Raw genomic sequence first — 57,671 nt, forward strand, 5'->3', positions numbered from 1 at the left:
TAATACAAAAATTAGGAGGTAGTATGAGCATAACCATAGCTTTTTTAGCAACAAATATATTTATAAAATTAGTAATCATAGCAATAGCATTTGATACGCTATTAGGATGTTTGCAGGCAATAAAAACACATAAATTTAATAGTTCTTTTGGGATAAATGGAGGAATCAGAAAAGTAGCAATGATAGCATGTGTATTCTTTTTAGCAGTAGTTGACGTACTTACAAAGTTTAACTTTTTATTTATGTTACCACAAGAATGGATTGATTTTTTAAGACTACAGCATCTAGGTATATCTGAATTTTTCTCTATTTTATTCATTTTGTATGAAAGTGTAAGTATATTAAAAAATATGTATCTGTGTGGGTTACCAGTACCTAAAAAATTAAAAGATAGAATAGGTAACTTATTAGATACTATGACAGATGAATTAAATGTTAAAGGAGGTAGTAAATAATGAAAATATGTATAACAGTAGGACACAGTATTTTAAAAAGCGGAGCATGTACTTCTGCTGATGGAGTAGTTAACGAGTATCAATACAATAAATCTCTTGCCCCAGTGTTAGCAGATAGATTTAAAAAAGAAGGTCATAAGGCAGATGTAATAATATGCCCAGAAAAGCAGTTCAAAACTAAGGACGAGGAAAAGACTTATAAAATACCTAGAGTTAATAGTGGAGGATATGACTTACTTATAGAGTTGCATTTAAATTCAAGTGGTGTAGGAGCTTTTGGAACAGAATTATTTTACTATAGTGAAAAAGGGAAGGAATATGCGCAGAGGGTGGTAGATAAACTGTCTAAACCTTTCATAAGAAAAAAAGGAGATAAAGAAGTAGGTAATAGAGGTGCTAAATTAGATAAAAGTTTATATATTTTAAATAGTTCTAAACCTACTGCAATACTAATTGAAAGTTTTTTCTGTGATAATAAAGATGATTATGAGAAGGCTAAGAAACTTGGATATGAAGGTATGGCTAAATTGATTGCTGAAGGTGTATTAAATAAAAAAATAGATAACGAGGGAGTTAAACAGATGTACAAACATACAATAGTTTTTGAGGGAGAAGTTGACAAAATCCCTGCAACTGTTGTTGGCTGGGGTTATAATGATGGAAAAATATTGATATGTGATATAAAAGATTATGTTCCAGGTCAGACAGAAAATTTATATGCTGTTGGTGGTGGAGCGTGTGAGAAGATAGGTTCTATAACTAAAGAAAAATATACAATGATAAAGGGAAATGATAGATTTGACACACTTTACAAAGCATTAGATTTTATTAATAGATAGAATTTAGGAGTTGAGTAAATTTGAGTAAACTTAGTAAATGTATAGTATTTTAAATAATTTTACTCACTTTTGAGCTTTAAGCGAATTATTATTAGAAAATGTTGATTTTTGTGAAAAATGATGATACTATTCAAGTAGAATCAACTTTATATATACTTTATATATTACTCATATATTATTTATATATATATTTTGATTAACTATTATATTTTTAGGGGGAGAGAAGAAAAATGAAACGAGGGAAAAAATTTTTTTCATTCATGTTAGTTTTGGCTATGTTATTCACACTAAATATTAATGTAACATATGCTGATGAAGACGATAATGAACCTGTTAAGTTTGTTTTGAAGGGGCGTCAGAATTTTACAGAGATGCGAAATTATCTTGACAAAATGCTTTTGCAACAGAATAAACTTATTAATGGGGGAATTAGCACTAAATCTGATTGTCCGCCAGATCATTACTCACTAATTAATGGTGATGATAGAACAAGACTTAAAAACTTTATACAGCAAATAGGACTTATTATGATTAAATACAAAGATGTTCCAGAACCTGTTTATGCAACTGGATTTTATGCAGCGCCAGGAAAATTATTAACTGTTGCACATGCGGTAATTGGTGAAAAAGGTGATAAAGAAATAGAATGGGCAACTGCCTATTTTTTCCTAACTATTCCTAATACAAATAGTTATAGAGTAACAAGTTCACCTATATATAATGCATATATTCCTAAATATTATCAGAGACACTTGAGTAAAAAATATGATTATGCAGTTCTAAGATTGGAAGGAGAGATTTATGTAAGTGGTACTAGATTAGCTCCTTTGAAATTAGCTAAACCGAGTGAACTTTCTACTTACGCCAAACTTTCTCCATATGTATGTGGATTTCCAAATCCTAATACACATGTCAATGTACAACACTTGGGAGGAGGAACTTTATATGATGAACCAGGAAATAGATATTATTATACCAATGATATTGAACCCGGACAATCAGGTTCACCTATATTTGTTAGAGATGCAAATAACCAGATTGTAGTTACTGGTATTCATACAGATGGTAAAGGTATTAACTATTCACCACATCCAGATTTAAATTCTGGCTTGAAGCTTAGAACTGAAATACATGAATTTTTAGCAGGTTGTCCGTGGTAGAATGTTTACGAATAAAAAACTGTATTTGTAGAAGAAAGTTGCTACTTATACAGTTTTTTATATTTAAAAGAAATATATAAAACTATAGCATAAGTTGTAATAATAAAACGAACGAAAATTATCATACTAAAACATAAGACATGTTATAATCATGTTTAGATAGGTTTTTGGATATATACCAAAAGTACTCTTTTTATAAGAGTGCTTATTTTTTTGAAATTCATTAGCATATAAACTATCAAGAATGTTACTCAATATACCTTAAAATTGATTTAAATAGCTCTTTTTCGTAGCATAAATCATATGATATAATAAAAAATAGAAGTGTACTACCAATACACTTCTATATCTGTAACTAAGCATTCTCATGAGCGGGAGTGCTTTTTTCATTTCTTCAAATAACCTTGTTTTTTCATCTGTAATTATCAAATCAATGTCATTAAGTATTTGATTTATCACCATTTAAGAAAGTTATTTTAATAGTTACTCTGCCTTGATTGCTGTATATTTTTATTGAATTTCCATAATCGTCTTCTAATTTATCTGTACCACTTTTGCTTATTTCTCCATCTGGAACTATAAGTAATTCTAAGTGTCTTTCATGACCACCAGAAGATGATAAAACGTACGAACCATTGTAAGGCATTCCTAGACCCTCTATCTTATCTGTTAATGGGTCATCTTTAAGACCTCCATTTATAATTATTTTTCCATCTTTTTTGGACCATGATATGCTGTTTCCATCAGTGAATTTTGATTCATCAGCATAGTAGCTAAGGGACGCACTTTTTATTGCACTTATATCAGATTCAAGTTTAGCTATCTTTGCTTTTTCTATATTTTTAAATAATGCTGGAAGTGCTACTATCGCCAATATTCCTATTATAGCAATTACTACTAATAATTCCACTAAAGTAAACCCTTTTTTATTTTTCATTTATTTCACCTCCGTATAAAATAAATAATATGTAAATTTTTTTGTTTTATTGATTTCTATTTTCTACATTTTACCATATATAGACAAAAAAATCACTTTCAATGATAAGAATACTATTATTTTATAATTCTTGTAAATGATTTAAAATGATATTTCTTGTTAGAAAAGATATAAGTGCTGTGTCAAAATAAAGAAAACTACAGTCATATCAATATAATTATCAATACTATTTAAATGTAGATAAAACTAAAAAGGGTTCTTCTAGAAAATAAATTTTATTTAATTATACTTACTTACCAATACCATAACTTGGTGCAAACAAGGCTCTACTACATTTTTTCCGTACTCTAATATAAAATCATCTAGCTGTGTATCTATAAAATCACAATAATCATATGAACTACCAATATAAGCAGTCAACATATGTGTACATCTATCTATTTTATCTCTAAACATATATATTATTATCCCCCTAAAAAACTTTCATAAAAACAAAAAGAACAATATCTTTTTGGCAACTGGCTGACATAACTCATAGTTTATTTTATAAGCGTTAGTCCCTATAGCTTTGCGTCACTAAATTTCTCTAGTTTTGCCAATTTAGTTTTATTCTACAACTAAAATAATACAATAGAATTAGTTATTATTCAACAAGATTGTTTGAAAATTAAATAAATTTATAGGAATGAATAATGTTTTTTATATATAAAAATAGACTAAATGTGTAGAATGTTTGGTAAAACTTACCTGTATTAATTGCAATTAGAAGGTTCTATTATTAATTTAAATTAAAATTAATTCAAGGAAGTGACATAAATGGAGCAACAAGAGGTAACAGACAAACTGCGCAGAGGGGAATTGATGTTGATGGAATATATGTGGAGGAAAAAGTCTATTCTATCTAAAAAAGAAATAATAGAAGCGATGAAGCAAAGATATAAGTGGAGGAAAAGTACTACAGAAATTCTTCTGAAAAGATTAGTAAAGATGAAAACATTAAAAAAGAAAGTAGTAAGTTTTCAATCGAACTATGAAGTGTTAGTAACTAAAAAAGAGTATTTAAATGCTAGAAAAGAAGAAAGAGATACAAGTAAATACGATAACTTTTTTATAAAAATATTTACAACAATACACAAAAGAAATAATGTGATAGAAGAAAAATTAAAAAGATTTATAAAAAATATGCAAAATATAGTAAAAAGATAACTCTGTTTATATAGAAAGAAGGAATATATTATGTTGAATAAAAAATTACCAGATGCGGAATTAAAATTGATGAAAAATATTTGGAATTCGGGATACAAAACTGTAATATCGAAAGATGTTGCAGATGAAATGGAGGAAAAATATGGTTGGAAACATACAACTACAATTACACTTTTAGCAAGATTAACTAAAAAAGGTTTTTTAATATCTCAGAGAATTGGAAAACATGTACACTACACAGTATTAGTAAAAGAAAAAGAATATCTAAAACTAGAAGGAAAAAGAATCTTTGGAGGTTTACATAACAATCCCCTGTCAGAGTTAATTTCAAAACTACATGACAAAGAGGAAATAACCGAAGAAAAAATAATGGAAATAGGGGATTGGATAAAAACTTGGCAAGACGAAGATTAACAGAGTAAAAGGTAGCTACTAATATAAGCGCTACCTTTTTTCTTGTGGATAAAATTGGGGATAAGTTGTGGAAAACTTATTCAAAATTTGTGGATAAAATATTTTACTGACATTTAACTGACAAAACAAAAAAAGATAAGTTTAAAACGTTGAAAAATAAACATTTATAGAAATATATTTGATACATGTATTATATCAAATCTGAGTTATAAATACTATTAAATAATAGTAAATAGTAGTGAAATACAGTTATTTAGTAGTATTTAAGACCAGACATATAATTGACATTAAAGAAAAAAATGTCATCAATTAACATAAAACGGAGCTGTTATCTAAAGAGAGTATTGATTATATATTCAACCCAAAATAGTAACAATGTATTATGGTCTGCTTGGATAGGGTTCTATAATAATAATAGAAGCAGTAGTAAATTTTACAGAGAACCATTCTACTGTCTGCTGAAATATTTGTTTTTCATTTATTGTAGCATTAAGGCATTAAGGTTATAAGGAATTTATTGATTAAGTAAATAATTGTGAGTGTTCTATGTAATGCATTAAAACATACAATATTGTAAATATTATCTATCTTATAGGTTTATATTCCATTTTAGATTCTTCATCAGTTCTCTCAATTTTAAAAATGACAGGACGAATTCCATCATTGCAGGAGCATATAGCCACTCCTTCTTTATCTATCCAATCTTCATAGTAAAATTTTTCACTACCATGAGATAAAGCAAATACATATTGATACATTGCTTTCCATGCTTCATCACATAATTTTTCAGGTTTAGCAAAATCTCCAAAAAATACTTCCCCTACTTCATGCATAGGACATTTCCCAATACCTTTACATCCATACTCATCTGCTAAGTCTTTGTGGAATGTTGTTTTTATCACTTCTATTTTACATTTTTTCATGAAAGTCATCTCCTCATATTTTTTAACTTTTATTTATATAAGTATATGTACTATTTTATATTTAAACAAGTACTTACTTTTAAGTAAGGTACTAACGTTTAGGATAGTAGACTAATATAACTTCTACACCATTTGGATATACTCTTTCAATTATTGGAGGGAAGTGGAAAATGATTATAATATTTTGGCTAGTAGAGTATGATGTATTACGCTATGGAGAGCTTAAAAGGTGTATTGGTTCAATAACCGATAAGATTCTAAATAATCAATTAAAAGAATTGGAACGAGATGGTATTATCATACATAAAGAATACCCTCAAATTCCTCCTAAAGTTGAATATTCACTTTCAAAAAGAGGATTGTCATTAATGCCTATTTTAGAGGAAATGTGTAAATGGCGTGAAAATAATAAACTCAATTTATAAAACAAAGGCCTAGTAAAGATTTTACTGGGCTTTTATTTTATAAATTAGAAATACTAAAGTTAATTTACAAGTATATAGTCTCCTGTGATTAATACTTTGAAAATCATTAAGTAAAATCTTCATTAGTGCTATTTTTTAATATAAATTAGATAAAAAAATATATATAATCGTATCAAGTATCAGCTATTATTCTAGGGTTTGTCAACAATCTCTATGAAAGTGATGTATTTGTTTTTATAATAATTATTAAAATTGCACATGAAATATATAATTATATAAATTGACATTAATATTAATTTAAAGAAAAAAGTCTGTTATTGCATTTTTATGTGGAATTTAGTCACATTTTTTCTAAAAAATAAATATTATATACTAAATAGAGATTATATTATTAAAAATCATTCTATTTTAAAATTCAAAAAATTAAGGAGGACAATTAATGGAATATTTAAAAGATGATAAACAAGATTATTATTGTGAATTTGCTAGACCATACATTAATCGTCAAATTTATAATGACACATACAATCCCCAAAAAGCATTAAGAAGAGGTACTTTGTTTCCTGAGTTGGATTTGATAGAGTCAAATAACTATAATGATTGGCTATATGCAAATCCTAAAAATAGAGTTAGAGCTAAAAAAGGGGGTAGCATGTGTTAATGACATTAAATAGAAAAGAGCTTTTAGAGAGAATTTCAGAATATCAATTTGCTTGTATAGAATTAAATTTATATTTAGATAACAATCCGAGAGATAAGAAAGCTCTTGATTTATACAATAGATACTGCAATAAATTTACACAAGCTGTGTGTGATTATGAGTCTAAGTATGGGGCACTAACTAATTTTGGGTATGAATCAAGTGAATATTCTTGGTCATGGATATCAGAACCTTGGCCATGGGATAAGTCATTTTATAAATAAAATTATACAGTATTAAAATTAGATTTACTATTAAATATATATTAAGGAGGAGTAAAATAATATGTGGATTTATCAAAAAACACTGGAACATCCAGTTAACATAAGACAAGCAGACCCTAGAATGGCAAAGTATATAATGACTCAGTTGGGAGGTCCTAATGGTGAGCTGGCAGCTGCAACTAGATATATTCAGCAAAGATACACTATGCCAACTGTAAAATCTCGTGCGCTTTTAACTGATATAGGTACAGAAGAAATGGCTCATGTTGAAATAATATCTTCAATACTATATCAGTTAATGAGTGACTGCACTCCAGAAGAACTTAAAGCTGCTGGACTTGGAGCTAATTATGCTACTTTTGGACATGGTCTTCAACCAGTAGATTCCAATGGAGTAAACTTTACTACAAGTTATATTAATGTATTTGGTGATGCTGTAACTGACTTACATGAGGATATGGCCGCTGAACAAAAAGCATTAGCAACTTATTATCAGTTGATAAATTTAACTGATGACGTTGATTTGAAAGATATATTAAGATTTTTAGGAGAAAGAGAAGTAGTACATTACCAAAGATTTGGTGAAGCACTAATGGATGTTTACGAGTTTACAGAATATAAACATCAATTCTAATAAAATAATAAATATTAGAGATAAAGGATTAAATTGATTTCTTTATCTCTAATATTTTAGAAGTCTTAACAATTCCAAATATTAGTAAGATGGAGATATAAAAATAAAATTATTATAACATATATTAGAATATGATATATAACAAAGTTAATTATGAATAGTATTCTCTTTTATAGAAAGTGATTTTTTCATTTCTACAAACAGTACTATTTATTTCATCAATAATTGTATTCTATAAATTATCAATAAAAAAAGACCCTAAAAAGAGTCTTTCCCGAAAAATCTATATATTATAATATAGTTATATTTTCTGCTTGAGGACCTCTAGCACCTTTAACTATATCAAAGCTTACTTTTTGACCTTCTTCTAATGATTTAAATCCTGAAGTTTGTATAGCTGAGAAATGAGCAAATACATCATCTCCACTTTCCATTGATATAAAACCAAATCCTTTTTCATTATTAAACCATTTCACTATTCCATTATTCATTATAAATACTCCTATTAACCTGTATCAAGATATACTTGATTTAATTATGTATTACCATAGATACTATTATATCATAGATTAATAGGAATGTCTACTCAATTATATTTTTTAATTAACATTTCTGCTTATTATTAATCCTACAAATAGATTTAAGAGTTTTATTATTCTATGAAAAATTAGATGGCAAATTATTTTTGTCACCATTACTAGTTTAATAAAATAAAATACAAATAAAGAAATTGTTTCAGATAGATTGTAAATAGACGTATTCGAAAAAACAATAAATAAACATAAAGAAAATATAAGAATTTTGTCTAGTTATACGTTTTTATTGACCAGTTACGCAATTGATATTGAATATTCTAAATATTGATGTTACTTTATATATGATTTAAGTACAATAGGGGGATATTTTATAAATATGATTTGCGTTATAGATAGATAAAATTTGGAGTAGTAAATAGATTCATATTTGATGAGATTGTAGAATCTGTGTATAGAATGATTCATGTGTTTCAAGAGAATATAAAAGGTGTAATTTGTATTAGTTGTTTTGTTTTATAGTATACACTTTTAAATTATATAATGAAAAAGTAAAGATGTACTCCCAATACATCTTTACTTTAAAAGAAGTTATAGTTACTTACAAAGTATAAAAAAACTATATAGTTATTTAAGGTAGAAAATCTAAAAAGGTTTTTCTAGAAAATGAAACTTAATTTTAATTATATCTACTTACCAACAATAAAACTTGATATAAACAAGATTCAACTACAGTTTCTCCATATTCTGATATAAAATCATCTAATTGTGTATCTATAAAATTACAATAATCATATGAACTACTGATATAAGCAGTTAATATATGTGTACATCTGTCTATTTCTCCAATAAACATATTATCCATCCCCCTAAAAACTTTAGTAAAAATAAAAAAACTATATATGTGCTAACTTGCTAACATAACTTACAAAGAATTTTTTAGTACTTATCACTATAACTTTTATTACTAAATTTTTCTAGTTTTACCAATTTAGTTTTTATTCTACAAGTTAATAATACTAGAATATGATTTATTATTCAACATGCTTGTTTTAGATTAAAAAATATTATAAAATTATATTTATTTTTTGAAGAATAAACTACAACAATAAACTGATAAGGTTTACATGGGTGCATTGACTTAAAGGCTTATATATTCGAATTAATTAAATTTAAAGTAGAGAATAAACATAAAAAAGTATTCAGTGATATATTATTAAAATGAATGTAAGAATAAATAAAGTGAGATGTTGGAATATTAAAATCAACAATAAGATAAAAAATAAAATTTACTGTTACTGTTAGTAAGAACTTTAAAAGAGATATTTTAAAGAGGATGTAAAAATTAATTGCTTTACTTATAGATATTTAAAAGATATAAAGAACTTGTAGATAGTTCTTTATATCTTTTTTATTATGCTAAAAAATTTTAAGATACAACAAAAAAGATAAGAGTATACCTATAGCATATATATATTCTTTTATAAAAATAAATAAAACAAATGAAATTAAATTCGGTTAAACCTTAATTATTTATATGTAATATCCTGATTATAAATAATAAAATTTCTTTATTAAATATAAAATGCAATTTAAATCACTATTTGATAATTTTTCCGCAATATGGGCAATAAGTGATATCCTTTACAAGTTCCATTCTTGAATTTAAATAATGATTACAATTTGGGCAACGATAAAATTTCCAATCAATAAAAATACCAACAAGTACAAAAATAATTGATATTATATAATTTTCTATAAAAAAGATAAATGCTGCTCCAATAACAAACATAGCCATAGATATTAAGAAGATTATTTTTAATTTGGTATAAATATTTATACTTTTCATACAATCACCAACTTATTTTAGATTTAATCTTATTAATAAAAGTATAGCAAGTTTATTATAAAAAATGTAAACTAAAAAATTACAATAAAAATAAGTAGCAAATAAAACTAAACACATAATTTAAATAATTTAAGTTTTATTTAAGGTTAGAATTATATTGATATAAGATTTAAGTTTTATTATGTATATAGATAAAAAGCAATTAAAAAAACTTAGGAGGAAATGTATATTGATAAGTTGGGAAATAAAGAAATTGATTAAATCTAAGAGCCTGTTGATATCTTTAGGGATATTAATATTCATATTATTAATCAGTATATTTGTTAAACCTGTTTTAGAAACAGAAGATTATTATATTGATGAGAGAAAAGGTCGTATAGAAGATACAAGGAATGGAATAGATATAGCTAATGATAAATTTCAAAAAAAACTTAATATTTTAAAACAACTTTCAAATCAAACGAATAGTGATGAATTTTCTAAAAAGATTAAATCGATGTCAAAAGAAAAACTCGATAATCTAAATGTCAATGAATATAAAAATGTTGGTTTTTGGAAGGTATTTAATTATAGAGCTACAAATTCACTTATAAATATAGGTATGTTGATTATCATAATCATAATTGTATCAAATCTTTATACGGATGAAGTAATTTCTTCGGTAAAAGATATTATACTATCATCAAAAGAGAAGAAAAAGGCATTAAAATCTAAAATAGTTATTGCTATATTTATACCATTAGTAGTTTATGCTGTTTATTTAGCATGTGTATTTATTATAACCTGTATACAACAAGGATTACCAATTAACGGCGACTTAGAATCGTTTAGGATAGTAGATAATATAGCTACATTGAAATCAAATTCAAATATAAGCAATTATGCAATATCAAATATAGCTATAGATATTTTAATGTTTGAAGGATGGGCAATGATAGCTATGTTAGGTTCTTTTATTAGTAAATCTTCAATATCATCAGTAGGTTTTCTTATTTTAAGTATAGCTGTAGCTAAAGTGATATCAGTAGTTCACATATTGCCTAAAGGATTGCTTTCAATTATTTCAACAGTAAATTACTATGATTTAATATTTGGTTTTAATAAAATAATAGGAAATTATTTAGGTAATATTAGAATATTTAAAATGAATGTAGATATTGTCAATCTATCAATAGGATTTTTAGGAGTAATATTTGTAGGTGTAATGACCTTGTGTTTTTCAGTAATAAAGTCAAAGTATATAAATAGATAAAAGGGGAATTAAAATGAATAAATTAGAAGTTAAAAATATTTCAAAGATATATGGAAAAAAAGTAACAAATGATAAAATTACAATTACATTAGAAAATGGAGTTTATGGTCTTTTAGGACCAAATGGAGCAGGAAAATCCACTCTAATGAAACAAATAACCACACTAATAAGACCTGAGAGTGGCCAAATATTTTACAATGGTAAGGATATATTTAATATGGATGATGATTATAGAAATATTTTGGGATATTTACCACAAGAATTTGGAGTATATAAAAACTTTACAGCTAGACAATTTTTACAATATATAGGGGCATTGAAAGGTCTAAAAGGTAGAAATTTAAATTGTAGGATAGATGAATTGTTAGAGTTAGTAGGTCTTTATGAGGTCAGAAATAAGGCTATAGGAAAATTCTCTGGAGGTATGAAAAGAAGAGTTGGAATAGCACAAGTTTTATTAAATAATCCTAAAATAATAGTACTTGATGAACCAACAGCAGGCCTTGACCCACAAGAAAGAGCAAGGTTTAGAAATCTAATAGCAAAAATATCAAGAGATAAGATAATAATTCTGTCTACTCATATAATTTCAGATATAGAATCAGTTGCCAAAGAAACAATAATGATTAAAAATGGTAAACTTCTTATGAAAGGAACACATAAAGAAATATTAAATCATATGCAAAATAAAGTTTATAATATTCAAGTTGAAAATGAGTGTGATATTGAGGAGATTCAATCCAAATATAAAGTTATAAGTATTCAAAGTGATGTTAACTCAATAGTACTTAGAGTTGTGTCAGAAAATACTCCAAATGAACCTAATGCACAACTAGTTCAAGCAAAATTTGAGGATGTATATATGCTTTATTTTGATTTAGAAGATGCAAAGGAGATATAACAAATATGATAAATTTAGTTAAAGCAGAAATAATAAAAGTCTTAAAATCAAAGAGTGTTTGGATACTTTGGATATTTTTACTGTTATTTGGGTTTGTATTGATTAGAAAATTTAATGTTTTTGACACATATGCAGATATATTCTATAAGATAGAGGGTTCTATACCTTTAATAGGGTTGATAATATTTATAATAACCTCTGGAAACTATACAAAAGAATATGATTCTAATATGACAGGTCTAATAAATACAACTAAAAATGGGAAAAAATCAGTAGTAGTATCAAAAATAATAGCTAATGGATTGGCTTTGTCCATGATTAATATTTCTTTTGTGTTATTGGTTGGTATCAGAGGATTTAGTTTTTTTGGATTTAAAAATTTGAATGAACCAATTAAAAGCTTATGGTATTTTAGTAATAGCAATTTAAATCTTACAGTAATACAAATGTACTTGATTGTTATAGTATCAGTTATTTTTGGTTCTTTTATATTTGCACAAATAGGACTAGCACTTTCTTCAATATTTAAATCAGCTGTAATACCTTTCATATTAGGAGGCTTAATTATGGCTATTCCATATTTTATTACAGGTTTTATACCAGACAATGCTATAAAATTTGTTTCTATTACTCCAAACTGGATTATGATGAGTCAACAAATTATTAAGTATAATGCACCAAATACTTTAATAGGTTTATCTATATTAATCTCAGTCATATTGATAATAATATTAACTAAAATAACATATAAAAATTTTACATCAAGTAAAAGATTTTAATTAAGAATAAAAAAGAACAATGATTTTGTTTATATATTGATTTGATTTAAAATAATATAAATGAATTTTAGAAAAGATATATGTTAATATATAGATAAATTATCATAGGAGGTTATTTATGGAAAATAGCATTTTAGTAATAGATGATGAAGTAGAAATTTTAAAGCTTTTAGAAACTGTATTTAAAAAAGAAGGTCTTAACAATGTGTACACTGCAAAAACAAGAAAAGAAGGATTGGAAATATTTAAAAAATCTAATCCCGACTTAATCATTTTGGATATTATGTTGCCAGATGGTGAAGGGTATGATATTTGCAAAGAAATAAGAAAAACCTCTAATGTGCCAATCATATTTTTATCAGCTAAGACGGAAGAGTTAGATAAATTACTTGGTCTAGCAATTGGAGGAGATGATTATGTTACAAAGCCTTTTAGTCCTAAAGAAGTCGCTTTTAGAGCAAAAGCTCATCTAAGAAGACTAAACTATTTTAATGAAGAGCAAAATGAAAGTATAAACTCGGATAATAAAGAAAAGATTATATCATTTGGTCCATATAAATTAAATGAAAGTAGAGCAGAACTCATAAAAGATAGTAAGTCCATTGCATTATCTGCAAAAGAATTAAAAATATTATCTCTATTTGCACACAATCAAAATCAAATTATAAGTAAAGAAAAATTATGGGATAAAGTATGGGGTGAAGATTATATTGGATTTGACAATACTATAATGGTTCATATTAGAAAGATTAGAGAAAAATTAGAAGATAATCCTTCAAAGCCGGAATATATACTTACAATAAAAGGACTTGGATATAAATTAGCAGTAAAGGAAGATTAGAATATGAAATGGAAGATTACTAGAAACTTTATGCTTACAATCGTATTTGTAGTTATATCAGTGGTCATTATAAATATTGTGTCTATTTTATATGTAATTTCGACTAATAATTTTTTAAATGTTGTAGGTTCTAAAAACAGTCCTGAAGAGTTTGCTCGTTCTTTTAAAAAAGAGTTATATGAAAAAAATGGAGAGTTCAAGCTATCAAAAGCTGGCATTGATAAATTAAAAAAATCACATTCTTGGGTACAAGTTTTAAATGATTTAGGAGAAGAATTGTATGGAGTAAATGTGCCAACAAATACTCCAAAAAAATATACTCCTTTTCAAATGGTTAATAACTACAAATATATAGAAACAGAGTATACTAATTTTGTTTTAGAAAAATATTTAGACAACAAACATCTAAATATAATAATAGGTATGCCTAGTAGAGATATATCGAGAATAATTTTAACTTATTCTCAAGATAATGCTAAAGCAATCTTAAATAAAATTATTACTTTAACATTGGTAATTGATGGGATTGTAGCTTTAAGCATAGGATACTTATTTAGTATAAAACTTACAAAGCCAATATCGAATGTAATATGGAGCATTGAAACTATGGCTAACGGAAATTATAGTCTATATCTTAAAGACAGAGGAATATATGAAGACGTTTTTGAAAATATCAATATGTTGGCTGATACATTGAGGATAAACGAAGCAGAGAGAAAAGAAAATGAAGAGATGCGAGAGGAATGGTTAGCTAATATAACACATGATATAAATACTCCACTGGCTTCTATACAAGGATATGCAGAGATAATCAATGATAAAGATTATGAATTTGTGGAAGAGGAATTACGAGAATATACAGAAATTATATATAATAAGTCCAAGTATATAAAAAATTTGGTTGATGATTTAAATTTATCAACTCGATTAAAAAATAACAGCTTAGTTTTGAATAAGAAAAAAATAAATTTAGTTAGTTTGGTTAGGAATATAATAATAGATATTTTAAATGACAATAGATATAAAAATAGGAATATTGAGTTTGTAAGTTATGAAGATTTAATTGAAGTATATGTAGATTCAATTTTATTTAGAAGAGCTATAACAAATCTTATATTTAATTCAATAGTGCATAATAAAGAAGAAACTCTGATAAAAATAGAAATAGTAAAAAAAGATACTATAGAAATTATAATAAAGGATAGCGGAGTTGGAATAAGTAAAAATGATTTAAAGCATATTTTTGAAAAATATTATAGAGGTACTAATACAGGTGAATTACATAAAGGCTCTGGTCTTGGAATGGCTATTTCTAAAGAGATAATAGAGATTCATAAAGGTAGTATTTATGTAAGTAGTGAAATAGGAATAGGAACAGAGGTCGTCATAAAAATAAATCAGAAGTAGGAGGTATGGTATGGATTTTCTTAAAAAAGGTTTCAATGGGTTTACTATTAAAATATTAGCACTGACATTTATGACATTTGACCATATCGCAGCTTTTATGCCACAAACAATGCATATACCAGTTTGGTTTCATTGGTTAGGTAGAATATCAGCACCATTGTTTATGTTTATGGTAGTAGAAGGGTTTTGCCATACAAGCAATAGAAAGAAGTATATTGCTAGATTATATGTAGGGTCTATCATTATGGCAATAGGAAATCAAATAATTAATACTACTTTCCCAAATCCAGAAGGTTCAATAATTATGAATAATATTTTTGCAACATTATTTTTGATAGTAATTTATTTAGAGGCTATAGAATTTATAAAAAAATTTAGAGAAGAAAAAGAAAAAAAGTATCTTGTGAGAGGGCTATTGATGATAAGTGTTCCTATAATTTTAGGAATTGTTATATTAACTTTACTTTTTGGCTCAGCGAATAAAGTACTTATGTTTATTATGTTTTTCGTACCAGTACCATTTTTAGTAGAAGGAGGACCAATTTTAATTGTACTGGGGATTATTTTTTATTTATGTAGAGGAAAGAAGTTTAGTTTAATTATTTGTTATGTCTTGATGTGTATATTTATATTTGTAGCTATGGCAGGAGGAGATTATAGCTTGAAGAAATCTCTTCTAGAAAATTACCAATGGATGATGATTGCTTCCCTTCCTTTTATGTTACTTTATAATGGAGAAAAAGGTAAGAGTATGAAATATTTGTTTTATTTATACTATCCAATACATATATATATTGTATATTTTAGGAGTGTATTTGATAAAAATCTAAAATATAGAAGGCATTGATAAGTATGGTTATTAATATTTTTCTATATTTCAGAATGAAGTGTGCTGTTTCTTTGTAAAAAATTATAACAGGATTAATTATACTATAAAGTCGTGATTTTAGTATAGTCAAAGGTAATTTAATATATAAATTATATCTTTAAAAAATATTAGATAAATTAAATGGACTTTATAAGTTGAGTTTGTTTTAATAAATAATGATAGTATTGATAATAGAATATTAAAGATTTAGAATAAACTAATAACATTATTAAAATTTATAATATGTTATCAATTTTATTTTGAGAGGGTGAAAACAATGTTTTATATAATTTTTGGTAAAATTTGTATTGATTATAGCTCTACACAGTTAAATATTATAAAACATTGTGTGGAGCTTAATCAAAAATATGATGCTAATTAATCATTGAGTGGACAAATTTTTAGTATAGTTATCTATACTTATTTAAGCTGTCTAATATTGAATAAGAGTGTTTATTTTGAGGGTTATATACGATGTTTGTATATAGCCCTTTTTATATTGTCATTTATTATTAAGTATTAAAACAATATAAATTATTTAAAGCGTAAGAGCGAGGGGGTTGTATCAAAGTACAATACTTACTGCTTTTTTTATTTTAATTATAAAAAGAGAGGAAAATTTATATCATGAAAAGAATAGAAGAAGATTTAACTACTGGTAATGTGTGTACAAAGTTAGTAAAACTTAGTATACCATTATTTTTCATAAATTTATTGCAATCATTTTATAATATTGTAGACATGATTGTTGTTGGTCAAGTATTAGGAAGTACTGGAGTTGTATTTGGATACAATTCAATTTGTTCTATTCTTAGGGGATTTGGAGAGACTAAACAACCACTATATTTCCAGCGATTATTGGGGGAATCTATTTTTATAAAAGAAAATGGAAAGGTATAACTGAGCACGTCAGAAATTAATCGTTTCAAACAGATGAAATAATAAACTAGTGGTTTTGATATAAATAAAATCAAAACCACTAGCTAGCTATTACACTGTTTTATATGAGCTATTCTATTTAGTAAGCATGACTTTAATCTTAAATTAACAATTAATAAAACTCAATTATTTATTGTATAAAGTTAGTCATAATTTTTTCTTCATATTGAGGGTCTTTGACTCCTGTTTTTTGCCCAGCTGAAATGCACTTAAGAAGCCATGCCATGTTTTCACCTAAAGTTCTCATAGTTTGTAATCCCTCTTTATCTTTCATAACGTCCTCTGGTGTAAAACCATGCACCTGATTCCAGTATTGTGATGATACAATAGGCATATTACTAATTGAGAAATATTTATTTAGTTGGTCAAATGTTGCAGTTGCTCCACCACGTCGACATGATACAACTGATGCACCAAGTTTCTTTGCCATTTTACTTCCAGCTGAAAAAAATAAGCGGTCAAGAAATGAAGTTAGTTGTCCACTTGCACCAGAAAAATATACAGGAGAACCAACAATAATGCCATCAATATTATCTAGTTCTTTCGCTAACTCATTGACCTTATCATTCCAAGTACATTTGCCAGTTTGAAAGCAGGATGAGCAAGCGATACAACCTGGTATTGGCTTTTTACCTAAATACAATATTTCGGTTTCAATATCATGCTTATTTAATGTTTTAGCAACTTCATTTAATGCTGTATAAGTACATCCGTATTGGTTTGGGCTACCATTTATTAATAAAACTTTCATTAGAAATTCCTCCAGTAAACTTTATTTAATAGACATTCCAAGGGTCTTTGCTTTTTCTAAAATAGGTTTTTCATGAATATCTCCAATTTGCATGACACCACCAGCTAAGACCTCGACCAGACAAGGGTGTATATTCATTTGTTGAAGATTAAAACGTTTAACTGTATTTTCAGATTCTTCAGCACCTGACACAAATGAATCTATAAGTACAGATGTATTTCCATTTGTTCTTGGACTTCCGTTTAAAACAATAATTTTTTTGCCCATTTAAAACACCTCCTATTATTAAATTTATCAGTGATATGAAAGTACATTTGTTATAAGTTTTTTATAACTTGAATTGAAGAGTAATTGAATTAAAAATTTGACAATATGCTAAAGTACTAGTATTTAAGCAAGATTTATATGTATTATAGCAAATTGACTTTTAATTGTTCTTACACTATAATTTTATTATAAATTAGTTAAAAGACAAGTACGCACATTTTTGTTCAATACTAACCTAAAGGAGAGTGTAGCACATGGGTATGGATTGTATCTCACAGGCAGATTTAAGTGAAACAGGGTTTAGTTATACACTTTCACTGATTAATGGAAAATACAAGATGGTAATTCTTTATTGCCTTGCTGAATTTAAAGTTGTTAGATATAATGAACTAAAACGTTATATAAAGACTATTTCTTATAAGACTCTGAGCTTATCATTAAAGGAATTGGAAGCAGATGATTTGATTATTCGTACTGAATATCCTCAAATACCACCTAAAGTAGAATACAGTTTATCAAAGAGAGGGAAGTCTCTGATTAAGATTTTAGATGCAATGTGTGAGTGGGGAGAACAGAATAGAATTTAATTTTATATTTGAAGATTGTACATATTATAAAAAGACTGTAGGTAAGTTTGAATTTAAACAAATATACTTACAGTCTATATTTAAAAAAATATATATTTTCATTTATAATTTAAAAAGTTTATTTTAGATATTTATTATGAAATTTCACCACCAATTTCTTTTATATCATCTTTGTGGATTATACAAGCTTCTATGGCTAATTCCAAACCTTTAACTATTTCTTCTAAAGACATAAATGGTGTATTCTTTTTATCTATTATTTGTGAAGTCACATATGGTATGTGTATGAAGCCTCCTCTTATATTAGGATATTTTTTATCTATCATGTAGAGAATTCCATACATTACATGATTACAAACAAATGTACCTGCAGTATTTGAGACACTAGCTGGAATTTTATTTTCATTCATATGTTTTACCATGGCTTTTACAGGTAATTTTGAAAAATATGCAGGTTGACCATCTTCCTTTATAACAGTGTCTATAACCTGATTTCCTTCATTATCTTTTATTCTAAAATCATCTACATTTATAGCAACTCTCTCAGGTGTAATATCAAATCTACCTCCTGCTTGTCCGACTGATATTACTATATCAGGGTTGTGTTTTTGAATAGCTTTATCTATTGCTTCAACAGATTTTGTCATAACTGTTGGTATAGTTATTTTTATAATTTCTGAGCCCTTTATATTATCTTTGACCCTTTCAACAGCTTCTTGAGCTGGATTTATTGGTTCTCCACCAAATGGGTCAAATCCTGTTAATAAAACTTTCATTATTTTACCTCCTATTCATATTAAAATCCTAAAAAATACATTACTAATATGTGTGCTACAATTAATATTAAAGCAACTGGTGCTTGATACTTTATAACAACATAATCATTTTTACATTCAAGTAAAGCTGCTGGAACTATATTAAAATTAGCAGCCATTGGAGTAAGTAGAGTTCCACAATACCCTGCTGTTAATGCTAATGCTCCAATTATAGCAGGATTTCCACCTTGAGACAATACAAAAGGAATTCCAATTCCTGCTGTTATGACTGAAAATGCAGCAAATGCGTTTCCCATTATCATAGTAAATATAACCATACCTAATACATAAGCTATAACACCAAATAATCTATTGTCAGTAGGAACTACTCCTGATATCATACCTGAGATAACTTCGCCAACTCCAGCTTGAGTAAACAAAGCACCTAATGCAACTAAAAGTTGTGGTAGCATACTAGCTGGTCCCATTTGTTGAAGTAATCTTGAACCATCGTGAACTGAGGTAGATGATTTTGATTTGGTTATTATAAGAGCAGATATTAATGCGATTATTGAACCTACACCTATTGCAAACTGTGAAGAGTTATCAAAATTAGAAAGACTCATAGCTACAATTACTGCTGCAAAAGCTAATATTAATGATGGTATGAATATTTTATTTTTAAGTTTGTCTGCCTGTTCTTTCCCAAAATTTTCATTTGGTTCTTCGTATCTTGCAAATACGACTTGTTTAGTAAGTGTTAATAAACTAGACAATATTAGTATGATTCCTATTATATTAGCTGGAATTAATCTTCCAAATATAAATGGTAGTGATATTAGTATCCAAAATAATGATGTACCATATTTTTTATTATTGTCTATTGTAGTAAAAGACCTGTATGCTATGACAATCATTAAAAGCCCCATTAATGCATAAAAAATTTCCAACGATATGTTTATAAAATTTTGCATTTTTATACCTCCTAAATAAATCTATCTCTTATGACTTTTATTTAATTTTTTATCATATAGAGTAAATTGGATTGTGGCAGCTATAAATGCTATTACGGCCATAATAATATTAGCTTTTACAATCTCAATTCCAGTTACATTATATCCAAATTGAGTAAGAGTAGATGCTATAAGTAAAACTCCACTACTACCTGCAAACAAGTTTTGACCATAGAAGTTACCATAGTTTTCTGATGCAGCAGATAATGCTTTTATGGCTTCTTCGTCTGATTCTTTTAATTCATCACTGTTGCTTAATCCAGCAGCTTGTGCCATAGGATTAACAAGTGGTCTTACAAATTGAGGATGTCCACTCATTCTTATTGATAATGCTCCAGCTATTTGTCTAGCAAACATATATATACTCAGTACTTTTCCTGTTGTGAGTCTTTGTAATTTTTCTATTAGAGAAACTGCTCTTTGTTTTAATCCATATCTTTCCAAAACACCAATTACGGGTAGTGTTAGTATAAACAATGACACACCTCTATTTGAGACAAAAGAATCTCCTAGTATTGTAAAGATTTGATTAAAATCTAATCCTGCTACAAGTCCTGTTGCTATTCCTGCTAATAATACAGTAAATAATGTATCAATTTTAAGTATAAATCCAATCACAACTATTAATATACCAATTAGTTTTATCATCAATTATTCTCCTTCCATTTTTTCTATTTTGATTTGATTTTACTAAATAAATAAAGTTAAACTCTTTTTATAGTATTTACGTTAATATGACTATTATTATAAAATTTAATAAAAAATAAGAAAGTAACTTTAAAATACTTATTTTAAAGTTACTTTCTTATTTTTATTTTAGTTTATTTAAAGTTTGTGTTTTAAAGTAATTTAACAAGAAGACTGCTTTTTTCTAAAATAGTAGCGATTTCTTTTGTATCAATTTGTTTAATTGTTTTTATGTAGTTTGGTTTTATAGGATGAGTACCTATGTATTTTTCAAATAACATAACATCATGCCAACTACCAAACTTGTATCCTGTATTATGATAAATACCACATAGTTTGAAACCAAAGTGTTGATGAAGTCTTTCGCTTTTAATATTAGGTGATGTAATGCTAACATATAAGTTTTGAATATTTTGTAATTTTAATATATCTATTATTGAATTATAAAGAGCTATGCCTATTTTACAACTGACAAACTTTTCGTCAACATAAATTGATAATCCAGCATTCCATTGATAAGCAGTTCTTTCATTATGTTCATGAGCATAAGCATATCCAACAATTTTTTCGTCAATTAAACATACTAGATATGGATATTTTGAACAAATTGTTTTTATTCTATTTTTAAAATCACTAATATTTGGTACATCGTATTCAAAAGTAATTGCTGTATTAGTGATATATGGTGTATATATTGCTAATATTTCTTCAGCATCTGTTTCCTTTGCCAATCTGATTTTAACTTTTCCCATAAATATCATCTCCAATGTAGTAAATATAATAGTTTTTATTTTATAATGTTCAAGTTTAAATGTGAAAACATATTATGTACTTTATTATATTTTATATCAAAAGCTATATAAGGGAAAGTTATGTAACCAAATGTACAAAAATATATGGCAAAACGTTCTATGACTTTTGAACTCTTTGAAACAAAGCAGGGGTAGATGAATTTATCAACGAAGAGTATAGCTTATTTTAGTCATTAAAATTTCTTAAAAAATTATCTATATTATCCTGTGATATTTTCAAACTATTGTAATCATTTTTTGTAACTGATTTCATAATCAATTTGTCAAAAAATTTCATTTTCTCTAATCTAGCTTCACCACCAAATACACTTATTGATTTTGCACTCTTTAATAATGATGATGGGAAATTGCTTGATAGATATTTATCCGTTTGCTCAGAGAATGCGCAACAAAGAAAGATTCCAACTTTCTTTTGGTTTAACAACTCTATATTATCATTACAGAATGTACGAATTTCTTTTGAAACTGAACCCACATATATTGAACTTCCAATAATAATGGTATCAAATTTTAATAATTCAATTTTACTGTTTTTATCTTTAATATCAACAATAGTAACATTATTTGATAGTCTACTTTTTAATATATTTGCACAGTCTGCGGTACAACCATATTTACTTGAATATATAATAATAGTATTCATATTTTACTCTCCTTTTTGTAAAGCATTTTCTACAGCTTTTCGTATAGTATCACTGCTGTAAGTTGCAGAAGTTATAGCATCTACTTCTAAAGACTGTTGCTTAATAATATTATTTACAATCTTTTCAGCTGGCTTGCCTAAAAGAGTGTCATGTTTCAATATATCAATATCTTTTATTACTCCATTGTTAACTTCGACAGATACAGTAGCTTTTACTAAACCATTATCAGCACTTCCAAGATAAGTACCATTTTTTATTTTAGTAGGATTTATATTTTGTACTACTAATTTTTCTGGTTTCAAATTAACTACAGCTACAATAATAATACATATAAATATAAAAAATAAAACTGTTAATACTTTTAGAATTCTTAAAAAGTTATTTTTCTTATTAAGATTTTTGTTGTGAATGCTCATTGTAAATTCCTCCAAGTAAAATATCCACGAAATTGTCTATAAATTGTGGGAAGTTATGTAAAGAATACAATTGATTTTCAACAGCACATAAAACAAAGCCTAATAATGCACTTATAAGCATCCAAGAAGCATTATCTATATTTGGTTTAAATATTTTTTGCTTAATTCCAGTAGCAATAAGTTCATCAAACACCTCTATACCATTATTAGTAGGGGTACTAGCAGTACTTTGAGATGCAAATATAACATTCATTGCACTATACATTATGGCTTTTGTCATTTCTGGATTGCTAGAAAGAATTTTGATAAAAGTAAGCATAATTTCTCTGATTTGTTTATCTACTGAAAATGATGAGTACTTATCCATAACAGCAATAGAATTATTTTCTATTTTATTATAAAGTTCATTAGCCATATCACTAATAATGTGTGCCTTATCTTTGTAATAAAGATAAATAGTGGTTGGAGAATATTCTATTTTTGTAGCAATCTTTCTAATTGATAAATTTTCATATCCATCCTGGTTGATAATTTCAATGGCAGCATCCATAATTTTTTTCTTCATTTCTATTTTTTCATTTTTACGTCTTTCTTTGATACCCATATAATCACCTCTTTAACTTAACAGTGTTAATTTAATTTATAATGTTATTGTATATTTTATTTTTTAGTTTGTCAACAATCTATTAGTAATATAGAATTACTATTCTTTATATGTTAGTACAGTGTTACATATTTAATTAAGTTATTCTTAAAGCAAATTAATTTAAAGCAACTTAATTTGCTTTTGTAAAATAATTTAGGATATTAAAATTGATTAGAGTCTTTTTAGGCGAATACTTACTATTTTGATAAATGATATTAAAGAAAAAATTTTTTATGTTAAAAAGATATATTGGATTTATTCTATGTTGATTTGGATAATATTAAGATAAAAAAGATAGTATTTATCTAATAATTGATTCTTATATAGGATTGAAAAATGAAGATTTATTACAGGGTATCTGAATGTTTCCCATAATTATAAAAACAAAAAAGAGTGCTATAGCACTCCTATTGTGAGAAATATATATGAAATTCATTTTTGCATTAATGCAAAATGTACATATAACAAAGTTTATTTTTTATATTTACTTTATATAACAGTATATTAATATTAACTGAATATTTATCATAATTAGTAAAAAAGAAAAAGGAGTGATTTTACACTCCAGTTGTCAAAAATCTAAAGCTGTCATCGCAATATTCTTATTATAACATAATTTATGAGAATGTGTGAATATATTTAAGATTAAAAAAATATTCTTGATATAACTAAAATTATATTAAAAAATGTAATGAAGAGATATTAATATAAAAAAATTAAGACAAGGTATTTATAAATTATATAAATGAGAAAAGTGTTATAGTTAAAAAAAGTATTATCAATTAATAATTTTACGAATTTTTAAATAAAAATAGACAATAAAAATTATATGGTAGAATCACATAAAAATTTATCAAATTAGATGAAAATAAACATGTTTTTGTCTAGTTGTGCATTTTAGATTGCCACTTATGTGTTATATATTGAATATTAAGAATATTTGTGATATTTTTATAAAATAATGATTATTTTTTTTTAATGAAGATGAATGATTTATATGCATTTAGATTTTCATTATTATGGGACATATACATGAGATAAAATCTAATTAAGGGAGTGAAATGTTATGAAAATATGTATTACAGTAGGACATAGTATTCTAAAAAATGGGGCATGTACTTCTGCTGATGGATTAGTTAACGAATATCAGTATAACAAGTTATTGGCGCCAATATTAGCAGATATATTTAGAAAAAAAGGGCATACAGTAAGTGTAATAATATGCCCTGAAAAACAGTTTAGTTCTAAAAATGAAGAAAAGTCTTATAAAATACCTAGAGTTAATGCTGGAGAATATGATTTACTTATAGAGTTACATTTAAATGCAAGTGATGGTCAAGGAAAAGGCTCAGAAGTGTTATATTATAGCAATAAAGGCTTAGAATATGCAACTAGAATATGTAATAAATTAGGTATGGTATTCAAAAATAGGGGAGCTAAATTAGATAAAGGATTGTATATTTTAAATAGTTCAAAACCTACAGCTATATTAATAGAAAGTTTTTTTTGTGATAATAAAGAGGATTATGAGAAAGCAGAAAAACTTGGACATGAGGGCTTGGCTAAGTTAATCGTAGAAGGTATATTAAATAATAATATAAAAAGTGAAGATATCAAGAAGATTAAACATACAATAGTTTATAGTGGAGATGATAGAGTTTCAGCAGAAATAATAGGATTATATTATAAAAGAAAAGACGAAAGTTATTTAGTAATAGATATAAAAGATTATAAGCCATATAAAACAGAGAATCTGTATGTTATTGGCGGAGGTGCTTGTAGCAAGATGAAAGAAATGAGTAAGACCACAGGAGAAAAATTTACACAAATATATGATAGTGATGTGTGGTCAACAATGGATAAAGCAAGAGCATTTATAAAAGAAAAAGCGTAATTTAAAATTTTTATTAAATTAAATATTTAGATAAGAAGAATTTTATATAAAATTCTTCTTATTATTTTTGATAAATTAAATTTTATGCCAAACCACATTCACATAATAAAATCATAATTCTATGAAGACAAGACTCCACAATATCTTCTCCATATTTTTTAATAAAATCATCAATCTGAGTTTCTATAAATGAATAGTATTCTTTCAAACTAACAATGTATGCAGTCATTATATGAACACATTCATCAACTTTGTCTTTAAACACAATACATCCCCCTAAAAAATAAAAATATTCAGTAAATAAAATAAATTATTTTATTTGAAAATATATATGTATAATACTTCGCTTTAATATATTTTACAAGTGTATATGTAAAACTGGATATTACAATTGTAAAACTGGTTGAATTATTATTCAATTCATTTTTTATTTACAATTATCAATAAGCACTTAGATGTCATACTAAATAATTATTGGTTTTTGTAAACATCATTATTGAAGTATTGCAAATCTTATCATCATCTTTTTTTATTAAATAGATAAATTAATAAAAATCCAATTCCAGTTCCAATTATTATTCCTATCATAGTATCTATCACTAATTTTTTTAATATAAAAGCTATTAAAAATACTATGAATAAACCAAATATATATCCCAAAAAGTGTGTTGAAAGTTTTCTTTTCATATAATCACCAACTTATATTAGTTTTAATCTACTTAATAAAAGTATAGCAAAAATTTTAAGAAGAGAATAGTTGCTAATTTTTTATATATTCAAAAATTTCCTCTATACTTACATTGAATACGTTAGCAATGTCAAATGCTAATTTTAATGAAGGGTTATATTTTCCGTTTTCAAGATTTCCTATAGTTTCTCTTCTTACTCCTACTAATGATGCCAGTTCATCCTGTTTCATGTTATATTTTGCTCTATATTCTTTAGTTCTTGAACGAATCATCATTATTCTAGTCCTTTTCCTTCTTTGTATTGTAAATATGCAAAAATTGCAACAAAGCTAATCATTGCTATAGAAAAACTTATTCCTAGACCATTTTCAATAGTAGAAATATTATCTGAAATGATGGATAAAACCATTGCTATTGATAGTGATGAAAGTGTAAAGAAAAATGCTGGCACAGCTGCTTTTCTTAAGTTTTCTCTAAATAATTCATCTGGCATAATATTAAAGTATCTAAAAAAAACAAAGAAAGCACAAAAACTAATAGTTCGTATTTCTCCAGCGTATATTCCAGCTAGTCCTAAAAAACCTAAGAAACCTAAAAATCCTAGTTTATTTAATTCTCTAAAATTTTTCATTATTAACAACTCCTTTCCTAAATGTTATATATTTTTAACTTCTTGTTAAAAATATATAACATTTAGTGCTTATTTGCAACATAAAAATTAAATTTAACAAAAAAAATATTTTTTGGAAATTATATTTATAAAATAATTGCAAAAGAGTTTCCTTAAATTGAAGCTAAAAGTTAGAACTAAAAATTGTAATTAATTTTGGAACTGTAAAATGAGATATGATTTTTATAGAAATAAATAAAAAACGCAAAAACTTAAATAAAGATTTATATAGAATAAAAATATAAACCCTTAAAAATAGGCTATATGTTAGGTATAATACTATTTGAGTATTTCAATGTTTTGATAGTTTTATATGTAAAGTTAATTAAAGGTATTAATTGTAATATTTATGATATTGTTGTATAATAATAATCGGTTTAAACGTGCCACATTTTATTAAAGTTTGTTTATTATTTGAGCATGCTTTAATGAGACACATAAAAATATAATAAATTCTTTTAAACTACAAACAGAGTTTTTGTAGTTAGTAAATCAGGTGTTTGAAAGGTTCTAGTTGATTGACATGTTATAATAAATAACTTAAAATCATAACTAAACTTAACATCTGTACTTGTTCGAGAACTCCAAGTATAAAAAACTAAGGAATTATATAGTGGCAGTATATAATTAATACCCTTAGACACACCTTTTTGAAAGTGGAAAAAAGATGTGTAGTTCTCCTCGACCACAAATCAAGGAGGATAGTAATATGGAAAAAAGAAAAGTAATAATTGATTGTGACCCAGGAATTGATGATTCTTTGGCAATCCTTCTGGCTTTAAACTCACCAGAGCTAGAAGTACTTGGAATTACCACATGCTGTGGTAACGTACCAGCAAATGTAGGTGCAGAAAATGCACTAAAAACACTTCAAATGTGTTCTTCACTAAATATTCCAATATATATAGGAGAAGAAGCACCACTAAAAAGAACACTTGTAACAGCTCAAGATACACATGGAGAAGATGGTATAGGAGAAAATTTTTATCAAAAAGTGACAGAGGTTAAAGCAAGAAATGGAGCAGTAGATTTTATAATAAATACTTTACATAATCATGAAAAAGTATCTATAATAGCACTTGCACCACTTACAAACATAGCTAAAGCACTTATGAAAGATAAAAAAGCCTTTGAAAATCTTGATGAATTTGTATCTATGGGAGGAGCATTTAAAATTCATGGAAACTGTTCTCCAGTAGCAGAGTTTAACTATTGGGTAGACCCACATGGAGCGGATTATGTTTACAAGAATTTATCTAAAAAAATTCACATGGTATGTTTGGATGTAACTAGAAAAATTGTACTTACTCCTAATATTATTGAGTTTATAAATAGACTTGATGAAAAAATGGCTAAGTATATAACTGAAATCACTAGATTTTATATTGATTTTCATTGGGAACAAGAAGGAATAATAGGTTGTGTAATAAATGACCCTCTAGCAGTAGCATATTTTATAGATAGAAGTATATGTAAGGGATTTGAATCATATGTAGAAATTGTGGAAGATGGAATAGCTATGGGGCAATCTATAGTAGATTCATTTGATTTCTACAAAAAACATGCTAATGCGATTATTCTAAATGAGGTTGATGAAAAGAAATTTATGTACATGTTTTTAAAAAGACTTTTTAAAGGATATGAAAACATTATAGACTCTGTGGAAGGAGTGATATAGTGTGAAAAGAAAAATATGTGTCAAAACTATTACACTTATAGCCTTTGGTATTTCTATAAATATAGTAGGTGCATTTATAGCTATGGGACTAAGATTACCTATATATTTAGATTCAATAGGAACTATAATGATAGCTTCACTTTTGGGACCTAAATATGCTGTTATTACAGGTGTGTTTGGAAGTTTAATAAGTGGGGTTACATTTGATGTATATTCTCTTTATTTTGCACCAGTCCAGATATCAACAGGATTACTTGCTGGTATTGCTTTTAAAAAGAAATTCTTAACTGGTCTAAAAACTCCATTAGGAGTATTGTTATTTGCCATACCAACATCTATAGTAAGTTCAGTAATTTCAGCTTTTTTGTTTGGAGGTGTTACATCATCTGGTTCTTCTTATATAGTTCAAATTTTAAAAGTACTAGGGTTTGGAGATGTATTTAGTGTGTTTATAACTCAAGTGTTCACAGATTATACAGATAAATTAATTGCGGTTGTTTTGGTAAATTTAGGACTAAATGCAGTTCCAAAGACTTTAAAAGTATCATTAACTGGAGAAAGATAGGAGAGAATATGGATAGATATAGTGAGATAATAAATAAAAATCAAAGAGAAATAGTTTTACTAAAAAGCTTTCCATGTATATGGGGAAGATGTTCTTTTTGTGATTATATAGATGATAATTCTAATTTGGAAGAAGAAATGAACAAATTAAATTTTGAAGTTTTAAAAAATATAACTGGAACATATGGAGTTCTTGAAGTCATAAATTCCGGTAGCTGTTTTGAAATACCTAAAGATACTTTAGAGAGAATAAAGAAGATTATAAAAGAAAAAAATATAAAAAAACTATTCTTAGAAAGTCATTGGTCCTACAAAAATAGACTAAAGGAAATGAGAGATTATTTTGAAATACCTATAATATTTAAAATTGGGGTTGAAACATTTGATTATGATTTTAGAAATAATTTTTTAAATAAAAATGCAAGATTTAAAACTCCAGAAGAGGTAAAAGAATATTTTGATTCACCTTGTATTATGGTTGGAATTAAAGGACAGACTAAAGAAATGATAGATAATGATATAGATATTATTTTAAATACTTTTGAAAAAGCAACTGTGAATGTTTTTATAAACAATTCTTCTAAAATAAAAAGAGATGAAGAGCTGGTTAAATGGTTTATTAATAAGTATGAATTCTTAAATGAAAATCCAAATATAGAAGTTTTGTACAATAATACAGACTTCGGTGTAGGAGATTAGTAAGGTTTTCTAAAGAGATATTATGTTGTAGTAAATCTTAATTTAATTTAAATTTTAAATTGAAAAATTTAGTATATTTTTGAAAAAGCTTCTGATAGTTAGAAGCTTTTTTTTATATAATTTTATGTTACAATAAGAAAAAAGGAACTAAGGAGTAAATAAATGATGCTTAGTAGGGAAAAATGGGATAAATTGGAATATACCGAATTTTTAGAGTATATGAAATCTATGCAAGATATTAAGTATAGAGATTTTAATAAGAAACTTATACCAGGGACAGAAAATATAATAGGTATTAGAATTCCCAATTTAAGAAAGTTGTCAAAAGAAATAAGTAAAGGTAACTGGAAAGAATTTTTAGAAGTAGCAGAAGATACTTATTATGAAGAAGTTATGTTACAAGGTATGGTGATTGGTAATATAAATAGTAATTTTGAAGAAATTTCATATTATATAAAAAAGTTTGTACCTAAAATAAGTAATTGGGCAATTTGTGATGGATTTTGTTCTGGACTAAAGAGTACAAATAATTATAAAGAATACATGTATGATATACTAAAAAAATATGTTTGTTCAGAAAATCTGTGGGAGATTAGATTTGCATTAGTTATGTTTTTAATATATTATGTTGATGATGAATATATTAAAGATATCTTTGAATACTGTAACAATATACAAAGTGAAGAATATTATGTTAAAATGGGTATGGCATGGCTATTATCAATTTGTTTTGTTAAGTATGAAGAAGAAACACTTCTTTATATAAAAAACAACAATTTAGATGATTTTACTTATAATAAAATGTTACAAAAGATAATTGAATCAAACAGAGTAGATTTAGAAAAGAAGAATATAATAAGAAATATGAAAAGAAAGACAAGAAGATATTGACGGAGGAGTATTAATGAATAATGAAGAAAGAATTGATAAATTTTTAGAGCTTCAAAATAAAGGAATAAAATTTACAGAGATAGCTCAAAATTTAAAAATTAGTCAAAGTACTTTAAGAACTTTTTTAAATAAAAAAGGATATAAGTCAGAAAAAGGTAAATACATATTAAAAGACGAATTAAAGTATAAAGAAGATTTAGATAAAGAAAAAACTAAGGAAGATAACATTAATAATATAAAAAAGGTAAGCACCAAAAAGAAGAAATCTAATGAAAAGGTTTTAGATAAGAGTATTGAACAAATTGAGTTTAACGACACAGATTTAAAAAATACAAAGGTAAGAAAAAATATTAAACCTAAAAAAGACAGAAAAATAAATATAACTCAAGAAGATTTAGATAAGCTTTGTGAAGTGTATGATTGGTATTTAGAAGTGAAGGATTATAATATAAAACCTAAAAAAATATCTAATAAAAAAGATGTACATATAGATAATGAATCTTTAAGTGAATTAAAAACAACAAGAATACGTATAGATAAAGAAACTTGGAGTGACTTTGAAAGATTATGTAGCAACTCAAATTTTGAAAAACACCAAATACTTACACAAGCATTGAAGGAATTCATGAAAAAATATAAAAATCTACTATAAAATACTACTATATGAGGTGCTTAATATGAATAAAATAGTAAAAAAATTAATTTTTTTAATGATTATATTAACAATATTTATTTTTACACTGACTGCATGTAAAAGGGAAAAAGAACATTCTGATTCAGTTGAGATTCAAGCAGAAGACAACAATGAAGTGACAATAGATAAGGACAATGCAAAAGTATTGAATATAGGAGCAACAGAGATTATAAATATAGCTGAAGATGGAAAAATAGATACATCCACAAAGATAGAAAATAATTCAACATTTAATATATCAAATGTTGAACTAATATATAATGAATACGATGCAAATAAAAAAATTACTTCATCTGATAGTAAATCTCTGTTAGATATGACTTTAATGCCTGGAAAAGTAGCTTATGTAGAATGTGGACATAAAACTTTTGCTAAAAGTGTAGAAGTCTATGCATATGAATATGAAGCAGAGGGTAAAATTGTATATGTTAATTTAAAAAAAAATACTATTGATATAAGAAATAATAAGATTAAGCTAGAAAATAGTAGTCAGTATGAAGTATTATCTACTTCAGAACTTAAAAAAGTAAATGAGTCAAAAGAGGGAATCACATATCAAATAAAAGTAAAGAATTCATCATCAAAAGATTTGGGGAATATTATCCTTAAGACAGCGGAAGTTAATGATAATGGAGAATACTTAACAGTAAGTCGTGTACCATCATACAAAGTTTTAAAGGCTTCAGAAGAAACAGATATAGATATAACATGTTCAACAAAAGCAAAGAATGTTGAAATAGTAGGATATACTTATGATGATATAAAAGAAAAGGCAAATGTAGATATTGATTTGAAATCTCATAAAGTCAAGATAGACAAATAAAGGTAGGGGATATTTATGAAGGTTTTGATAGTTGAAGATAATAGGGTGCTTTTAGAAAGTGTAGTAGAAGAACTTAGTACTCATTTTGAAACTGAAAAATGTGAAGATGGAGAAGAAGCATTATATTTAATAAATCAAAATATATATGATTTAGTTATCTTAGATTTAATGCTTCCTAATATAAATGGAATTGATATTTTGAAGAAAATGAGAATCAATAATATAGATACACCTGTACTTATATTGACCGCCAAAGAAGCATTAGACGATAAAGTAGAAGCATTTACTATAGGAGCCAATGATTATTTGACAAAACCTTTTTATATGGAGGAACTAGTAGCAAGAGTATATGCCATATTGAGGACTAATGGAAAAATAAAAGAAAGAAATGGATTAGAATTTAAATCTTTATATCTGGATACATTAGAAAAAAGAGTGTATATTGAAAAAGAAGAAATAAAACTTCAAAATAAACAGTTTAACTTATTGGAATATTTTGTTTTAAATAAAGGTTCGATTCTATTAAAAGAACAGATTTATGATAGAATATGGGGAATTGATTCAGATGCAACTATTGAAATAGTAGAGGTATATGTAAGCAATCTGAGAAAAAAACTAAGTAAATATGGATATGATAAATATATTAAAACTAAGCGTAAAGTAGGATACATATTCGATGATAAATAAGAATGTATTCACCAGCACTAAAAACCATTTAATAAAAATGTACATTGTTGTAGTGGGTAGTTTTTTAATAATATTTTCTATATTTATATATTCATATTTTAGAGGTCTTACATATAGTGGAATTGATAGTGAAATCAATGATGAACTGGAGTATATAGTTTCTCAATTTAAGAGAACCTCATTTTTAAACCCAATAAGACTTAAAGACCCTAAAGATATGGTATATGTCTATGAAGATGACAGAATAAGTTACTATACTCAAAATGAATATTTTGATGAATTACTTCCAGACAGAAGACTAGATAAGAAAAATACATTTTTTAAATATACAGAAAATGGTTATACATTTAGAGAATTAAATGTGGATATGGGCAGATATCAGATACAAATAATCAGAAACATTGACTCAGAGATGAATTCTTTAAAACAGTTGACATCTGTACTTATAATTGGAATACTAATTTCTGTTATAATCACGTACTTTGTAGCTGTATATCTTACTCGCAAAGCATTAATTCCAATAGAGACTGCTTGGAGGAACCAAGCTAAATTTATACAAGATGCTTCACATGAGTTAAGGACTCCAATAACAATAGTTTCATCAAAATTAGAAAGTATGTTAAAATCTCCAGAAAATACAGTAAATGATGAAGTTGAAACAATAGCTACTGCAATGAAAGAAACTAGAAGACTTAAAAAGATGATAACAGATTTACTATCTCTTACTAAGGAAGATTCTATTGTTAAAGTTAATTTGGAGGAAATTGATTTAGAAAAATTACTAGAAGAAATATCAGAGGATTATGTAGATATTGCTGAATTTCAAGAAAAAAAATTTACATTTCACTCTGAATTAAAGAATAAAGTTATAATAACAGATAAAAATAAATTGAGACAACTTATATTAATTTTTATTGATAATGCTTTTAAATATACTAAACTAGGTGATGAGATAGTATTAGAATTAAAAGAAGATGTGGAAGATGAAGTAACATTAATTATAAGAGATACTGGTATAGGTATAAAAAAAGAAGAAATACCTTTTATATTTGACAGATTTTTTAGAAGTGAAAATGTGAGAAATAAAGATTTAGAAGGTTCTGGAATAGGCCTTTCAATAGCGCATATGATTAGCTTGAATTTGTCTATTGAAATAGATGTAACTTCTGATATAGGCATTGGAACTACATTTGAAATATCAATACCAAAAAAATTAAAATAATAAAAATATAAAAAATCTGTTTTTACAAATAAAGAATGGGTATACTAATTAGTATAAAATAAAATATAAAAGAATTTATAAAAGTAAAATTATATTTATAAATTTCATAGTATAATTATAAGGATAATAAATTTTTAGGAGGATTAAAAAAATGGCAAAAGTTATAAATACATCTGAATTTAGAAGTAGTGTTGAAGGTAGTAAAGGAGTAGTTGTAGTAGATTTCTTTGCAACTTGGTGTGGACCTTGTAATATGTTAGGACCTGTATTTGCAGAATTAGGTGAAGAGATGAAAGACAAAGCTAGATTTGTAAAAGTTGATATAGATGAAAGCCTAGAAATAGCTCAACAATTTAGTGTATCTACAGTACCAACTATGATTATATTTAAAGATGGAGAGCCAGTTGAAACTCTAATTGGATTTATGCCTAAGAACAAAATTGAAATGAAAGTAAAATCATATTTATAAAAAATAGGTGAATATTATGAGATATGACATAGCTATAATAGGTAGTGGTCCAGCAGGATTATCTGCTGCTATAAATGCAAAAATAAGAAATAAAACAATGATTATGTTTGGCAATGATAATTTAAGCAATAAGCTTGTTAAAGCTCCTTCAATAGATAATTATTTAGGTTTTTATGATATAAGTGGAGATGAATTAAAAGACAAATTTAAATCGCATATAGATAACATGGATATTTCAATTGAAAATAAAAGAATAAATAATATTTATGCTATGGGAGAATACTTTGCAATAATGTCTGGAAATGATATGTATGAAGCTACTACTGTAATCCTTGCGACTGGTGTAGAATATACTAGACCAATAAAAGGTGAAGAAGAATTTCTAGGAAGAGGAGTAGGGTATTGTGCTACATGCGATGCACCACTTTATAGAAATAAAAAAGTAGCAGTCATAGGATATAATGAAGAATCTAAAGAAGAGGCGAATTTTTTAAGTGAACTTACTTCAAAAACTTATTTTATACCTATGTATAAAAAGGAAAACCTTATGAGAAGTTCAGATAATTTAGATGATTCTATTGAGATTATACACGATAGACCAGTGCAAATAGATGGAGATAAACTTGTAAATAAGATATCTTTTAAAGAAAATCACATTGAAGTTGATGGAGTATTCGTTATAAAAGATAGTACAGCTCCAAGTACGTTGATTCCTGGAATAGAAATTGATGGTATCCATATCAAGGTTGACAATAATATGAAAACTAATATAGAAGGATGTTTTGCTGCAGGAGACTGTGTAGGTAAACCATATTCTTATATCAAAGCAGCTGGGCAAGGACAAATAGCAGCATTAAATGCTGTTTATTATCTGGATAAATTAAAAAGAGCTTAATATAACTAGTAAGTAAATTTTTAAATATACAAATAAAAAACTGTCTAAAATAATTATATTATTTTAGACAGTTTTTTATTTGTATATTATTATTTCCTTTCGAGATATCTTAGAAATGTATCTCTAGGTGTGTTTATTTTGATAGATTTAAACTAACAATTGAAATATATATAGAAATAATTAGAATTATTTATAATAAGTTCCAAAATTTAAAAATAATAGTTGAAAAATCTAATTAAGAGTACTATAATTTAATTAAGTAATTACTTAATCAAAAAGAGGTATTTATGGAAAATTTGGTTAAAATATTTAAAGCATTGAGTGATGAAACTAGACTTAACATACTTATATTAGTATCTAAAAGAAATATCTGCCAAAAAGGAATTTCTAAATATTTAGGAATTTCGGATTCTGCTGTTTCACAACATATAAAAATATTAAAAGAAGTTGGCATAATAACAGGATATAAAGAAGGATACTATGTCTTATATCATATTAACAAAGAAGTGTTTAACATATGTATGGATTTTATAAATTCTATGTTAAGTAATTCTAGTGAAAGCTTTATAGATGTATTTGATGTAAATACAATACATCTAGGATGCAGTAAAGAATGTAAATCTATGAAAAAATGTTGTAAGAGAAGGGAGAAATAATAATGAAAGTATGTATACCAGTAGAAGAAAATAAAGGATTAGATAGTAAACCATATGGTCATTTTGGTTCTGCACCAATCTTTGTTGTGTGTGATTTAGAAAGTGGAGAAGTTAAATCTTTAGACAATGGAGATTTAGGTCATGAACATGGAAAGTGTCAACCAATAAAAGCATTATCAGGTACAATTGTAGATGCAGTGGTAGTTGGAGGAATAGGGCAAGGTGCCATAGTTAAATTAAATAGTATGGGAATAAAAGTTTATAGAGCTGAATCTGATACTATCAGTGGTAATTTGGACTTACTTAAAGATGGGAAATTAGTAGAATTTCCATCAAATCATACTTGTTCACATGATGGATGTGGACATCATTAAAAACAAGATAGCTGATGAAACATATGCTTCATCAGCTATTTTATCATTTTAACAAATAAGATTCTTCATCTTTCGTATTAAATTTTGAAGTTGTACAAAGTTTTTTATATAATCTTAAATTTATAAGTATCTTACTTTAGATTTTCTTTGTATGCTTTTCTATATAGTTAATATCATTTAATATATCATTAAGTTCTTTATTGAGTGTTTTTAAATCATCTCCATCTACATTATAGTTTAAAAATAATTCTTCTACATTATCAATAATAGAATTGACTTTTCTAGTAACTTCAACAAACGTTTTAAAGTTACTACTATTTTTAGCATTTAGAAATTTGTTTAAATCCTTTGATATAAATGATATTATTTCATATTCATCATTAAACAGACCTCTACCAATAGGATATGGTTCAATTCTTTGTAAAAAATATTGATCTTTAGCATTAATATTATAAGTATAAGATATTTCCCAGTTGTCTCCTAAATCAAACTTGATAAAATATAATGTACTACTTACTTTTGATATTTTTGTAGCTCCAAGTTGTCTTAAAAGAACTTCAATTGAATCTCCTTGAACAGTATTAATATTCATATATACACATCCCCTTTAATACTATTATACTATATTTTCTAAAATTTTATAATTAAATAAACAGTAGATATAATAATAGATATAATCATAAGTGGAAAACCTATCTTAAAATACTCTTTAAAAGATATAGGATGACCATGCTTATTACCTATACCTGCTAGTACAACATTGGCAGAGGCTCCAATAAGTGTCCCATTACCTCCAAGACAAGCTCCAAGAGATGTTGCCCACCATAGTGGCATTACATCAATTCCTTCAGCCTGCATAGTCAAAATAAGTGGAATTAATGTTGCAACAAAAGGAATATTATCTAAGAATGAAGAAACTATTGCTGATAACCATAATATTAATAACATCGTAAATACAATATGGCCCTCTGTAAGTCCAATTAATGCTTGAGCTAATTTATTTATTATACCCACTTCTACTAATCCACCAACTACTACAAATAATCCCATAAAGAATAATATTGTGGACCATTCAATACCTGCCATAATTTCATCTACATCTTGTTTTCCTATAAGAAGCATTATAGATGCACCAGTTAATGCTACAACAGAAGAATCTATATGGATTGTGCTATGAAACATAAAACCAAAGAGTATAAATGCTATTAAAAGAAGACTTTTTATAAGTAAGGGTTTATCTTTAATAGATTTTTTTTCATCAAGTTTTAATATTACTTCTTTGGCTTTATCATCCACAACAAGTTCTTTTCCATAAATAAATTTAAAACATATTATTGTTATAATAAGTATTACTATAACAGCAGGTCCTAAATTTATCACAAAATCCATGAAACTAAGATTGGCAGCACTACCAATCATAATATTTGGAGGGTCACCTATAAGAGTAGATGTACCTCCGATATTTGAAGCTAAAATTTGTGTTATTAAAAATGGAACTGGATTAAGTCCCAAAATTTGTGTAATAACTATAGTCATTGGCCCTATAAGTAAAACAGTAGTAACATTATCTAATACAGCAGATAAAATGGCTGTTATAATAGCAAAACAAATCATTATTCTCCATGGATCACCTTTAGCTTTTTTTGCAGTCCAAATAGCTATATATTCAAATAGCCCTGAGTTTTTAACAACAGCAACAAATAGCATCATACCAACTAATACTCCAATAGTATTGAAGTCTATATGGCTTAATCCTTCATCAAGTGTAAGTATATTGAAGATTATCATTAATAGTGCACCACCAACAGCTGCTACAGATCTGTTTACCTTTTCTGTAATAATAGCTGCCATAACTATTAAAAATATACATATAGCTATTATTTGTTGAAATTCCATAATATAAGTACCTCCATTTGTATTCTTTTGTGTCTAATGCTAGTACTATATATAGTATTACTTTTTTCTAGTTTTTTCAATGGATGTATAAAAGTATATTATTTAACAAAGTTTTCGAAAAATTAACAGAATTTAAAGAAAATTTTTGTTATTTAAATAAATTTTAAAATCATATCATTACTTATAATATTAAACGACAAACGAAAAAATATACTCCAAAAGTATAATTTATTGTATTTGATAAGCAATATAAAATATTAATTATATCTAAATTATAAAATTAATAGAATAAAGTTGAATTTAAAGATAAAACTGCAATTTATCAAACAAATTATTCATTTTAAACCTTGTAATTTAAATTTATAAATATTATAATTAAATTAATGAATTTTTCACAAGGAATTATGCATTTTTTTGATTTTAAGATTTATTGAGAAAACAATATTAACAGGGGGTAATTAATAAAATGGATTTTTTAAATGGTATTTTAACGGGCATTAATAATGCGGTAGTATTTGTAAACAATTACTTATGGTCTTATATTCTAATTATAATGTTAGTTGTAATTGGTATTTACTTTACTATTAAAACAAATTTTGTACAATTCAGATATTTTATAGAAATGTTTAGGCTTTTAGGTGATGGTGCAGCAAATAAAAATGCAAAAAAAGAAGGAAAAATATCTTCATTTCAAGCCTTTTGTATAAGTACATCTTCAAGAGTTGGTACTGGAAATATAGCAGGAATAGCAATTGCAGTAGTAGCAGGAGGTCCTGGTGCTGTATTTTGGATGTGGCTTATAGCATTAATTGGTTCTGCTTCAAGTTTTGTGGAGAGTACATTAGCTCAAATTTATAAAGTTAAGAATGGACCAGCTTTTAGAGGTGGACCAGCTTATTATATGGAACAAGGTTTAAATAAAAGATGGATGGGTGTTTTATTTTCAATACTTATAACTATCTGTTATGGATTTGTATTTAATGCAGTTCAAGCAAATACTGTTTCATTGGCATTTAATAATGCATTTGGTATAAGTAAAATGGCTATGGGAATAGGTCTTGGAATTTTAACAGCAATAGTTATTTTTGGTGGTGTTCATAGAATAGCAAAAGTTTCAGAAATAATAGTTCCTGTATTTGCAGGATTATACATATTAGTTGCTTTAGCTATAGTTGTAATGAATATAACAGAAATACCAGGAATTATATCATTAATAGTAGAAAGCGCATTTGATTTTAGAGGAATGGCAATTGGTACATTTATGGGAGTTGTAATGACTGGAGTAAAAAGAGGCTTATTTTCTAATGAAGCAGGTATGGGTAGTGCGCCTAATGCTGCTGCAACAGCACATGTAACTCATCCTGTAAAACAAGGTTTAATCCAATCTCTAGGTGTTTTTACAGATACTATAATTATATGTAGTTGTACAGCATTCATGGTATTATTATATTCAGATTATGCTAGTAGTGGAGCAACAGGAATTGAATTAGCTCAAGAAGCTTTAACTCACCATATAGGACCAATAGGAAATATTTTTATAGCAGTTTGTATATTCTTATTTGCATTTAGTTCTATAGTAGGAAATTATTACTATGGAGAATCAAATATGGAGTTTATGAGTGGAAGTAAAACTAAACTTAATGTATTTAGAGTTTTTGTTGTAGGTATGGTTTTATTTGGTTCTCTTACTCAAGTAGAGGTAGTTTGGAATTTAGCAGATTTATTTATGGCACTGATGGCTATAATAAACTTAATAGCAATAACTCTTTTAGGTAAGTACGCATTTATTGCTTTAAAAGATTATACAAGTCAAAAAAAATCTGGAATAAAAGATCCTGTATTTATTGCAGATGAAATAGAAGGATTAGAAAATGTATCAGAGTGGCACAATGAATTATCTGATGAACGTTTAGGATAAAAAGTATTATAAAAATTATAAAGTAATTTTGATAGATTAGAGTGTATTTAATTTATATGAATATAGTATTTTAGTTAACTTATATTACTGGAATTTTTAATTCCAGTAATATTTTTTTATCTCAAGTACTTTATATTTTATTAAAAGTTTTTAGTATTTAAATACAATTTAATTATTATAAATCCTATATTAAAACTTATATTTTTAAATACTACACAATCAAATCTTGTAAGTTATCTTCAAAACTTTCTAAGTAATCACAAAATAATCTAAACTCTTCTATATTTTTGATTTCTTGTAAATTTCTTAAGTCTATCATCATATTGCTATATTTATGCAGCATAAAACTCATATCATATATTTCACATTTAACAAATCCTTCTTGATAACTGTATTTATAAGGTTCATATTTTGAAAAATTTGATTCAAAGTATTTTATTTTAGCATAACATAATCTGTGTATGTTGAATAAAAGAGCAAGCACAGATTCTTTAACTGCAAACTTGTGTGTGAAGTATTTTATAGTGTGGTATTTATCGTGTTTAAATTCCCAAATTAAATCTTCATTCAAAGTAAGAGAATATTTTTTTATAAGGTTACGTTTTTCTAGTGTTAAATTTTGTATTGAACTTGTTTTCATAATTCAGTCCCCCATAAATATTCAATAAACAACCATTAAATTATGGTGTTCATTTATAGTTTATTATTGCTTACTTAATTATATTGTATAATTAATCGAGAAAATAATAAAATAGATAATTAATATAACATTAATATATGCTATAAATAAAAACGATAGCTTTGATAGTAATATATGCGAATTTATGGTATTTTATATTCAGAGTTATATTTGTAGTTATTTTAGGCTTTTAAAAGTATTTCTAATTATTAACTTATATTTTAGGGGAGAGGGAGATAAATTGTTCAGTAAGAATGAGTATATTGTTGTAGTATGCTGTGCTTGTTTTATGTTTTATCATAAAGATAATGATTTAAAGGAGAGAATATCCTTTTCAATACAGCCTATACCAAATGTACCATTTTATCACTATCTATTTGAAGGTAATGCTGAAAACTATATTAGAAATGTACAAACCAAAGTTTCTATTAAGAAAGCAACTTTGTATGTATTAATCCCAGATGACGCATTAAGTATAAAGAATATTACAAGAGTTTTTCACTCAATTAGGATGTAGAAAAATAATCTTTTCTAAACAAAATATTCTTTTAAGTAACTATGTAGAAAACTATGTTTCAATATCCTTTACTAATAGAGTTATTGCAGTTTCATATATAATCATGTTTAAAATTATTAAGTACCAAAAGACAAATATGCTTTGCCATCTTGGTACTTAATAGTATTTTATAGTCTCTATTTTAATTTCCACTATTTAATCAATAATAGTATTTAATCTAGAACCTTAAATAGGTTTGCCATTTCTAGTGCATTCATAGCACAATCATATCCTTTGTTTCCGGCTTTTGTGCCAGCTCTTTCAATAGCTTGTTCAATATTTTCTGTTGTTACTATTCCAAATATAACAGGTAATTCATTATCCAAAGATACTTTTGCAGTGCCTTTAGATACTTCACTACATACATAATCATAATGAGAAGTAGCACCTCTTATAACACATCCTAAACATATTATAGCATCATACTTACCACTCTTAGACATTTTTTGAGCAACAAGAGGAATCTCAAAAGCTCCAGGTACCCAAACTACTTCTATATTTTCCTGAGTAACATCATGTCTTAAAAGGCAATCTTGAGCACCAGATAAAAGTTTTGATGTTATAAATTCATTAAAACGAGAGTTTATTATACCTATTTTTAAGTCTTTTCCAATAAGTTTTCCTTCATATATCATTTTTATTTCCTCCAATTTTATTTAGGTTATAAATTTATATTTTTAGTATGTATACATATTATTGTAATAAAAATTACTTAGTAGAATAAGAATTAAATACCATTAGCTATATAATATCTAATAGATGTCCCATTTTATCCTTCTTAGTTTTTAGATATATTTTATTAAAATCATTGATTTCTTCATTAATAGGAACTCTATGCTCAATCTTTATTCCATATTTTTCTAACTGGTTTATTTTGTCAGGGTTATTACTTAAAAGATTTATACTTTTTATATGTAAGTTTTTTAATATTTGAGCAGCTATATAAAAATCTCTCATATCTTCTTCAAATCCAAGCATTAAATTTGCTTCAACAGTATCATAACCTTCTTCTTGAAGCTTATAAGCTTTAATTTTATTTAAAAGGCCAATACCTCTACCTTCCTGTTTCATATAAATTAAAACACCACTCCCATTTTCTACAATTTTTTTCATAGAAGTTTCTAATTGTAGGCCACAATCACATTTTAAAGAATGAAATACATCACCTGTTAAACATTCAGAATGAAGTCTAACTAGTGTATTTTCTTCGTTTACATTTCCGTAAGTAAGTGCAATGTGTTCTTCATTTGAATAAATATCTTTATATCCTATGATTTCAAAATTTCCATATTTTGTTGGAAGAAAAGCACTAGAAATTTTTTCTATAGTGGTTTCATTTCTTTTACGATATTCTATCAAGTCTTTTATAGTAATTATTTTTAAATTATGTTTTTCTTTAAATATCATTAAATCATCAACTCTTGCCATTGTACCATCATCTTTCATTATTTCGCAGATAAGACCAATTTCTTTAAATCCTGCAAGTCTAGCAAGGTCTACAGAAGCTTCTGTATGACCATCTCTAACTAGGACACCTCCAGTTTTTGCGATTAATGGGAATACATGTCCAGGCATTTTAAAATCTTTACTTGTGGAACTTTCATTACAGAATAGTTTGACAGTCTCAGCTCTCTCATATGCAGATATACCTGTTAAAGTGTCTATGCCATCTATAGTGACAGTAAATGCCGTTTGAAATGTGTCTGTATTTTCTTTAACCATAAGAGGTATATTTAAACTTTTAAATTTTTCTTCAGTAGCAGGTAGACAAATAAGTCCTCTACCATATGTAGCCATAAAGTTTATTGTCTCAGCTGTAGCCATTTCAGCTGCCATCAATAAATCTCCTTCATTTTCTCTACTTTCATCATCAACTACGATTACCATTTTTCCATTTTTGATATCATTAATAGCTTCTTCAATAGTATTAAACATGTAATTCACTCCTTTATTATTTTTAAAAACCATTTTTAAATAAAAATTCTTTATCTATATTTGATTTATAGTTATTACTATTAGAATTTAATTCCTTGTAGTTTTTTACAAGAAAATTATTAACATACTTTCCAATTACATCACTTTCTAAATTGACAAAATCTCCAACATTCTTGGTTAAGAGAGTAGTGTTAAATTTAGTATGAGGTATAACAGAAACCTTAAATATTTCATCATCTAGATAAGCTATAGTTAGGCTTACACCATCAATAGCCACAGAGCCTTTGTGTATTATTGTTGATAAAAGTTCTTTGGATGATTGTATGCTTATTAAAACTGCGTTTTCATCTTTTTCAAATTTACAAATAGTACCTTTACTATCAACATGACCTGTTACTATGTGTCCACCAAATCTAGAAGAAAGACTCATAGCTCTTTCGAGATTTACTTTATCATTTGGATTTAATGAACTTAAATTTGTGGAACGAACTGTTTCCATCATGACATCAGCAGTAAATTCATTTTTACCTAAACTTGAAACAGTTAAGCAAACTCCATTTACAGCAATACTATCTCCAAGATTTGTGCCATCTAGTATTTTATTTGATTGTATGCTGACTTTTCCACTTTTGCCATTAGCTGTGATTTTTCTAAGTATTCCAACTTCTTCTACTATGCCAGTAAACATTTTGACCTCCTAGACATGTATTTATAAATTTAATTTAAAACATCAGACTCCACCAAAATATCTCCATCTATTAAAGTTACATTCTTAATTTCTAATTGTATAGCATCTGATAAGTAATTTATTCCCTCTCCAGAAACGAAAGTAGGAGCATCTTTTCCACCTATAATTTTAGGTGATAAAAATAATTTGACTTTATCAACTAAATTGTTTCTAAATAGACTGTCATTAAGTGTAGCACCACCTTCAACTAAAACAGAATCAATTTTCAATTCTCCTAATTTATACATTACAAATTCTAAATCTACCATATTATTTTTTTTAGGAGAAAGTACTACTTCAATATTATTTTTTATTAGAACTGATGATTTTTCACTATCTTCACAACACGTAAAAACTATAGTTTTACTGTTTTTATCTTTAACTAATTTGCTATCAACTGGCAATTTTAAATTTGTGTCTATTATTATTCTTACAGGGTGAGATACATTTTCCTGGTTAAGTCTGCAAGTTAGCAACGGATTATCATTTAAAACTGTATTTATCCCAACCATTATACCTTGATATTTATTTCTATACTTATGACTTAGATATCTTGAGGATTCATTAGATATCCATTTTGATTCTAGCGATTTTGTGGCAATCTTGCCATCTAAACTTACTGCTGATTTTACAATACAAAGAGGTTTTTTTGTTTTTATGTAGTAAAAAAATATTTCATTTAATTGTTTTGCTTCTTTTTCTAATACACCTACAGTAACATCAATGTTATTGTCCCTTAGTTTTTTTACTCCATTACCACAAACGATTGGATTTGGGTCTAATGTAGATATTACGACTCTCTTAATCTTATTTTGAATAATTTTATCTACACAAGGAGGTGTTTTGCCATAATGAGAACATGGTTCTAAATTTACATAAAGAGTAGTGTCTTTTAAACTTTGATTAGCACTATTTATAGCATTTATTTCAGCGTGATTAGAGCCAAATTTCTCATGATATCCTTTACCTATTATGTCGTTATCCTTAACAATTACACATCCCACTAATGGATTTGGATTTACAAAACCTTCTCCATTTTTGGCCAATTCAATAGCTTTTTTCATATAATAAATATCTTTTTCTTTTTGACTTATAAATTTCACAATATTTACACCTCCTATTTAAACTTAGATAATTTTCAAACAAAAAACCCTGAGAATTAACTCAGGGTCTAGAATAATCTACAATAAATATTGCATAAATGTATAGCAAAACTGCTCTACAAAAACACTTATTTAGCATATATCTTCTTCCATCCAGACTTTACTGTCGGCTTTGGAATTTAACCAAATCAACCAAGTTTTAACTCAGCTCGCGGGCTATACCGCCGATTGGGAATTTCACCCTACCCCGAAGATTAAGTATTAAATTTATATTTAGAATGTATCATAAATTATTTTACTTTGCAAACTATTTTTTTAAAAATATATGTTAATATATAATATATAACAGCTAGAAACTTTGGAATAATGCGATTGTGAATATAAAAATAAAAATTTGAACATAATCAGAAAAGAAGTTTAATTAATTTGAATTGGGAGAGAAATATATGAACAAAAAACCTTTAGAAATATTATCAAAATACTATGGATATACAAGTTTTAGAAAAGGCCAAGAGTCCATAATAAATTCTATTTTGAATAAAAAAGATGTATTAGCTATAATGCCAACTGGAGGAGGAAAATCTATATGTTATCAACTTCCAGCATTGATATTAGATGGGATGACAGTAGTGATTTCACCACTTATATCTCTTATGAAAGACCAAGTAGACGCTTTAAAAGCCATGGGAATCAATGCCGCTTTTATAAATAGTTCATTGGGAAACAAAGAATTTAATGAAATATTAAGTAATATTAGAAAAAATACTTATAAAATACTTTATATTGCTCCAGAAAGATTAGATACTCAAGAATTTCTTGAACTAATAAATAATAATGACATAAGCCAAATTGCAATAGATGAAGCACATTGTGTATCTCAATGGGGACATGATTTTAGACTGAGCTATAGAAGGATTTCTACGTTTATCAATAGTTTGTCTAAAAGACCCATAGTCACAGCTTTTACAGCTACTGCATCAGAAGAGGTAAGAGCTGATATAATAAATTTATTGTGTTTAGAGAGTCCAGATTGTTACATAACAGGGTTTGATAGAGAAAACCTAGCAATAAATATAGTAAAATCATCTAGTAAAAATAAATATATTTTAGATTATATTCAAAATCATAAAAATGAGTCTGGAATTATATATACAGCTACTAGAAAAGAAGTTGAAAATATCTATAATGGCTTAGCAAAGAGAAATATATCTGTATCAAAATACCATGCAGGTTTATCTAAAAATGAAAGAAATAAGAATCAAGAAGATTTTATAAATGATAATATAGATATAATGATAGCAACAAATGCATTTGGAATGGGTATTGATAAGCCCAATATAAGATGGGTTATACACTATAATATGCCTCAAAGTGTAGAAAATTACTACCAAGAAATAGGGAGAGCTGGTAGGGATGGAGAAAAAAGTGAATGTATACTTTTATTTTCTCCAAGAGATGTACATATACAAAAATATTTAATAGATATTGGTGTTGAAAATCCCGAAAGAAAATTATTTCAACATAAAAAACTTCAGCATATGATTGATTTAGTCTATAGTAATTCTTGTTATAGGAAGACAATATTAAATTATTTTGGGGAAAATTATGTAGAAAATTGTAATAACTGTAGTAATTGTCTAGTGGAGGGGGAAATAGTAGATAAAACCATAGATGCTCAAAAAGTTATTTCATGTGTAGCTAGAATGAAAAGAAGCTATGGTGTTACTACTATTGTAGATGTACTTAGAGGGTCTAAAAACAAAAAAATTTTACAACTTGGTTTAGATACTTTGTCTACATATAATATTATGAGAGATTATTCAAGTGAAGACTTGAAGAATTTTATAAATACATTGGTTTCTCATGGGTTTTTAGATTTAGTCGAAACTTTAGGTAGCGGAAACAGAGGAAGTTACCCAACTATAAGATTAAATGATATGTCTATGAAAGTTTTGAAGGGTGAGGCAAAGGTAGAATTTAAGGAAATTGTAATGACAAAATCCCTAGAAGTAGAAGATGAATTATATAATGCTTTAAGAGAGTTAAGACACTTAATTGCAAGTGAAGAAAAAATAGCTCCATATATGGTTTTTGGAGATGGAACACTTAGAGCTATGTCTAGTAGTTATCCAGTCAATAAAGAAGAAATGCTAAATATATCTGGAGTAGGAGAAATTAAATATCAAAAATATGGTGAAGATTTTGAAACACTAATCAAAGAATATGTCGAAAAAAATAATATAAATAAAAAAGATAAAGAAAAAAATATCGATTTAACGAATGATAATAGTGAATTTCTTGAAGTTAATACAGATAAAGCTTTATATGAAAGGCTAATAAATATTCGAGAAGAATATGCTAAAAAAGAAAAATTACTTCCATACATGATTTTAACTAATAAAGCTTTGAAAGAAATAAGTGGAAGATATCCCATTGATAAAGAACAATTAAAGGATATTTCAGGTATAGGTGAAGTAAAAATTGAAAAGTATGGGGCTAGTATTTTAGATGAAGTTAAACATTATGTAAAAGAAAATAGTATTGATGTTAATTGGGAGAAAAAGAAAAAAAGAAAATTGATACTAGATGGAGAAAGCAGAAAAAACAATGAAATAGCATTAGATTTACTAAATCAAGGGAAGGACATACAAAGTGTTAGCCAAGAAATAGAAGTCTCCTTATCTACGGTTATTGGATATGTATATGATTATGTGAAAGATGGGCAGAGTATGTCATTTACATTGGATTTAGAAAGTTTTTATACTGAAGATGAAAAGAAAATGATTTTAGAAGTGTGTGAAAAAATAGGTTATGAAAATTTAAATAACATAAAAAGAAAACTTCCAGATTCAATAAAGTATGAAAATATAAGGGCTGTAATACTTAAAACTTATCTTGAAAATTCGAAAAAAGGTGTATCGTTAGAGTAAAGTTAGGTGGATTAAAATATAAAATTTGTATTATTGTGTTGAACTAATATTTTTGCTGTGTTATACTGAATTTGTAAAAATGATAAAAATTTAGAGCTAGGGGCGCTAGAATTGGCTAGCTGAGAGATAAAGCCGTAACTTACAAACCCTAATAACCTGATCAAGATAATGCTTGCGAAGGGAAGCTTTGTAATATAATTTTGTTATATAAATAGATAAATTATTCTGTATAGTGAGAAATTTGTCTAAGTGTATATATGATTATAAGAGTGCTTTCCAAAACAAGGAAAAGCACTTTTTTTATTGTTAAAAACTATAACTTTAATCTTGGAGGAATGTAATATGAATTATACAACGCAAATGGATGCTGCTAGAAAAGGCATAATAACTAAAGAAATGGAAATCGTTTCTCAAAAGGAACAAGTAGATGTAAATGAATTAAGAGAATTAATAGCAAAGGGACAAGTTGTTATACCTGCTAACAAAAATCATAAATCCTTAAGTGCAGAAGGTGTAGGTAAAAATTTAAGAACAAAGATAAATGTAAACCTAGGAATTTCAAGAGATTGTAAGAATATAGAAAATGAACTTGAAAAAGTTAAAGTGGCAATAGACATGAAAGCTGAAGCAATAATGGATTTAAGTAACTATGGAAAAACTAGAGAATTTAGAGAAAAAGTTGTTGAAATGTCACCTGCAATGATAGGTTCGGTTCCTATGTATGATGCAGTAGGGTATTTAGAAAAAGAACTAAAGGATATAACAGAAGAAGAATTTTTAAATGTAATAAGACAACATGCTATTGACGGAGTTGATTTTATTACTATACATGCTGGTCTTACTAGAAGTGTTTGCCAAAAGATAAAAAATCATGAAAGATTGACTCATATAGTATCTCGTGGAGGTTCATTATTATTTGCTTGGATGGAGTTAAATAATAAAGAAAATCCTATTTATACTAATTTTGATAAGATTTTAGATATTTGTGAAGAATATGATGTTACATTAAGTTTAGGAGATGCTTGCAGACCTGGTTGTATAAAAGATTCTACAGATGGTGTTCAGATTCAAGAACTTGTTGTATTAGGAGAGCTTACTAAAAGAGCATGGGAAAGAAATGTACAAGTCATGATAGAAGGCCCTGGTCATATGGCTATTGATGAAATAGAAGCAAATGTAGTGTTAGAAAAAAGACTATGTCATGGAGCGCCTTTTTATGTTCTTGGACCATTGGTTACGGATATAGCACCAGGTTATGACCATATAACTAGTGCAATAGGAGGAGCATTAGCATGTGCTAAAGGAGTAGATTTTTTATGCTACGTAACTCCAGCAGAACACTTAAGATTACCTAATTTAGATGATATGAAAGAAGGGATAATAGCTGCTAAAATAGCTGCTCATGCAGGAGATATAGCTAAGAATGTTAAAGGAGCTCGTGAGTGGGATAACAAAATGAGTAAAGCTAGAGCAGATTTAGATTGGTGTGAAATGTTTAGACTTGCAATAGACCCTGAAAAGGCTAAAAGATATAGAGATGAGTCAACTCCTACTCATGAAGATAGTTGTACTATGTGTGGAAAAATGTGTTCAATGAGAACAGTTAAGAAAATATTAAACAATGAGGAACTTAATTTAATATAATTTGTACCAAGGATTGGTTGAATAAAGTCAAAAGGAGGAGGTGAGTTAGTGAAGGTTAATGGCAAGAATATTGAATTCAAAGAAAATTTAACTGTTATAGATTTGTTGAATAAATATAACTTAAAGAGTGATAGAGTTGTAGTTGAGATAAATCTAGAAATAGTTGAAGAATCTAATTACAATACATATATATTAAAGGATGAAGATGTTGTAGAACTTATTGGCTTTATTGGAGGTGGTTAAAATAAAAATATTTGTAAATGAAATATTAACAGATGTTGAAGAAAATACAACTGCCTATAAAGTTAGAGATAATTATAATCATAAATGTGATGTATTGGTGTTGAATGGATATCCAATTAAAGCCGACATTCCACTTTCTGAAAATGATAAATTAACACTTATACAAAAAGGGGTTAAGCCTTCTTTTGATGAGCTAGAAAGCTTGTTGATAGCTAGGCATACTCCAAATGTGCATAATAAATTAAAAAAAGGAAGAGTTGCTATATTGGGACTAGGTGGACTTGGATCCAATATAGCTATCTCTTTAGCTCGAATTGGAGTTGGAGAACTTCTACTTATAGATTATGATGTTGTAGAGCCATCTAACTTAAATAGACAGCAATACTTTATAGACGATATAGGAAAACTAAAAACAGATGCTATGGTTGAAAATATAACAAAAATTAATCCATTTGTAAAATTAAAAACGCAAAATGTTTTTTTAAATAAATACAATATGGATGTACTTAAAGAGGCAGATTTGATAATTGAAGCTTTCGATGATGCTTCATGTAAAGCACAAGTTTGTAATTATACCTTACTAAACTTGAAAGATAAATATTTGATAGCATCATCAGGTATGGCAGGTTATTATGATTCAAATATAATAACTACTAAGAAAATAAGAGATAGATTTTATATATGTGGAGATTTTGTAAATGAAGCTAAATTTGGAGAAGGACTTATGGCACCAAGAGTAGCTATTTGCGCAAATCATATGGCAAATTTGGCAACACAAATACTTATAGATATGTAAATGCGTGAGTCACAAAATAAAAAGATTGAAAATTGAAAAAGTTAAGATAGGGAGGAAAGAAAATGGATAAATTAGTACTTGGAGGACATGAATTTAATAGTAGATTATTGGTTGGAACAGGTAAATATGGCTCAAATGATATATTGCCTAAAGTAATCAAAGAAAGTGGAAGCGAAATAATAACAATGGCACTTAGAAGAGTAGATTTAGATAATAAACAAGAAAATATCTTAACGTATATTCCAAAAGAAATGACTATACTTCCAAATACATCAGGAGCTACTAATGCAGAAGAAGCTGTAAGAATAGCTAGAATATCTAGAAAAATGGGTTGTGGAGACTTTATAAAAATAGAAGTAATATCAGATACTAGATACTTACTTCCTGATAATGAAGAAACTATAAAAGCTACAAAAATACTTGCTGATGAGGGATTTATAGTACTTCCATATATGACGCCAGACCTTTATGCTGGAAGAAGACTTATAGAAGCTAAAGCAGCAGCGGTTATGCCTCTTGGTGCTCCAATTGGTTCAAATAGAGGTCTTCAAATGAAAGAAATGATAAAAATAATGATAGATGAATTAGATATACCAATAATAGTTGATGCAGGTATTGGTAAACCGTCTCAAGCTATGGAAGCTATGGAAATGGGTGCTGATGCAGTACTTGTTAATACTGCTATAGCTTCAGCAGGTGACCCTGTGCAAATGGCTAGAGCATTTAAGTTAGCTGTAGAAGGTGGACGAGAAGCTTATATAGCAAAAGCAGGAAGTGTATCAGAATTTGCAAACGCATCTTCTCCTTTAACAGGTTTTTTAGGCAATTTATAGAAAGTGGTGATTGATGATGAGTTTTTATGAGGTAATAGAAAAATATAGGGATTTTGATTTTGATGGATATTTAAATAATGTTACAGACAATGATGTTTTAAGAAGTTTATCAAAAGACAAACTTGAGGATTTTGATATATTAAATTTACTTTCTGAAACTGCTGTAAAACATTTAGAAGCTATGGCACAAAAAGCACATAAATTAAGTGTTCAATATTTTGGAAAGACAGTCTGTCTATATACCCCAATGTATATAGCAAATTACTGTGTAAATCAATGTGTTTATTGTAGTTACAATATAAAAAGTGGAATAAAAAGAAAAAAACTAACTATGGATGAAATTAGAGAGGAAGGAAATGAAATTTCAAAAGAAGGTTTCAAACACCTACTTGTTTTAACTGGTGAAAGTAGTTTTCATTCAAGTGTAGAATATATAGGTGAAGCTATAGAAATATTAAGAGATAAATTTCCATCTATAGGAATTGAAGTATATCCGATGGAAGTAGATGAATATAAGTATATTGTAGACAAAGGTGTTGAAGGTCTAACTGTATACCAAGAGACTTATGATGAGGAAATATATAAAAGAGTACATTTAAAAGGGCCAAAATCAAATTATAAATTTAGATTAGATGCTCCTGAAAGAGGAGCAAAGGCAGGTATGAGAACTCTATCAATAGGAGCACTTTTAGGATTAAACGATTTTAGAAAAGAGACCTTCTTTACGATATTGCATGGGAAATATCTAAAAACAAAATATCCTCATATTGAGCTTTCATATTCAACACCAAGAATGAGACCATTCAAAGGTTGTTTTGAAGAATTAGTAGATATAAGCGATACTGATTTAGTTCAAGCTATGGTTTGTATGAGACTGTTTGACCCTCATGCAGCTTTAAATATATCTACTAGAGAAAATTTAGAAATGAGAAGTCATATAATACCTTTAGGGGTAACTAAATTAAGTGCAGGTGTATCTACAGATGTAGGAGGTCATTCTCAAGATGAACATGATACTGCTCAATTCAAAATAAATGATGAAAGTACTGTTGAAGATATAGAGAAAATGCTAAATTCAATTGGTTATCAACATGTATTTAAAGATTGGGAAAGATTTTAGATGTATTTGATAACAAATAGAAATTTATGTAGTGAGGAACGATACTTAGAGGTTATTAAAGAATCTATATTGAGTGGCGTAGAAAATATTATAATAAGAGAAAAAGATTTAGAATATGAAGCATTAAAAGATTTATATATAAAGATAAAAAAGAAAATCAAGTGCATTAATTTTCAAGAAAAAATATTAGATGAAAGCTTGAAGAACAGTATAAAAAAGAAAGAAAATAATGATGGCTTTAACGTAAACTTCATAATAAATAGTAATATAGAATTTTTTGAAAAGATAGATTGTCAAGGTATTCATCTTCCATTTAAATTGTTTTTGAATTTACTGGGAAATAGGTATAATTTCAATGAAAATAAAATATTGGGATTGTCATTACATAAAGTAGAAGAAGTAAAGTATCTAGAAGAAATAATAAGAAAACAAAATATAAAAATAGATTACATAACATTATCACATATATATGAAACTAAGTGTAAAGAAAATTTATTGCCAAAAGGAATTGAACTTTTAAAGGAAGCTAAGAAAATTACTGATATTAAGATAGTTGCACTTGGAGGAATTCTACCATCTAATGTCAAAGAAACATTAAAATACTGTGATGATTTTGCTGTAATGTCAACTATAATGAAATCTAAAAATATTGAAGAAACAATATCAAATTATAATGAAAAAATTCAATTAGCAAAATAGGAAGTAAAGTATTTAAATTGAATAAAAATAAAAAAAGCTATCTTTTAAAATCTAAAAGAGAGCTTTTTTATTTTGTATCTTTGCTAATAAAAAATTGTAAAAAGGGAAAACTTTAGTCAGAGAGATTAAAAAATATCCTATATAGATTCAAAATTTAGTAAAGTATGGAGGGCATTATAATGATTGACAGTAAGAAGAAACGATTTATTATACCACACACTTTTACAATTATATTCTTGCTAATAGTCTTAATGGCAATATTAACTTGGATAGTACCAAGTGGTGAATTTAGTAGAGAAGATGTAGAAGGTAGGATGGTTGTTGTACCAGGAACTTATCAAAGTGTAGAAAGTAATCCTCAAGGATTTACAGATGTTTTTAAAGCGCCTATAGAAGGTTTTATTGATTCAGCAGAAGTTGTAGGATTTGTTTTAATAGTTGGAGGTGCTTTTGGTATTGTAAATAGAACTGGAGCTATAGAAGCAGGAATAGCATCAGTTATATCGAAGTTTAAAGGAAAAGAACTACTTATAATTCCGATATCAATGATTTTATTTGGTCTTGGAGGTACTACATTTGGGATGGCAGAAGAAACATTACCATTTTATATGATATTTGTTCCACTTATGACATCCTTAGGATATGATTCTCTAACCGCCATCGCGATTGTATTTATAGGAGCAGCAGCAGGAGCGGCTGCATCGACAATAAATCCATTCTCAGTTGGTATTGCACAAGCACTAGCTCAACTTGCTCCTGGTTCAGGAGTAGCATATAGAGTAGTGATTTTTATAGCATATATATTAATCAGTATAGCGTTTGTAATGTATTATGCTAAAAAAGTTAAAGAAAACCCTGAAAGCTCAATAGTGTATGAGATAGATAAAAATAATAAATCAATACTTAATCATACTTCAACTGAAATAAAAGAGTTTACTTTTAAAGAAGTATCTGTTCTTGCTATATTTGGAATAGGAATGGCGATAATGATTTGGGGTGTTTTAAGTCAAGGATGGTATATCCCAGAAATATCAATGTGTTTTGCTGCGATAGGTGTACTTTCTGGATTAGTTGGTAGATTGTCACAAAGTGAAATTTCTGATAGTTTCATAGATGGAGCAAAAGATTTAGCATCAGCTGCTCTTGCAATAGCTTTAGCTCGTGGAATTGTAATAATTGCTCAAAATGGATTCATAATAGATACTATATTAAATTCTGCAGCAAGCTTTTTAGGTGGACTTCCAAAGGTTATATTTGTATATCTATCATTTTTCTTGGAAGCTGCGTTGGCATTTTTGATTCCATCATCTTCAGGACTTGCTTCACTTACAGTGCCTGTTCTTGCTCCTCTTGGTGATTTAGTTAATATATCAGCTCAAGTTATAGTAACTGCTTATCAATTTGGGGTAGGTCTTACAAACTTTATAACTCCAACATCTGGAGTACTAATGGGAGCACTTGCAGTAGCTCATGTTCCTTTCTCAAAATGGGTAAAATTTATAATGCCTATATTGTTGATTTTAACAGCTGTATCTTTAGTTTTTTTAACAATAGGTATATATATAGGTTTTTAATTGAAGAGAGTTTAATTTAATATATTTAGAAATTATATAAAATACTAAAAATATGATTATTAATAAATTGCCACCATAAATTTTTTGGTGGCAATTTATTTTATAAATGTTTCATTTCAATATTAAAACAAATTATAGCTTCCCTTAAGAAGAAGTTGCTTTATTTTATTATATTTATAATTATTTATTTAGGAGTATGAGCTCTAAATTTATTTCTATAATGAAGCAATAAATATAATAAAGGTATTGCAAACCATATGAACTGGCATGCTGTTGTGACTGTAGCTGAATCAAAGTAAAAACTCAATATAATCATTCCAATAGCTATAACAAATGATAAATACGCAAAAATCTTACTTGCCTTTTTCCATATTTTTTCATCTCCAATGGCCCAAGCATATTTAGTATCTATGTTCTTATAAATTTGTAGCTTAGGTAATAAATTACCAAAATATATAATTATAATGGCATTTATTATAACTGATACTTTGTCGTTAATTTCATAAGAAAATATCTCATCTATACCTAGTAAAGGAATGATAAACCTTCCAACTGCGACTATTAAAAATAACATTTGTAACCTTCTTGCAGTTTTAACTTTTGGGTTATCTTTTGAAAAACCTAAAATTTCTGGTGCATTTACATAGTTTATAATTAATAATGCTACAAGTAATATTAAACCCATATTTTCCATAATAACCTCCTATATCTTTTTAAAAATATCCAAGAAGTTTCCAAGTACTTCTTGAAGGACTGATAAATTAATAGAATAAATCAAAAATTGTCCCATTTTTTCTGAGCTAATAAGTTCTGCATCTTTTAAAATATCTAAATGTTTAGATATTGCTGGTTTAGACATATTAAAATGACTTGCTATTTCTCCTGCATTCATATCTCTTTCATTAAGTAATTTTAAAATTTCTCTTCTAGTTTCATCACTTAATGCTTTAAATACTTTTACCATAATATCCTCCTTGCTATAGATATAAATATTTAACTAATTAGTTAAATATTTATATCTATAGTATACTCGTATTAGGAAAAAAAATCCACTATTTTTATAACTTCATTATTACGAAATCTTTTAATTTTATCTGATATTTTAATTCTAATTTGAAATATATATGAAGGTTTTTGGAGAATACTTACTTATAATAGGAAAAAATGTTAAAATAAGAATGTAGTTAAATATAAAGAACTGAAATAGCTAACAGTTATTAAACATAGGAGTGTAAAAATTTATGGGATTAAAAGAATTTGATTTTATTGAAGAGTCTATAGAAATGTTGAGGACAATGTCTCCAACATTAGAAACTATATCAGATGAAATAGAAGAGTACTTTGAAAATATCTTGGATGAAAAAAATCAAGAGTATATAAATGTAACCTCTAGAATAAAATCAGAATCAAGTTTAAGGGAAAAGATAATTAGAAATAGATATTTAAAAAAATATGGGGAGGCAAGTAATCTTATTCATAATGTATCTGATTTAATAGGACTAAGAATTGAGTGTAGATTTATTGAGGATGAAAATAAGATATATAGGCTTTTAAGAAGATACTTTAATAAAACAGATGATAAAATAAACTACTATAATAAAGAAAATAAAAATATTAAATTAAAATTGTCTGAAAGACAACCTAATAAGCAAAAAAATGGATTTGAAATATATAAGATAGATGGAGTTTTTGCATATTTAGATAGAGAAGTAAAATTTGAACTTCAAATTAAATCTCTTGTAAATGTGTTTTGGAGTGAGATTGAACATAAAATAATTTATAAAAATAACACATATTTACTTGCTGATAAATTTATAAAGGATATGATGGACTCTATAAAGAATAATCTTACTATGATAGATAATCAGCTTTTGAGTATTTATAAAAACTTTCATTCAGGAAAGTCTTTTAATATGAAAGGAAGTAAAAAAGAAATTGAAAAGCTCTTTGCAAAATTAGTGTACGATGCTTTTTCAGAAAAGATGAATAAAAGTATAGGTTTTGTTGTGGATTTTAAAAAGCCATGTGAAACTATATTAAGTTATTCTTTTAATAAACAAGATATAAGCGATGAAGTTTTAGGTAATTTTATGCTTGATGAGTTTGCAAGATTAAATGAAATTGTAAATAAAGATATAGATTTTAATGACCAAATAGAGTTTGAAAGAGAACCTACATTTGATGATAAATTCTGTAATGATTTAGGAAATCATTTTAGAAGTAGACTAAATACGGAGTTTCCATGGAAC

The 57,671-nt window shown here is 26.8% G+C and carries 69 protein-coding genes and 4 riboswitches (1 of these 73 running past the window's edge); of the genes, 41 read left to right on the forward strand and 28 right to left on the reverse strand.

The window, feature by feature from the left end; all coding sequences use genetic code 11:
• Positions 1–2: 2 nt before the first annotated feature.
• The 3 genes from KGF48_RS06940 to KGF48_RS06950 all read left to right on the forward strand — a co-directional run bounded on the left by KGF48_RS06940 (position 3) and on the right by KGF48_RS06950 (position 2,454).
• The gene (locus KGF48_RS06940) at positions 3–455 is read left to right on the forward strand and encodes a phage holin family protein (protein ID WP_227867859.1); all 453 of its coding nucleotides are present in this window, start codon (positions 3–5) and stop codon (positions 453–455) included.
• Positions 455–1,294: an N-acetylmuramoyl-L-alanine amidase gene (locus KGF48_RS06945; protein ID WP_227867860.1), complete on the forward strand. Its 840-nt coding sequence runs from the start codon at positions 455–457 to the stop codon at positions 1,292–1,294. The genes KGF48_RS06940 and KGF48_RS06945 overlap by 1 nt, the downstream gene beginning before the upstream one ends.
• Positions 1,295–1,524: 230 nt before the next feature.
• Positions 1,525–2,454 carry a S1 family peptidase gene (locus KGF48_RS06950; protein WP_227867861.1) on the forward strand — a complete coding sequence of 310 codons (930 nt, stop codon included), beginning with the start codon at positions 1,525–1,527 and terminating at the stop codon, positions 2,452–2,454.
• Positions 2,455–2,893: 439 nt separating this feature from the next.
• On the opposite strand, the gene KGF48_RS06955 is transcribed toward KGF48_RS06950, so the two are convergent.
• Entirely contained in the window at positions 2,894–3,391 is a 498-nt protein-coding gene (locus tag KGF48_RS06955; protein WP_227867862.1) for a prepilin-type N-terminal cleavage/methylation domain-containing protein, read from the reverse strand.
• 279 nt (positions 3,392–3,670) lie between these two features.
• Positions 3,671–3,847 carry a hypothetical protein gene (locus KGF48_RS06960; protein WP_227842473.1) on the reverse strand — a complete coding sequence of 59 codons (177 nt, stop codon included), beginning with the start codon at positions 3,845–3,847 and terminating at the stop codon, positions 3,671–3,673.
• Between the two features lie 54 nt (positions 3,848–3,901).
• Positions 3,902–3,998, reverse strand: a riboswitch (cyclic di-GMP riboswitch).
• Between the two features lie 209 nt (positions 3,999–4,207).
• On the opposite strand from KGF48_RS06960, the gene KGF48_RS06965 reads away from it, so the two are divergent.
• Positions 4,208–4,597 (forward strand): BlaI/MecI/CopY family transcriptional regulator, encoded by a 390-nt coding sequence (locus KGF48_RS06965; protein ID WP_227867863.1) that lies wholly within the window; start codon positions 4,208–4,210, stop codon positions 4,595–4,597.
• Between the two features lie 30 nt (positions 4,598–4,627).
• Entirely contained in the window at positions 4,628–5,011 is a 384-nt protein-coding gene (locus KGF48_RS06970) for a BlaI/MecI/CopY family transcriptional regulator (RefSeq protein WP_227867864.1), read from the forward strand.
• Between the two features lie 584 nt (positions 5,012–5,595).
• On the opposite strand, the gene KGF48_RS06975 is transcribed toward KGF48_RS06970, so the two are convergent.
• On the reverse strand, positions 5,596–5,934 hold the full coding sequence (locus KGF48_RS06975) for a TIGR04076 family protein (RefSeq protein WP_227841501.1): 339 nt from the start codon (positions 5,932–5,934) through the stop codon (positions 5,596–5,598).
• 116 nt (positions 5,935–6,050) lie between these two features.
• Between KGF48_RS06975 and KGF48_RS06980 the strand changes: the two genes are divergently transcribed.
• The 4 genes from KGF48_RS06980 to KGF48_RS06995 all read left to right on the forward strand — a co-directional run bounded on the left by KGF48_RS06980 (position 6,051) and on the right by KGF48_RS06995 (position 7,917).
• The gene (locus tag KGF48_RS06980) at positions 6,051–6,359 is read left to right on the forward strand and encodes a winged helix-turn-helix transcriptional regulator (RefSeq protein ID WP_227867891.1); all 309 of its coding nucleotides are present in this window, start codon (positions 6,051–6,053) and stop codon (positions 6,357–6,359) included.
• Positions 6,360–6,798: 439 nt separating this feature from the next.
• A complete protein-coding gene (locus KGF48_RS06985; protein ID WP_227867865.1) occupies positions 6,799–7,020 on the forward strand; it encodes a spore coat associated protein CotJA in 222 nt (73 codons plus the stop codon).
• Entirely contained in the window at positions 7,020–7,283 is a 264-nt protein-coding gene (locus tag KGF48_RS06990; RefSeq protein WP_227840992.1) for a spore coat protein CotJB, read from the forward strand. Before KGF48_RS06985 ends, KGF48_RS06990 begins: the two co-directional genes overlap by 1 nt.
• A gap of 61 nt (positions 7,284–7,344) precedes the next feature.
• Positions 7,345–7,917, forward strand: a complete 573-nt coding sequence (locus tag KGF48_RS06995) for a manganese catalase family protein (RefSeq protein ID WP_227867866.1) — start codon at positions 7,345–7,347, stop codon at positions 7,915–7,917.
• A 290-nt stretch (positions 7,918–8,207) separates the two neighbouring features.
• On the opposite strand, the gene KGF48_RS07000 is transcribed toward KGF48_RS06995, so the two are convergent.
• The 3 genes from KGF48_RS07000 to KGF48_RS07010 form a co-directional block, all read right to left on the reverse strand.
• The gene (locus tag KGF48_RS07000) at positions 8,208–8,408 is read right to left on the reverse strand and encodes a cold-shock protein (RefSeq protein WP_003423148.1); all 201 of its coding nucleotides are present in this window, start codon (positions 8,406–8,408) and stop codon (positions 8,208–8,210) included.
• A gap of 721 nt (positions 8,409–9,129) precedes the next feature.
• A complete protein-coding gene (locus tag KGF48_RS07005) occupies positions 9,130–9,306 on the reverse strand; it encodes a hypothetical protein (RefSeq protein WP_227433148.1) in 177 nt (58 codons plus the stop codon).
• Positions 9,307–10,050: 744 nt separating this feature from the next.
• Positions 10,051–10,299, reverse strand: coding sequence for a hypothetical protein (locus KGF48_RS07010; RefSeq protein ID WP_227840982.1), 249 nt, complete (start codon positions 10,297–10,299; stop codon positions 10,051–10,053).
• Positions 10,300–10,528: 229 nt separating this feature from the next.
• Between KGF48_RS07010 and KGF48_RS07015 the strand changes: the two genes are divergently transcribed.
• The 7 genes from KGF48_RS07015 to KGF48_RS07045 all read left to right on the forward strand — a co-directional run bounded on the left by KGF48_RS07015 (position 10,529) and on the right by KGF48_RS07045 (position 17,247).
• Positions 10,529–11,551, forward strand: coding sequence for a hypothetical protein (locus KGF48_RS07015; protein WP_227840983.1), 1,023 nt, complete (start codon positions 10,529–10,531; stop codon positions 11,549–11,551).
• A gap of 13 nt (positions 11,552–11,564) precedes the next feature.
• Entirely contained in the window at positions 11,565–12,452 is an 888-nt protein-coding gene (locus KGF48_RS07020) for an ABC transporter ATP-binding protein (protein ID WP_227840984.1), read from the forward strand.
• 5 nt (positions 12,453–12,457) lie between these two features.
• Positions 12,458–13,231, forward strand: coding sequence for an ABC transporter permease (locus KGF48_RS07025; RefSeq protein WP_227840985.1), 774 nt, complete (start codon positions 12,458–12,460; stop codon positions 13,229–13,231).
• 118 nt (positions 13,232–13,349) lie between these two features.
• Positions 13,350–14,072, forward strand: coding sequence for a response regulator transcription factor (locus KGF48_RS07030; protein WP_227840986.1), 723 nt, complete (start codon positions 13,350–13,352; stop codon positions 14,070–14,072).
• Positions 14,073–14,075: 3 nt separating this feature from the next.
• The gene (locus KGF48_RS07035; protein WP_227867867.1) at positions 14,076–15,479 is read left to right on the forward strand and encodes a sensor histidine kinase; all 1,404 of its coding nucleotides are present in this window, start codon (positions 14,076–14,078) and stop codon (positions 15,477–15,479) included.
• Positions 15,480–15,489: 10 nt separating this feature from the next.
• Positions 15,490–16,326 (forward strand): TraX family protein, encoded by an 837-nt coding sequence (locus KGF48_RS07040; protein ID WP_227867868.1) that lies wholly within the window; start codon positions 15,490–15,492, stop codon positions 16,324–16,326.
• 648 nt (positions 16,327–16,974) lie between these two features.
• Positions 16,975–17,247 carry a hypothetical protein gene (locus KGF48_RS07045; protein ID WP_227840989.1) on the forward strand — a complete coding sequence of 91 codons (273 nt, stop codon included), beginning with the start codon at positions 16,975–16,977 and terminating at the stop codon, positions 17,245–17,247.
• Positions 17,248–17,416: 169 nt separating this feature from the next.
• On the opposite strand, the gene KGF48_RS07050 is transcribed toward KGF48_RS07045, so the two are convergent.
• Positions 17,417–18,037, reverse strand: coding sequence for a flavodoxin family protein (locus KGF48_RS07050; RefSeq protein ID WP_227433161.1), 621 nt, complete (start codon positions 18,035–18,037; stop codon positions 17,417–17,419).
• A gap of 21 nt (positions 18,038–18,058) precedes the next feature.
• Entirely contained in the window at positions 18,059–18,304 is a 246-nt protein-coding gene (locus KGF48_RS07055; RefSeq protein WP_227840990.1) for an NAD(P)H-dependent oxidoreductase, read from the reverse strand.
• A gap of 254 nt (positions 18,305–18,558) precedes the next feature.
• Between KGF48_RS07055 and KGF48_RS07060 the strand changes: the two genes are divergently transcribed.
• Positions 18,559–18,891, forward strand: coding sequence for a winged helix-turn-helix transcriptional regulator (locus KGF48_RS07060; RefSeq protein ID WP_227829697.1), 333 nt, complete (start codon positions 18,559–18,561; stop codon positions 18,889–18,891).
• 134 nt (positions 18,892–19,025) lie between these two features.
• Here KGF48_RS07060 and pcp read toward each other — a convergent pair whose 3' ends face one another.
• The 7 genes from pcp to KGF48_RS07095 all read right to left on the reverse strand — a co-directional run bounded on the left by pcp (position 19,026) and on the right by KGF48_RS07095 (position 23,822).
• Positions 19,026–19,667, reverse strand: coding sequence for a pyroglutamyl-peptidase I (gene pcp / locus KGF48_RS07065; RefSeq protein WP_227840991.1), 642 nt, complete (start codon positions 19,665–19,667; stop codon positions 19,026–19,028).
• 20 nt (positions 19,668–19,687) lie between these two features.
• Positions 19,688–20,620: a DUF979 domain-containing protein gene (locus KGF48_RS07070; protein ID WP_227829695.1), complete on the reverse strand. Its 933-nt coding sequence runs from the start codon at positions 20,618–20,620 to the stop codon at positions 19,688–19,690.
• A 21-nt stretch (positions 20,621–20,641) separates the two neighbouring features.
• Positions 20,642–21,307, reverse strand: coding sequence for a DUF969 domain-containing protein (locus KGF48_RS07075; protein WP_227829694.1), 666 nt, complete (start codon positions 21,305–21,307; stop codon positions 20,642–20,644).
• A 191-nt stretch (positions 21,308–21,498) separates the two neighbouring features.
• Entirely contained in the window at positions 21,499–22,098 is a 600-nt protein-coding gene (locus KGF48_RS07080; protein WP_227829693.1) for a GNAT family N-acetyltransferase, read from the reverse strand.
• 226 nt (positions 22,099–22,324) lie between these two features.
• The gene (locus KGF48_RS07085) at positions 22,325–22,801 is read right to left on the reverse strand and encodes a flavodoxin domain-containing protein (protein ID WP_227829692.1); all 477 of its coding nucleotides are present in this window, start codon (positions 22,799–22,801) and stop codon (positions 22,325–22,327) included.
• 3 nt (positions 22,802–22,804) lie between these two features.
• A complete protein-coding gene (locus KGF48_RS07090; protein ID WP_227867869.1) occupies positions 22,805–23,218 on the reverse strand; it encodes an FMN-binding protein in 414 nt (137 codons plus the stop codon).
• Complete coding sequence (locus tag KGF48_RS07095; protein ID WP_227841088.1) at positions 23,193–23,822, reverse strand: TetR/AcrR family transcriptional regulator; 630 nt, start codon at positions 23,820–23,822, stop codon at positions 23,193–23,195. Before KGF48_RS07095 ends, KGF48_RS07090 begins: the two co-directional genes overlap by 26 nt.
• A 1,108-nt stretch (positions 23,823–24,930) precedes the next feature.
• Between KGF48_RS07095 and KGF48_RS07100 the strand changes: the two genes are divergently transcribed.
• Positions 24,931–25,758, forward strand: coding sequence for an N-acetylmuramoyl-L-alanine amidase (locus KGF48_RS07100; protein WP_227841087.1), 828 nt, complete (start codon positions 24,931–24,933; stop codon positions 25,756–25,758).
• 82 nt (positions 25,759–25,840) lie between these two features.
• On the opposite strand, the gene KGF48_RS07105 is transcribed toward KGF48_RS07100, so the two are convergent.
• The 4 genes from KGF48_RS07105 to KGF48_RS07120 all read right to left on the reverse strand — a co-directional run bounded on the left by KGF48_RS07105 (position 25,841) and on the right by KGF48_RS07120 (position 27,078).
• The gene (locus KGF48_RS07105; protein WP_227828398.1) at positions 25,841–26,023 is read right to left on the reverse strand and encodes a hypothetical protein; all 183 of its coding nucleotides are present in this window, start codon (positions 26,021–26,023) and stop codon (positions 25,841–25,843) included.
• A gap of 254 nt (positions 26,024–26,277) precedes the next feature.
• The gene (locus KGF48_RS07110) at positions 26,278–26,445 is read right to left on the reverse strand and encodes a succinate dehydrogenase (protein WP_227841086.1); all 168 of its coding nucleotides are present in this window, start codon (positions 26,443–26,445) and stop codon (positions 26,278–26,280) included.
• A gap of 73 nt (positions 26,446–26,518) precedes the next feature.
• Entirely contained in the window at positions 26,519–26,719 is a 201-nt protein-coding gene (locus KGF48_RS07115; protein ID WP_227841090.1) for a helix-turn-helix transcriptional regulator, read from the reverse strand.
• 2 nt (positions 26,720–26,721) lie between these two features.
• Positions 26,722–27,078: a DUF3796 domain-containing protein gene (locus tag KGF48_RS07120; protein ID WP_227841085.1), complete on the reverse strand. Its 357-nt coding sequence runs from the start codon at positions 27,076–27,078 to the stop codon at positions 26,722–26,724.
• A gap of 603 nt (positions 27,079–27,681) precedes the next feature.
• Positions 27,682–27,725: riboswitch (PreQ1 riboswitch) on the forward strand.
• 101 nt (positions 27,726–27,826) lie between these two features.
• On the opposite strand from KGF48_RS07120, the gene KGF48_RS07125 reads away from it, so the two are divergent.
• The 12 genes from KGF48_RS07125 (at position 27,827) to KGF48_RS07180 (ending at position 36,769) form a co-directional block, all read left to right on the forward strand.
• Positions 27,827–28,795, forward strand: a complete 969-nt coding sequence (locus KGF48_RS07125; RefSeq protein WP_227867870.1) for a nucleoside hydrolase — start codon at positions 27,827–27,829, stop codon at positions 28,793–28,795.
• A gap of 1 nt (position 28,796) precedes the next feature.
• Positions 28,797–29,360, forward strand: a complete 564-nt coding sequence (locus KGF48_RS07130; RefSeq protein WP_227828401.1) for an ECF transporter S component — start codon at positions 28,797–28,799, stop codon at positions 29,358–29,360.
• Between the two features lie 8 nt (positions 29,361–29,368).
• The gene (locus KGF48_RS07135; protein WP_227828402.1) at positions 29,369–30,058 is read left to right on the forward strand and encodes a radical SAM protein; all 690 of its coding nucleotides are present in this window, start codon (positions 29,369–29,371) and stop codon (positions 30,056–30,058) included.
• A 162-nt stretch (positions 30,059–30,220) separates the two neighbouring features.
• Positions 30,221–30,949, forward strand: a complete 729-nt coding sequence (locus tag KGF48_RS07140; RefSeq protein WP_227828403.1) for a DNA alkylation repair protein — start codon at positions 30,221–30,223, stop codon at positions 30,947–30,949.
• A gap of 13 nt (positions 30,950–30,962) precedes the next feature.
• Positions 30,963–31,601, forward strand: coding sequence for a DNA-binding protein (locus KGF48_RS07145; protein ID WP_227828404.1), 639 nt, complete (start codon positions 30,963–30,965; stop codon positions 31,599–31,601).
• A 25-nt stretch (positions 31,602–31,626) separates the two neighbouring features.
• Positions 31,627–32,466: a hypothetical protein gene (locus tag KGF48_RS07150; protein ID WP_227856690.1), complete on the forward strand. Its 840-nt coding sequence runs from the start codon at positions 31,627–31,629 to the stop codon at positions 32,464–32,466.
• 15 nt (positions 32,467–32,481) lie between these two features.
• Positions 32,482–33,153: a response regulator transcription factor gene (locus tag KGF48_RS07155; protein ID WP_227828406.1), complete on the forward strand. Its 672-nt coding sequence runs from the start codon at positions 32,482–32,484 to the stop codon at positions 33,151–33,153.
• The gene (locus KGF48_RS07160) at positions 33,143–34,375 is read left to right on the forward strand and encodes a sensor histidine kinase (RefSeq protein WP_227841084.1); all 1,233 of its coding nucleotides are present in this window, start codon (positions 33,143–33,145) and stop codon (positions 34,373–34,375) included. Before KGF48_RS07155 ends, KGF48_RS07160 begins: the two co-directional genes overlap by 11 nt.
• Before the next feature lie 151 nt (positions 34,376–34,526).
• Complete coding sequence (gene trxA / locus KGF48_RS07165; RefSeq protein WP_227840685.1) at positions 34,527–34,844, forward strand: thioredoxin; 318 nt, start codon at positions 34,527–34,529, stop codon at positions 34,842–34,844.
• Positions 34,845–34,860: 16 nt separating this feature from the next.
• Positions 34,861–35,739, forward strand: coding sequence for an NAD(P)/FAD-dependent oxidoreductase (locus tag KGF48_RS07170; RefSeq protein ID WP_227433183.1), 879 nt, complete (start codon positions 34,861–34,863; stop codon positions 35,737–35,739).
• Between the two features lie 287 nt (positions 35,740–36,026).
• Positions 36,027–36,395, forward strand: a complete 369-nt coding sequence (locus KGF48_RS07175) for an ArsR/SmtB family transcription factor (RefSeq protein ID WP_227828410.1) — start codon at positions 36,027–36,029, stop codon at positions 36,393–36,395.
• Positions 36,396–36,397: 2 nt separating this feature from the next.
• Positions 36,398–36,769, forward strand: coding sequence for a NifB/NifX family molybdenum-iron cluster-binding protein (locus KGF48_RS07180; RefSeq protein WP_227828411.1), 372 nt, complete (start codon positions 36,398–36,400; stop codon positions 36,767–36,769).
• A gap of 136 nt (positions 36,770–36,905) precedes the next feature.
• Here KGF48_RS07180 and KGF48_RS07185 read toward each other — a convergent pair whose 3' ends face one another.
• Together KGF48_RS07185 and KGF48_RS07190 are read right to left on the reverse strand one after the other, a co-directional pair.
• Positions 36,906–37,361: a hypothetical protein gene (locus KGF48_RS07185; protein WP_227433186.1), complete on the reverse strand. Its 456-nt coding sequence runs from the start codon at positions 37,359–37,361 to the stop codon at positions 36,906–36,908.
• A gap of 38 nt (positions 37,362–37,399) precedes the next feature.
• Positions 37,400–38,665 carry an ArsB/NhaD family transporter gene (locus KGF48_RS07190; protein ID WP_227433187.1) on the reverse strand — a complete coding sequence of 422 codons (1,266 nt, stop codon included), beginning with the start codon at positions 38,663–38,665 and terminating at the stop codon, positions 37,400–37,402.
• A 466-nt stretch (positions 38,666–39,131) separates the two neighbouring features.
• Here KGF48_RS07190 and KGF48_RS07195 point away from each other — a divergent pair, with 466 nt between their 5' ends.
• Positions 39,132–40,583, forward strand: coding sequence for an alanine/glycine:cation symporter family protein (locus tag KGF48_RS07195; RefSeq protein ID WP_227828412.1), 1,452 nt, complete (start codon positions 39,132–39,134; stop codon positions 40,581–40,583).
• A gap of 211 nt (positions 40,584–40,794) precedes the next feature.
• On the opposite strand, the gene KGF48_RS07200 is transcribed toward KGF48_RS07195, so the two are convergent.
• Positions 40,795–41,223: a hypothetical protein gene (locus KGF48_RS07200; RefSeq protein WP_227828413.1), complete on the reverse strand. Its 429-nt coding sequence runs from the start codon at positions 41,221–41,223 to the stop codon at positions 40,795–40,797.
• A gap of 280 nt (positions 41,224–41,503) precedes the next feature.
• Between KGF48_RS07200 and KGF48_RS07205 the strand changes: the two genes are divergently transcribed.
• A complete protein-coding gene (locus KGF48_RS07205; RefSeq protein WP_227867871.1) occupies positions 41,504–41,779 on the forward strand; it encodes a hypothetical protein in 276 nt (91 codons plus the stop codon).
• 212 nt (positions 41,780–41,991) lie between these two features.
• Here KGF48_RS07205 and ribE read toward each other — a convergent pair whose 3' ends face one another.
• The 4 genes from ribE to ribD form a co-directional block, all read right to left on the reverse strand.
• On the reverse strand, positions 41,992–42,453 hold the full coding sequence (gene ribE / locus KGF48_RS07210; RefSeq protein WP_227840683.1) for a 6,7-dimethyl-8-ribityllumazine synthase: 462 nt from the start codon (positions 42,451–42,453) through the stop codon (positions 41,992–41,994).
• Positions 42,454–42,559: 106 nt separating this feature from the next.
• Positions 42,560–43,753 (reverse strand): bifunctional 3,4-dihydroxy-2-butanone-4-phosphate synthase/GTP cyclohydrolase II, encoded by a 1,194-nt coding sequence (locus tag KGF48_RS07215; RefSeq protein ID WP_227840682.1) that lies wholly within the window; start codon positions 43,751–43,753, stop codon positions 42,560–42,562.
• Positions 43,754–43,775: 22 nt separating this feature from the next.
• Positions 43,776–44,441 (reverse strand): riboflavin synthase, encoded by a 666-nt coding sequence (locus KGF48_RS07220; RefSeq protein WP_227840681.1) that lies wholly within the window; start codon positions 44,439–44,441, stop codon positions 43,776–43,778.
• Positions 44,442–44,470: 29 nt separating this feature from the next.
• Complete coding sequence (ribD, locus tag KGF48_RS07225; protein WP_227840680.1) at positions 44,471–45,583, reverse strand: bifunctional diaminohydroxyphosphoribosylaminopyrimidine deaminase/5-amino-6-(5-phosphoribosylamino)uracil reductase RibD; 1,113 nt, start codon at positions 45,581–45,583, stop codon at positions 44,471–44,473.
• Positions 45,584–45,720: 137 nt separating this feature from the next.
• Positions 45,721–45,842, reverse strand: a riboswitch (FMN riboswitch).
• A 187-nt stretch (positions 45,843–46,029) separates the two neighbouring features.
• Here ribD and recQ point away from each other — a divergent pair.
• The 8 genes from recQ to KGF48_RS07265 all read left to right on the forward strand — a co-directional run bounded on the left by recQ (position 46,030) and on the right by KGF48_RS07265 (position 55,422).
• The gene (gene recQ / locus KGF48_RS07230; protein WP_227867872.1) at positions 46,030–48,513 is read left to right on the forward strand and encodes a DNA helicase RecQ; all 2,484 of its coding nucleotides are present in this window, start codon (positions 46,030–46,032) and stop codon (positions 48,511–48,513) included.
• Between the two features lie 88 nt (positions 48,514–48,601).
• Positions 48,602–48,713, forward strand: a riboswitch (TPP riboswitch).
• A gap of 142 nt (positions 48,714–48,855) precedes the next feature.
• Positions 48,856–50,157 carry a phosphomethylpyrimidine synthase ThiC gene (gene thiC / locus KGF48_RS07235; RefSeq protein WP_227433195.1) on the forward strand — a complete coding sequence of 434 codons (1,302 nt, stop codon included), beginning with the start codon at positions 48,856–48,858 and terminating at the stop codon, positions 50,155–50,157.
• Between the two features lie 48 nt (positions 50,158–50,205).
• Positions 50,206–50,400 (forward strand): sulfur carrier protein ThiS, encoded by a 195-nt coding sequence (thiS, locus tag KGF48_RS07240; protein WP_227828419.1) that lies wholly within the window; start codon positions 50,206–50,208, stop codon positions 50,398–50,400.
• The gene (gene thiF / locus KGF48_RS07245; protein ID WP_227840686.1) at positions 50,387–51,196 is read left to right on the forward strand and encodes a sulfur carrier protein ThiS adenylyltransferase ThiF; all 810 of its coding nucleotides are present in this window, start codon (positions 50,387–50,389) and stop codon (positions 51,194–51,196) included. The genes thiS and thiF overlap by 14 nt, the downstream gene beginning before the upstream one ends.
• Positions 51,197–51,258: 62 nt before the next feature.
• Positions 51,259–52,029: a thiazole synthase gene (locus tag KGF48_RS07250; RefSeq protein ID WP_227828421.1), complete on the forward strand. Its 771-nt coding sequence runs from the start codon at positions 51,259–51,261 to the stop codon at positions 52,027–52,029.
• A gap of 16 nt (positions 52,030–52,045) precedes the next feature.
• Positions 52,046–53,149 (forward strand): 2-iminoacetate synthase ThiH, encoded by a 1,104-nt coding sequence (gene thiH, locus KGF48_RS07255; protein ID WP_227840678.1) that lies wholly within the window; start codon positions 52,046–52,048, stop codon positions 53,147–53,149.
• A complete protein-coding gene (locus KGF48_RS07260) occupies positions 53,150–53,848 on the forward strand; it encodes a thiamine phosphate synthase (RefSeq protein ID WP_227850425.1) in 699 nt (232 codons plus the stop codon).
• Between the two features lie 179 nt (positions 53,849–54,027).
• Positions 54,028–55,422: a YfcC family protein gene (locus KGF48_RS07265; protein ID WP_227828424.1), complete on the forward strand. Its 1,395-nt coding sequence runs from the start codon at positions 54,028–54,030 to the stop codon at positions 55,420–55,422.
• A gap of 184 nt (positions 55,423–55,606) precedes the next feature.
• Here the strand turns inward: KGF48_RS07265 and KGF48_RS07270 are convergent, their stop codons facing one another.
• The gene (locus KGF48_RS07270) at positions 55,607–56,116 is read right to left on the reverse strand and encodes an SdpI family protein (RefSeq protein ID WP_227867873.1); all 510 of its coding nucleotides are present in this window, start codon (positions 56,114–56,116) and stop codon (positions 55,607–55,609) included.
• A gap of 9 nt (positions 56,117–56,125) precedes the next feature.
• On the reverse strand, positions 56,126–56,386 hold the full coding sequence (locus tag KGF48_RS07275) for an autorepressor SdpR family transcription factor (RefSeq protein WP_227828427.1): 261 nt from the start codon (positions 56,384–56,386) through the stop codon (positions 56,126–56,128).
• Positions 56,387–56,663: 277 nt separating this feature from the next.
• Here KGF48_RS07275 and KGF48_RS07280 point away from each other — a divergent pair, with 277 nt between their 5' ends.
• Positions 56,664–57,671: the 5' portion of a GTP pyrophosphokinase family protein gene (locus KGF48_RS07280; RefSeq protein ID WP_227828428.1), read on the forward strand. It continues 360 nt past the right edge of the window; 1,008 of the gene's 1,368 nt are visible here — the first part of the coding sequence; its start codon is at positions 56,664–56,666; its stop codon lies beyond the right edge, outside the window.

The organism is Clostridioides sp. ZZV15-6388 (genome assembly GCF_020657755.1).
Classification (GTDB): domain Bacteria; phylum Bacillota; class Clostridia; order Peptostreptococcales; family Peptostreptococcaceae; genus Clostridioides.

Bases quoted from the DNA above. Each gene is read 5' to 3' on its own strand.
- KGF48_RS06945 (WP_227867860.1), top strand. From the start codon at position 455: ATGAAAATATGTATAACAGTAGGACACAGTATTTTAAAAAGCGGAGCA.
- KGF48_RS06950 (WP_227867861.1), top strand. From the start codon at position 1,525: ATGAAACGAGGGAAAAAATTTTTTTCATTCATGTTAGTTTTGGCTATG.
- KGF48_RS06955 (WP_227867862.1), bottom strand. From the start codon at position 3,391: ATGAAAAATAAAAAAGGGTTTACTTTAGTGGAATTATTAGTAGTAATT.
- KGF48_RS06960 (WP_227842473.1), bottom strand. From the start codon at position 3,847: ATGTTTAGAGATAAAATAGATAGATGTACACATATGTTGACTGCTTAT.
- KGF48_RS06965 (WP_227867863.1), top strand. From the start codon at position 4,208: ATGGAGCAACAAGAGGTAACAGACAAACTGCGCAGAGGGGAATTGATG.
- KGF48_RS06970 (WP_227867864.1), top strand. From the start codon at position 4,628: ATGTTGAATAAAAAATTACCAGATGCGGAATTAAAATTGATGAAAAAT.
- KGF48_RS06975 (WP_227841501.1), bottom strand. From the start codon at position 5,934: ATGAAAAAATGTAAAATAGAAGTGATAAAAACAACATTCCACAAAGAC.
- KGF48_RS06985 (WP_227867865.1), top strand. From the start codon at position 6,799: ATGGAATATTTAAAAGATGATAAACAAGATTATTATTGTGAATTTGCT.
- KGF48_RS06990 (WP_227840992.1), top strand. From the start codon at position 7,020: ATGACATTAAATAGAAAAGAGCTTTTAGAGAGAATTTCAGAATATCAA.
- KGF48_RS06995 (WP_227867866.1), top strand. From the start codon at position 7,345: ATGTGGATTTATCAAAAAACACTGGAACATCCAGTTAACATAAGACAA.
- KGF48_RS07000 (WP_003423148.1), bottom strand. From the start codon at position 8,408: ATGAATAATGGAATAGTGAAATGGTTTAATAATGAAAAAGGATTTGGT.
- KGF48_RS07005 (WP_227433148.1), bottom strand. From the start codon at position 9,306: ATGTTTATTGGAGAAATAGACAGATGTACACATATATTAACTGCTTAT.
- KGF48_RS07010 (WP_227840982.1), bottom strand. From the start codon at position 10,299: ATGAAAAGTATAAATATTTATACCAAATTAAAAATAATCTTCTTAATA.
- KGF48_RS07020 (WP_227840984.1), top strand. From the start codon at position 11,565: ATGAATAAATTAGAAGTTAAAAATATTTCAAAGATATATGGAAAAAAA.
- KGF48_RS07025 (WP_227840985.1), top strand. From the start codon at position 12,458: ATGATAAATTTAGTTAAAGCAGAAATAATAAAAGTCTTAAAATCAAAG.
- KGF48_RS07030 (WP_227840986.1), top strand. From the start codon at position 13,350: ATGGAAAATAGCATTTTAGTAATAGATGATGAAGTAGAAATTTTAAAG.
- KGF48_RS07035 (WP_227867867.1), top strand. From the start codon at position 14,076: ATGAAATGGAAGATTACTAGAAACTTTATGCTTACAATCGTATTTGTA.
- KGF48_RS07040 (WP_227867868.1), top strand. From the start codon at position 15,490: ATGGATTTTCTTAAAAAAGGTTTCAATGGGTTTACTATTAAAATATTA.
- KGF48_RS07045 (WP_227840989.1), top strand. From the start codon at position 16,975: ATGAAAAGAATAGAAGAAGATTTAACTACTGGTAATGTGTGTACAAAG.
- KGF48_RS07050 (WP_227433161.1), bottom strand. From the start codon at position 18,037: ATGAAAGTTTTATTAATAAATGGTAGCCCAAACCAATACGGATGTACT.
- KGF48_RS07055 (WP_227840990.1), bottom strand. From the start codon at position 18,304: ATGGGCAAAAAAATTATTGTTTTAAACGGAAGTCCAAGAACAAATGGA.
- KGF48_RS07060 (WP_227829697.1), top strand. From the start codon at position 18,559: ATGGGTATGGATTGTATCTCACAGGCAGATTTAAGTGAAACAGGGTTT.
- pcp (WP_227840991.1), bottom strand. From the start codon at position 19,667: ATGAAAGTTTTATTAACAGGATTTGACCCATTTGGTGGAGAACCAATA.
- KGF48_RS07070 (WP_227829695.1), bottom strand. From the start codon at position 20,620: ATGCAAAATTTTATAAACATATCGTTGGAAATTTTTTATGCATTAATG.
- KGF48_RS07075 (WP_227829694.1), bottom strand. From the start codon at position 21,307: ATGATAAAACTAATTGGTATATTAATAGTTGTGATTGGATTTATACTT.
- KGF48_RS07080 (WP_227829693.1), bottom strand. From the start codon at position 22,098: ATGGGAAAAGTTAAAATCAGATTGGCAAAGGAAACAGATGCTGAAGAA.
- KGF48_RS07085 (WP_227829692.1), bottom strand. From the start codon at position 22,801: ATGAATACTATTATTATATATTCAAGTAAATATGGTTGTACCGCAGAC.
- KGF48_RS07090 (WP_227867869.1), bottom strand. From the start codon at position 23,218: ATGAGCATTCACAACAAAAATCTTAATAAGAAAAATAACTTTTTAAGA.
- KGF48_RS07095 (WP_227841088.1), bottom strand. From the start codon at position 23,822: ATGGGTATCAAAGAAAGACGTAAAAATGAAAAAATAGAAATGAAGAAA.
- KGF48_RS07100 (WP_227841087.1), top strand. From the start codon at position 24,931: ATGAAAATATGTATTACAGTAGGACATAGTATTCTAAAAAATGGGGCA.
- KGF48_RS07110 (WP_227841086.1), bottom strand. From the start codon at position 26,445: ATGAAAAGAAAACTTTCAACACACTTTTTGGGATATATATTTGGTTTA.
- KGF48_RS07115 (WP_227841090.1), bottom strand. From the start codon at position 26,719: ATGATTCGTTCAAGAACTAAAGAATATAGAGCAAAATATAACATGAAA.
- KGF48_RS07120 (WP_227841085.1), bottom strand. From the start codon at position 27,078: ATGAAAAATTTTAGAGAATTAAATAAACTAGGATTTTTAGGTTTCTTA.
- KGF48_RS07125 (WP_227867870.1), top strand. From the start codon at position 27,827: ATGGAAAAAAGAAAAGTAATAATTGATTGTGACCCAGGAATTGATGAT.
- KGF48_RS07135 (WP_227828402.1), top strand. From the start codon at position 29,369: ATGGATAGATATAGTGAGATAATAAATAAAAATCAAAGAGAAATAGTT.
- KGF48_RS07140 (WP_227828403.1), top strand. From the start codon at position 30,221: ATGATGCTTAGTAGGGAAAAATGGGATAAATTGGAATATACCGAATTT.
- KGF48_RS07145 (WP_227828404.1), top strand. From the start codon at position 30,963: ATGAATAATGAAGAAAGAATTGATAAATTTTTAGAGCTTCAAAATAAA.
- KGF48_RS07150 (WP_227856690.1), top strand. From the start codon at position 31,627: ATGAATAAAATAGTAAAAAAATTAATTTTTTTAATGATTATATTAACA.
- KGF48_RS07155 (WP_227828406.1), top strand. From the start codon at position 32,482: ATGAAGGTTTTGATAGTTGAAGATAATAGGGTGCTTTTAGAAAGTGTA.
- KGF48_RS07160 (WP_227841084.1), top strand. From the start codon at position 33,143: ATGATAAATAAGAATGTATTCACCAGCACTAAAAACCATTTAATAAAA.
- trxA (WP_227840685.1), top strand. From the start codon at position 34,527: ATGGCAAAAGTTATAAATACATCTGAATTTAGAAGTAGTGTTGAAGGT.
- KGF48_RS07170 (WP_227433183.1), top strand. From the start codon at position 34,861: ATGAGATATGACATAGCTATAATAGGTAGTGGTCCAGCAGGATTATCT.
- KGF48_RS07175 (WP_227828410.1), top strand. From the start codon at position 36,027: ATGGAAAATTTGGTTAAAATATTTAAAGCATTGAGTGATGAAACTAGA.
- KGF48_RS07180 (WP_227828411.1), top strand. From the start codon at position 36,398: ATGAAAGTATGTATACCAGTAGAAGAAAATAAAGGATTAGATAGTAAA.
- KGF48_RS07185 (WP_227433186.1), bottom strand. From the start codon at position 37,361: ATGAATATTAATACTGTTCAAGGAGATTCAATTGAAGTTCTTTTAAGA.
- KGF48_RS07190 (WP_227433187.1), bottom strand. From the start codon at position 38,665: ATGGAATTTCAACAAATAATAGCTATATGTATATTTTTAATAGTTATG.
- KGF48_RS07195 (WP_227828412.1), top strand. From the start codon at position 39,132: ATGGATTTTTTAAATGGTATTTTAACGGGCATTAATAATGCGGTAGTA.
- KGF48_RS07200 (WP_227828413.1), bottom strand. From the start codon at position 41,223: ATGAAAACAAGTTCAATACAAAATTTAACACTAGAAAAACGTAACCTT.
- ribE (WP_227840683.1), bottom strand. From the start codon at position 42,453: ATGATATATGAAGGAAAACTTATTGGAAAAGACTTAAAAATAGGTATA.
- KGF48_RS07215 (WP_227840682.1), bottom strand. From the start codon at position 43,753: ATGTTTAATACTATTGAAGAAGCTATTAATGATATCAAAAATGGAAAA.
- KGF48_RS07220 (WP_227840681.1), bottom strand. From the start codon at position 44,441: ATGTTTACTGGCATAGTAGAAGAAGTTGGAATACTTAGAAAAATCACA.
- recQ (WP_227867872.1), top strand. From the start codon at position 46,030: ATGAACAAAAAACCTTTAGAAATATTATCAAAATACTATGGATATACA.
- thiC (WP_227433195.1), top strand. From the start codon at position 48,856: ATGAATTATACAACGCAAATGGATGCTGCTAGAAAAGGCATAATAACT.
- KGF48_RS07250 (WP_227828421.1), top strand. From the start codon at position 51,259: ATGGATAAATTAGTACTTGGAGGACATGAATTTAATAGTAGATTATTG.
- thiH (WP_227840678.1), top strand. From the start codon at position 52,046: ATGAGTTTTTATGAGGTAATAGAAAAATATAGGGATTTTGATTTTGAT.
- KGF48_RS07260 (WP_227850425.1), top strand. From the start codon at position 53,150: ATGTATTTGATAACAAATAGAAATTTATGTAGTGAGGAACGATACTTA.
- KGF48_RS07265 (WP_227828424.1), top strand. From the start codon at position 54,028: ATGATTGACAGTAAGAAGAAACGATTTATTATACCACACACTTTTACA.
- KGF48_RS07270 (WP_227867873.1), bottom strand. From the start codon at position 56,116: ATGGAAAATATGGGTTTAATATTACTTGTAGCATTATTAATTATAAAC.
- KGF48_RS07275 (WP_227828427.1), bottom strand. From the start codon at position 56,386: ATGGTAAAAGTATTTAAAGCATTAAGTGATGAAACTAGAAGAGAAATT.